The 44,551-nt window shown below is 46.3% G+C and carries 44 protein-coding genes, 1 pseudogene and 1 riboswitch (1 of these 46 running past the window's edge); of the genes and pseudogenes, 33 read left to right on the top strand and 12 right to left on the bottom strand.

The genetic code is table 11. The features are described from left to right. Window positions 1-396 precede the first annotated feature (396 nt). The 14 genes from VSQ61_RS13005 (at window position 397) to VSQ61_RS12940 (ending at window position 14,179) form a co-directional block, all read left to right on the top strand. Window positions 397-744, top strand: a complete 348-nt coding sequence (locus tag VSQ61_RS13005) for an arsenate reductase family protein (protein WP_334344850.1) — start codon at window positions 397-399, stop codon at window positions 742-744. Window positions 745-965: 221 nt separating this feature from the next. After that, window positions 966-1,712: an SIR2 family NAD-dependent protein deacylase gene (locus tag VSQ61_RS13000; RefSeq protein ID WP_334344849.1), complete on the top strand. Its 747-nt coding sequence runs from the start codon at window positions 966-968 to the stop codon at window positions 1,710-1,712. A 94-nt stretch (window positions 1,713-1,806) separates the two neighbouring features. Then, the gene (locus tag VSQ61_RS12995) at window positions 1,807-2,373 is read left to right on the top strand and encodes a xanthine phosphoribosyltransferase (protein ID WP_334344848.1); all 567 of its coding nucleotides are present in this window, start codon (window positions 1,807-1,809) and stop codon (window positions 2,371-2,373) included. A 47-nt stretch (window positions 2,374-2,420) separates the two neighbouring features. Next, complete coding sequence (locus VSQ61_RS12990; RefSeq protein WP_334344847.1) at window positions 2,421-3,311, top strand: YitT family protein; 891 nt, start codon at window positions 2,421-2,423, stop codon at window positions 3,309-3,311. Window positions 3,312-3,746: 435 nt separating this feature from the next. Continuing rightward, window positions 3,747-4,238, top strand: a complete 492-nt coding sequence (locus tag VSQ61_RS12985) for an RNA polymerase sigma factor (protein ID WP_334344846.1) — start codon at window positions 3,747-3,749, stop codon at window positions 4,236-4,238. Beyond that, complete coding sequence (locus tag VSQ61_RS12980; RefSeq protein ID WP_334344845.1) at window positions 4,235-4,642, top strand: hypothetical protein; 408 nt, start codon at window positions 4,235-4,237, stop codon at window positions 4,640-4,642. Before VSQ61_RS12985 ends, VSQ61_RS12980 begins: the two co-directional genes overlap by 4 nt. Before the next feature lie 3 nt (window positions 4,643-4,645). Then, on the top strand, window positions 4,646-5,218 hold the full coding sequence (locus VSQ61_RS12975; RefSeq protein ID WP_334344844.1) for a hypothetical protein: 573 nt from the start codon (window positions 4,646-4,648) through the stop codon (window positions 5,216-5,218). After that, the gene (locus VSQ61_RS12970) at window positions 5,187-5,513 is read left to right on the top strand and encodes a LiaI-LiaF-like domain-containing protein (RefSeq protein WP_334344843.1); all 327 of its coding nucleotides are present in this window, start codon (window positions 5,187-5,189) and stop codon (window positions 5,511-5,513) included. The genes VSQ61_RS12975 and VSQ61_RS12970 overlap by 32 nt, the downstream gene beginning before the upstream one ends. 227 nt (window positions 5,514-5,740) lie before the next feature. After that, window positions 5,741-7,351: a response regulator gene (locus tag VSQ61_RS12965; RefSeq protein WP_334344842.1), complete on the top strand. Its 1,611-nt coding sequence runs from the start codon at window positions 5,741-5,743 to the stop codon at window positions 7,349-7,351. Between the two features lie 47 nt (window positions 7,352-7,398). Beyond that, window positions 7,399-9,102, top strand: coding sequence for a cache domain-containing sensor histidine kinase (locus tag VSQ61_RS12960; protein ID WP_334344841.1), 1,704 nt, complete (start codon window positions 7,399-7,401; stop codon window positions 9,100-9,102). A gap of 95 nt (window positions 9,103-9,197) precedes the next feature. After that, the gene (locus tag VSQ61_RS12955; protein WP_334344840.1) at window positions 9,198-10,220 is read left to right on the top strand and encodes a substrate-binding domain-containing protein; all 1,023 of its coding nucleotides are present in this window, start codon (window positions 9,198-9,200) and stop codon (window positions 10,218-10,220) included. Window positions 10,221-10,349: 129 nt separating this feature from the next. Further along, window positions 10,350-11,468, top strand: a complete 1,119-nt coding sequence (locus VSQ61_RS12950; RefSeq protein WP_334344839.1) for a galactose ABC transporter substrate-binding protein — start codon at window positions 10,350-10,352, stop codon at window positions 11,466-11,468. A 191-nt stretch (window positions 11,469-11,659) separates the two neighbouring features. Further along, on the top strand, window positions 11,660-13,168 hold the full coding sequence (locus tag VSQ61_RS12945) for a sugar ABC transporter ATP-binding protein (protein ID WP_334344838.1): 1,509 nt from the start codon (window positions 11,660-11,662) through the stop codon (window positions 13,166-13,168). A 21-nt stretch (window positions 13,169-13,189) separates the two neighbouring features. Then, entirely contained in the window at window positions 13,190-14,179 is a 990-nt protein-coding gene (locus VSQ61_RS12940; RefSeq protein ID WP_334344837.1) for a galactose/methyl galactoside ABC transporter permease MglC, read from the top strand. A gap of 64 nt (window positions 14,180-14,243) precedes the next feature. Here VSQ61_RS12940 and VSQ61_RS12935 read toward each other — a convergent pair whose 3' ends face one another. Next, window positions 14,244-14,417, bottom strand: a complete 174-nt coding sequence (locus VSQ61_RS12935) for a DUF4250 domain-containing protein (protein WP_334344836.1) — start codon at window positions 14,415-14,417, stop codon at window positions 14,244-14,246. Window positions 14,418-14,616: 199 nt separating this feature from the next. Between VSQ61_RS12935 and VSQ61_RS12930 the strand changes: the two genes are divergently transcribed. The 3 genes from VSQ61_RS12930 to VSQ61_RS12920 all read left to right on the top strand — a co-directional run bounded on the left by VSQ61_RS12930 (window position 14,617) and on the right by VSQ61_RS12920 (window position 17,473). Beyond that, on the top strand, window positions 14,617-15,117 hold the full coding sequence (locus VSQ61_RS12930) for a hypothetical protein (RefSeq protein WP_334344835.1): 501 nt from the start codon (window positions 14,617-14,619) through the stop codon (window positions 15,115-15,117). Window positions 15,118-15,425: 308 nt separating this feature from the next. Next, window positions 15,426-16,055, top strand: a complete 630-nt coding sequence (locus tag VSQ61_RS12925) for a polysaccharide deacetylase family protein (RefSeq protein ID WP_502877037.1) — start codon at window positions 15,426-15,428, stop codon at window positions 16,053-16,055. Between the two features lie 80 nt (window positions 16,056-16,135). Continuing rightward, a complete protein-coding gene (locus VSQ61_RS12920; RefSeq protein WP_334344833.1) occupies window positions 16,136-17,473 on the top strand; it encodes a replication-associated recombination protein A in 1,338 nt (445 codons plus the stop codon). 60 nt (window positions 17,474-17,533) lie between these two features. On the opposite strand, the gene VSQ61_RS12915 is transcribed toward VSQ61_RS12920, so the two are convergent. Further along, complete coding sequence (locus tag VSQ61_RS12915) at window positions 17,534-18,055, bottom strand: peptidylprolyl isomerase (protein ID WP_334344832.1); 522 nt, start codon at window positions 18,053-18,055, stop codon at window positions 17,534-17,536. A gap of 101 nt (window positions 18,056-18,156) precedes the next feature. Between VSQ61_RS12915 and VSQ61_RS12910 the strand changes: the two genes are divergently transcribed. The 3 genes from VSQ61_RS12910 (at window position 18,157) to VSQ61_RS12900 (ending at window position 21,221) form a co-directional block, all read left to right on the top strand. Next, window positions 18,157-19,017, top strand: a complete 861-nt coding sequence (locus VSQ61_RS12910; RefSeq protein ID WP_334344831.1) for a GNAT family N-acetyltransferase — start codon at window positions 18,157-18,159, stop codon at window positions 19,015-19,017. 137 nt (window positions 19,018-19,154) lie between these two features. Beyond that, on the top strand, window positions 19,155-20,639 hold the full coding sequence (locus VSQ61_RS12905; protein ID WP_334344830.1) for a methyltransferase domain-containing protein: 1,485 nt from the start codon (window positions 19,155-19,157) through the stop codon (window positions 20,637-20,639). A gap of 21 nt (window positions 20,640-20,660) precedes the next feature. Beyond that, window positions 20,661-21,221: a type 1 periplasmic-binding domain-containing protein gene (locus VSQ61_RS12900; RefSeq protein ID WP_334344829.1), complete on the top strand. Its 561-nt coding sequence runs from the start codon at window positions 20,661-20,663 to the stop codon at window positions 21,219-21,221. A 123-nt stretch (window positions 21,222-21,344) separates the two neighbouring features. Here the strand turns inward: VSQ61_RS12900 and VSQ61_RS12895 are convergent, their stop codons facing one another. Genes VSQ61_RS12895 through VSQ61_RS12885 form a run of 3 tightly spaced genes read right to left on the bottom strand, consistent with a single transcriptional unit; the run spans window position 21,345 to window position 23,271 of the window. Next, window positions 21,345-22,211, bottom strand: a complete 867-nt coding sequence (locus tag VSQ61_RS12895; RefSeq protein ID WP_334344828.1) for a hypothetical protein — start codon at window positions 22,209-22,211, stop codon at window positions 21,345-21,347. Beyond that, complete coding sequence (locus VSQ61_RS12890; protein ID WP_334344827.1) at window positions 22,205-22,903, bottom strand: ABC transporter ATP-binding protein; 699 nt, start codon at window positions 22,901-22,903, stop codon at window positions 22,205-22,207. Before VSQ61_RS12890 ends, VSQ61_RS12895 begins: the two co-directional genes overlap by 7 nt. Further along, window positions 22,903-23,271, bottom strand: a complete 369-nt coding sequence (locus tag VSQ61_RS12885; RefSeq protein ID WP_334344826.1) for a GntR family transcriptional regulator — start codon at window positions 23,269-23,271, stop codon at window positions 22,903-22,905. The genes VSQ61_RS12890 and VSQ61_RS12885 overlap by 1 nt, the downstream gene beginning before the upstream one ends. 485 nt (window positions 23,272-23,756) lie before the next feature. Here VSQ61_RS12885 and VSQ61_RS12880 point away from each other — a divergent pair, with 485 nt between their 5' ends. From VSQ61_RS12880 to bioA, 7 genes are all read left to right on the top strand, one after another. After that, window positions 23,757-25,058: an ATP-binding protein gene (locus tag VSQ61_RS12880; protein WP_334344825.1), complete on the top strand. Its 1,302-nt coding sequence runs from the start codon at window positions 23,757-23,759 to the stop codon at window positions 25,056-25,058. Between the two features lie 84 nt (window positions 25,059-25,142). Further along, window positions 25,143-26,447, top strand: coding sequence for an ATP-binding protein (locus VSQ61_RS12875; protein ID WP_334344824.1), 1,305 nt, complete (start codon window positions 25,143-25,145; stop codon window positions 26,445-26,447). Further along, window positions 26,447-27,241, top strand: coding sequence for an SDR family NAD(P)-dependent oxidoreductase (locus VSQ61_RS12870; protein ID WP_334344823.1), 795 nt, complete (start codon window positions 26,447-26,449; stop codon window positions 27,239-27,241). Before VSQ61_RS12875 ends, VSQ61_RS12870 begins: the two co-directional genes overlap by 1 nt. 150 nt (window positions 27,242-27,391) lie before the next feature. Continuing rightward, window positions 27,392-27,946 (top strand): biotin transporter BioY, encoded by a 555-nt coding sequence (locus VSQ61_RS12865; RefSeq protein ID WP_502877035.1) that lies wholly within the window; start codon window positions 27,392-27,394, stop codon window positions 27,944-27,946. Between the two features lie 54 nt (window positions 27,947-28,000). After that, the gene (bioB, locus tag VSQ61_RS12860; RefSeq protein ID WP_334344822.1) at window positions 28,001-28,969 is read left to right on the top strand and encodes a biotin synthase BioB; all 969 of its coding nucleotides are present in this window, start codon (window positions 28,001-28,003) and stop codon (window positions 28,967-28,969) included. Beyond that, window positions 28,962-29,645, top strand: a complete 684-nt coding sequence (gene bioD / locus VSQ61_RS12855; RefSeq protein WP_334344821.1) for a dethiobiotin synthase — start codon at window positions 28,962-28,964, stop codon at window positions 29,643-29,645. The genes bioB and bioD overlap by 8 nt, the downstream gene beginning before the upstream one ends. A gap of 166 nt (window positions 29,646-29,811) precedes the next feature. Then, a complete protein-coding gene (bioA, locus tag VSQ61_RS12850) occupies window positions 29,812-31,017 on the top strand; it encodes an adenosylmethionine--8-amino-7-oxononanoate transaminase (protein ID WP_334344820.1) in 1,206 nt (401 codons plus the stop codon). Window positions 31,018-31,119: 102 nt separating this feature from the next. Here the strand turns inward: bioA and VSQ61_RS12845 are convergent, their stop codons facing one another. The 3 genes from VSQ61_RS12845 to VSQ61_RS12835 form a co-directional block, all read right to left on the bottom strand. Next, the gene (locus tag VSQ61_RS12845) at window positions 31,120-31,383 is read right to left on the bottom strand and encodes a hypothetical protein (RefSeq protein WP_334344819.1); all 264 of its coding nucleotides are present in this window, start codon (window positions 31,381-31,383) and stop codon (window positions 31,120-31,122) included. Further along, a complete protein-coding gene (locus VSQ61_RS12840) occupies window positions 31,350-31,556 on the bottom strand; it encodes a hypothetical protein (protein ID WP_334344818.1) in 207 nt (68 codons plus the stop codon). Before VSQ61_RS12840 ends, VSQ61_RS12845 begins: the two co-directional genes overlap by 34 nt. Window positions 31,557-31,793: 237 nt before the next feature. Further along, window positions 31,794-32,546 (bottom strand): exodeoxyribonuclease III, encoded by a 753-nt coding sequence (locus VSQ61_RS12835; RefSeq protein WP_334344817.1) that lies wholly within the window; start codon window positions 32,544-32,546, stop codon window positions 31,794-31,796. Window positions 32,547-32,786: 240 nt separating this feature from the next. On the opposite strand from VSQ61_RS12835, the gene VSQ61_RS12830 reads away from it, so the two are divergent. After that, entirely contained in the window at window positions 32,787-33,752 is a 966-nt protein-coding gene (locus VSQ61_RS12830; RefSeq protein WP_334344816.1) for a carbohydrate kinase family protein, read from the top strand. Window positions 33,753-33,893: 141 nt separating this feature from the next. Continuing rightward, window positions 33,894-35,660 carry an arginine--tRNA ligase gene (argS, locus tag VSQ61_RS12825; protein ID WP_334344815.1) on the top strand — a complete coding sequence of 589 codons (1,767 nt, stop codon included), beginning with the start codon at window positions 33,894-33,896 and terminating at the stop codon, window positions 35,658-35,660. 294 nt (window positions 35,661-35,954) lie between these two features. On the opposite strand, the gene VSQ61_RS12820 is transcribed toward argS, so the two are convergent. Further along, entirely contained in the window at window positions 35,955-37,343 is a 1,389-nt protein-coding gene (locus VSQ61_RS12820) for an MATE family efflux transporter (RefSeq protein ID WP_334344814.1), read from the bottom strand. A 287-nt stretch (window positions 37,344-37,630) separates the two neighbouring features. Beyond that, window positions 37,631-38,299, bottom strand: coding sequence for an energy-coupled thiamine transporter ThiT (thiT, locus tag VSQ61_RS12815; RefSeq protein WP_334344813.1), 669 nt, complete (start codon window positions 38,297-38,299; stop codon window positions 37,631-37,633). Window positions 38,300-38,336: 37 nt separating this feature from the next. Further along, window positions 38,337-38,439, bottom strand: a riboswitch (TPP riboswitch). Window positions 38,440-38,590: 151 nt separating this feature from the next. Between thiT and VSQ61_RS12810 the strand changes: the two genes are divergently transcribed. Next, the gene (locus tag VSQ61_RS12810) at window positions 38,591-39,388 is read left to right on the top strand and encodes a CPBP family intramembrane glutamic endopeptidase (protein WP_334344812.1); all 798 of its coding nucleotides are present in this window, start codon (window positions 38,591-38,593) and stop codon (window positions 39,386-39,388) included. A gap of 185 nt (window positions 39,389-39,573) precedes the next feature. Here the strand turns inward: VSQ61_RS12810 and VSQ61_RS12805 are convergent. Together VSQ61_RS12805 and VSQ61_RS12800 are read right to left on the bottom strand one after the other, a co-directional pair. Then, a pseudogene (locus tag VSQ61_RS12805) lies at window positions 39,574-40,992 on the bottom strand (aldehyde dehydrogenase); the annotation flags it as partial. 65 nt (window positions 40,993-41,057) lie between these two features. Further along, window positions 41,058-42,260 (bottom strand): iron-containing alcohol dehydrogenase, encoded by a 1,203-nt coding sequence (locus tag VSQ61_RS12800; RefSeq protein ID WP_334344811.1) that lies wholly within the window; start codon window positions 42,258-42,260, stop codon window positions 41,058-41,060. Window positions 42,261-42,530: 270 nt separating this feature from the next. Here VSQ61_RS12800 and VSQ61_RS12795 point away from each other — a divergent pair, with 270 nt between their 5' ends. The 3 genes in view from VSQ61_RS12795 to VSQ61_RS12785 are tightly spaced (each overlapping or abutting the next) and all read left to right on the top strand, a layout consistent with a single transcriptional unit that may run on beyond the window. Then, complete coding sequence (locus VSQ61_RS12795) at window positions 42,531-43,562, top strand: ABC transporter ATP-binding protein (RefSeq protein WP_334344810.1); 1,032 nt, start codon at window positions 42,531-42,533, stop codon at window positions 43,560-43,562. Beyond that, window positions 43,559-44,422, top strand: a complete 864-nt coding sequence (locus tag VSQ61_RS12790) for an ABC transporter permease (RefSeq protein ID WP_334344809.1) — start codon at window positions 43,559-43,561, stop codon at window positions 44,420-44,422. Before VSQ61_RS12795 ends, VSQ61_RS12790 begins: the two co-directional genes overlap by 4 nt. After that, window positions 44,422-44,551 carry the 5' end (the start) of a GldG family protein gene (locus tag VSQ61_RS12785; RefSeq protein ID WP_334344808.1) on the top strand. It continues 1,325 nt past the right edge of the window, so only the first 130 of its 1,455 coding nucleotides appear in the window; the start codon lies at window positions 44,422-44,424; its stop codon lies off the right edge, out of view. Before VSQ61_RS12790 ends, VSQ61_RS12785 begins: the two co-directional genes overlap by 1 nt.

Raw genomic sequence — 44,551 nt, 5'->3', positions numbered from 1 at the left:
TACTTATTTAACTGTAAAGCTTTGTAAAAAATATTGCATTTTTGTACAGATATGCTAAACTGGACATGTTATAAAGAAACAGTTGCTGCAAAACACTGATTTCAATAATTTCATAGGAAGACGGCTCCGTTTTCCCATTCCCATAACAACGTAAAATAGAGAGAAGGTGATGCCCATGATTGCTGTTTTCTGGTCTTGCAGAATAAAACAGAAAATCATATAATGAAAGAAGAACAAATTGAAGTTCAACATACGCAATATGTTTCATTTCCCAACGATATAGTTTTTAACCGAGAATTGATGGAGAAGTGAGAATCAAAGAAACTTGTATGCCCTAAATGAAGCGACTTTACCTTTTAGTACCGTTGCGTAGCAACTTAAAACGGAGGTGTAATCATGTTATTTATTGAATATCCCAAATGCAGTACTTGTCAAAAGGCCAAAAAATGGCTGGAGGCTAATCACATAGAATTTGAGTCCCGCCATATAGCAGAGCAAAATCCCACAGAGGAAGAGCTTAGAACATGGGTCAAGGAAAGCGGACTTCCCATTAAGCGTTTTTTCAATACCAGCGGTATGAAATATCGGGAGCTGGGACTTAAGGACAGGCTGGAGACTATGAGTGAAGAAGAACAAATATGTCTGCTTGCCACTGATGGTATGTTAGTAAAACGACCGCTGATTATTGGAGAGAAAATCCTTACAGGCTTTCGGGAAAAGGAGTGGGGTGAGGCGTTGCTGTAGGCGATAGAAAGGAATTTGAATAGTCAAAAGCATAGGATTATAATCGTTTTTTCTTGTGCAGATCCTATAAACCTGCAAAAGAAAGCTTGGCAATATTGACAAAAATGACAATTAATGGCACAATAGAAAGAGAATAAATAGTGAGCACTCTTGGAAATTCCCTTGCACCATTTTGCGTCTGATTTTCTGAGAGTACGTTGAATTCTGCAGGAGGTATAAAGATGGACGAATATAAAGTGATTCGGGAAATTCTGGAGAAAAGCTCTTACACGGTGGCTATGTGTGGTACAGACATGATGAAAGAATCAGGAATGCAGAGCATGCGTGCACCTGAGATTTCTTATAAGGTAGAACGGGAGTATGGATATTCCCCGGAAGAGATTTTTTCTTCTGTTTTTTACACCAACCGCACAGAGACATTTTTCAGATATTATAAGAAAGAGATGTTAGAGCCAACCCTGGAGCCAGGTGAAGGTTTTTCTGCTCTTGCAGAGTTGGAGCGCAGGGGTCAGCTTCAGTATTCTATCACAAATAATGTGTATAATTTGCCAGAGCGGGCAGGATGTGAGAGGGTTTTGAATCTTCATGGCACAATTTTTGACAATGAGTGCCCTCGCTGCGGAAAGAAGTATTCCATGGAGTATATTCGGGATTCCAAGAAGATTCCTCTGTGTGAAAAATGTCAGATTCCGGTTCGACCAAAGGTCATGCTTTTTGGTGAGCAGGTGGACAACCAGCTTATGACCTGCGCAGTAAATGAGATTTCTAAGGCAGATGTACTTCTGCTTTTAGGTACCAATTTTAATTCCGGCCTGTGTGATCGGTATGTTCAGTATTTTGAAGGCAGCAGTCTCATTCTCATTAACAGTCAGGAGCATTTTAGGGATGAGAAGGCAAATATCATTCTTCGTGAGGAAGTAAAGAAAGCATTGCCGAAGATTGTCTGGCCAGAGGGAAAAAAAGAATAAAGAAAAAATGAAGGGGCTGCCCTGGCAGCCCCTTTTTGTCTTGTAAGATGAAAATTTGATAAAAGCAAACAACAAAAAGGAGAAAACAAATATTATGAAATTATTGGAAGAACGGATTTTACAGGAGGGAATTGTTCTTGGACAGGACATCTTGAAGGTAGACGGATTTATCAATCATCAGATTGACATCGGACTGATGGAAGAGCTTGGAAAGGATATGGCAGAGCATTTCCGGGCCCAGGGGATTACAAAGGTATTTACCATAGAGTCTTCGGGGATCGCCCCGGCCTTATTTACGGCAAAATACTTAAACGTTCCAATGGTAATCCTGAAAAAACAGGTGTCAAAAAATCTCCGGACAGAAGTGTGGCAGACAGAGGTGGCTTCTTATACAAAGGATGTCTCCTATGAGCTGACCTTGGCAAAGAACTATATATCGGACATGGATCACATTTTAATTGTAGACGATTTTCTTGCCAACGGTGAGGCAGCTACAGGAGCCGTCCGTCTGATACGGAAAGCCCATGCAACCGTTGCAGGAGTTGGAGTTCTCATCGAAAAAGTCTTCCAGCCCGGGCGGAGCAAGCTGGAAAGTCAGGGAATCCAAGTATATGCCCAGGCAAGCATCCGGGCTTTTGAAAATGGACAGGTTATATTTTAAAACAACATTCTGCGAAACTCAATATAGAAAGAAGGAAAAAGAAGCAAATGAAAATAGTTTCACTGGGATTGGAAAAGCGTGACTTATCCAGGCTTGCGACTGCAGTAGCAGGAATGCTGGTCTTTTCCATCGGAATCAACATCTTCGTAGTACCGGCAGAGCTTTACAACGGGGGAATACTGGGAATCAGCCAGATTATCCGTACCCTGCTTATTCGTTATGCCCACCTGAATCTGGGAAGCGTAGACATAGCAGGTCTCATCAACCTGTGCTTAAACATTCCCCTATTCATACTGGCCTGCCATTCCATCAGCAAGACCTTTTTTGTGCGCACCCTCATATGCGTCATCAGCCAGACCATTTTCATGACCGTAATTCCTATTCCGGCCATTCCTCTGGTAGAAGACACCCTGACAGCCAGCCTGATCGGAGGAATTGTTGCCGGAGCCGGCATCGGAATCGCTCTCCAAAGCGGCGGATCCAGCGGAGGAATGGATATCTTAGGCATCTACTACACCAAGCGCCGTCAAGACTTTAGCGTAGGCCGCCTGTCCCTGACCGTAAACCTATTCATATATTTAGTCTGCGCCCTGCTGTTTGACATCACCGTAGTCATCTACTGCATCATTTACACGGCCGTGAGCACCCTGATTATGGATCGCACCCACAGCCAGAACATCAGCACAGAGGTCTTCATCTTTACCAAAGAAGATCCGGATCAAATCATGGACTACATCCTAAAAGGTCTCGTCCGAGGCGCCACCTACTGGGAAGCCAAAGGCGGCTACACCGAAAAAACCACCAACATCATCTTCACCGTAATTTCCAAACACGAGCTCTCTGCCCTAAAACGCAAACTCCGAGTCCTGGATCCCCAGGCCTTCGTAGTAAGCAAAGAGCACGTAGGAATAGAAGGCAAATTCGTAAAACATTTATAACTATAAAGATACCCGGCGAGGAGAATCTTACCCTCATCCCAAGTATCTTCAATTCCCCAAAAAGAACTTATCTTCAAACCAGCAACCAGGGGATGGCGTAGAGCAGGGCAGCGGGCTTTTCCGATATCAGGTGTCCGGCTGTTCACGAACGCTCCGTCTGCTCTGAGCGAACATTACCAAGCAATATGAGATCACCACAAAACGCTAAAAGTAATGTTCGTTCAGAGCAGACGAAGTGTACGTGAACCGTCCGAACACAGATATGGAAAAGCCCGCTGCCCTGCTCTACGCCATCCCCGTCCCCCCCTCCCAAAAATAAAAATATAAAAAATTGAAGATAATCCCCCCACCCATTCGTTATAATAGTGAACAGATAATTACCTGTGTAGAACCGGAGGGGAGGCGGATGCGATTAATCGAGATGAACAACTGGAAGTGCTAATCGACCGATATCAAAATCTGATATTTTCCATCTGCTACAAAATAACTGCGGATTACTTTGCAGCAGAAGACCTGGCACAGGAAACATTCTTATCCGCATACGAAAAATACAGTCTCTTCGACGGCAAAAACGAAAAGTCGTGGATATGCAGAATCGTCACCAACAAGTCGTTGGACTATCTGAAACATTCCGGCAGAAAGCAAATCCCGGCCGAGGATACCTACTTCGCCTATCAAGAGGATGAAAGTCAAACTCCGGAGGAAGCCTGCCTGGAGAAAGAAGTAAGAGCGGAGCTGTACCGCTGCTGCAAAGACTTAAAACCACCTTACGATGAAATAGCCCTGGATTATTACTATTACGAAATGGACGTAGGAGAAATCGCAGAAAAGCGAAACCGCAACGTAAAGACAGTTCAGACACAAATCTATCGGGCAAGAGGGATGCTGAGGAAACACTATGGAAAAAAGGAGGGGAAGAGTGCATGAGGACGGAACATGAAAAAATCAGAGACCTGGATAATTACACGGAACAGCTTATCCGTCAGGCAGAAGCAGAGGGACTCATAAAGGCACCTGTGCATATGAAGCAGGAAATCATGGAACGCTCCAGGCGTATGGACTATCAGATGGCAGTCACAACCCGAAAGGTATCAAAGCAGATGCAGCTTTTCTTCTACAGCCTGAAAGTAGGCGCAGCCGTAGTAACAGCCCTGTTTTTGCTGTTTATGGTGCCGAAAGAATTGCCGAAGGAAATGCCTGCGGCCCCAAGCGAGACGGCAAGGCAGCAGGAGGAAACTTTGAACCGCAGACTGAACAACGGTATGCGGGAAATAAATCAGATGTTAAATGATATGATGGGATTGCAGAAAAGTGATCAGATGGAGGATTAGAATATGACGAAGAAAAAAAGTGGGTTTTGGACATTTATGTTTTCCTGGCTGCCGGGAGCTGGGGAGATGTATATGGGCTTTATGAGAATGGGGCTCAGCCTTATGGGACTGTTTTGGGGAATTATCGCACTATCCATATTTTTTAATGCGGGTTTTCTGATGCTGATTGATGTGATTGTGTGGTTTTACGGCTTCTTTCATGCAAATAATCTGCATGCTATGGATGATGAGGAGTTTTATGCTCTGGAGGATCATTACCTGATTCCTGTGGATATGGATCAGGAATTTTGGAATCGAATTACCATTACAAAGTATCGCAAACTTTTGGCAGGAATTTTGATTCTGTTTGGCGCAGCGGTTCTCTGGAACAGTTTTTTGGATCTGCTCTACTGGATGCTTCCGGATTTCGCATGGGGATACGTGAACAGCATCAGCCGTTACATTCCGCAGATCGTGTTGGGAATTGGAATCATTGCGGTAGGCCTTATGCTGATTCGAGGCAAGAAGCAGGAGCTTTTGGAAGAGGAAGACAGGGGGGATGAGCATGCAGGAGAAACAGAGCATTCGCATTCATAGGGTAGGAACCGTAACATTCGGGATCATACTGGTAATCTTGGGAGCCCTGTGTCTGCTTCGGCTGATATTTCCGGTATTGGATTACGAATTGATATTTCGCTTGTGGCCCACCGTATTTATCAGCCTGGGGATTGAGGTGCTTCTAAGCAGCCGCAAGCCCGAGAAACGTGTGGTGTATGATGGGGCAGCCATATTTCTGCTGGTGCTTTTGATACTTTTTGCCATGAGCATGGCCGGCATGGACTGGATCTTTGAGCATTACCAGGAGTATCGAGATGTCATTATCCATTGGTGACGGAGGACAGGGAAAAGGCATAAGATATAAGGAAAGGGAAACACCTTATTTTACGAAAACGTATCCCATGCATATTCCGGAATATGTTCTCATAAGGAAAAAGCCTGCGGTCCGTAAGAGAGGACCGCAGGCTTTTTGCGCATGGGAGGACCTGCATCAAGTATTTTTCTTTTGCTCTGTGGGAATAGATCATGTATAATAAAAAAAACAATAAACCGGAGGGCCTAATGTATACGATTGTAATTGCGGATGACGAGGCGGAGCTGCGTCAGGCATTGGTAAGAAGGATTGATTGGGAAGAGGTAGGCTTTCAGGTAGTGGGAGAAGCGGAGAACGGAGTAGAGGCTCTGGAACTGGTGGAGAAGCTGGAGCCGGATCTGCTGCTTACGGATGTGCGGATGCCGTTTATGTCCGGCATTGAGCTTGCCCGGGCAGTGAGAGAGATAAGGCCCAATATTCAGATCGCATTTTTAAGCGGCTTTGACGACTTCACCTACGCTCAGCAAGCTATCCAGTACAATATCATCAGCTACCTGTTAAAACCCATTTCCTCAAAGGAGCTTACAAAGGAACTGAAAAAAATAAAAAAGAAAATAGATGATAAATTCGAAGAATTTACCAGAAAGAATGCGGAGCAGGAGCAGCAGAACCTGGCAGCCTTTTTTACGCCGCTGCTTTTAGATTCTTTTTCAGACGGACAAGGTAAGGAACGAGAGCAGGTCTTAGTACAGGAAGCTATCCGCAAAGGCTTTATTAAGCCGGAGAGTACCTATATGTGCTATACGGTATTGGTGACCAGCTTCCGGGACGGGGACGGCAACAACTGCACTGTGGAGGATGCGGTTAATGCGGTTAATATGATTCTGCGCAAATATATGCGCTATGTAAGCTTTTATACGGACGGACGGATTGTATCTCTGTTAGCGGGGACAAAGGCCAGCCATGAAAAGTATCTGCATATTATTGTGGAGGATATTTCCCAAAGTGTAAAACGGATTATGAATTTGACTTCCTCCATTGGCGTCAGCAGGATGGTTCCGGGGCTGGGCCGCTGTCATGAGGCGTATCTGGAGGCAATGGATGCCTTTGGCTATGCCAGGCGAAGCGATATGGGCGTGTCCTTTATCTCAGATATTGAACGGACAGCTACCTTTGATCAGGAGACCGTACAGGCGGCAGTGAATGAGATAGAAAGCCTTTTAAGAAGTGGAACGGAGGATGAGCTTCGAACTTATCTTGGACAGCTTTTTGAACAATTGGAACAGGAGGATACGCCGGCCATGAACATTCAACTGGTGATGGTGCAGCTGATTGCCGCAGTATTCCGGGTGGTCTATGCAGTGGCAGACAGCGAGGCGGTTCAGAACCTTCAGAAGTCTTCCCCCTTTCTGGGACAGTTATTTTTTGAGAATCCCAGGGAAATGGAAGAGCGTTATATGGCATTTTGCCTGACAGCGAGAGAAGTGGCGGCAGAGCATCGGAAAAAGAGTAATTCCGCCATCTGTGACCGGGCTCTTGCGATTATGGAAAGCAGGTTTGCGGATCCGGAATTGTCTTTGAATTCCATCAGCACCGAGATTTCAGTAAGTCCCAATTATTTAAGTACGCTGATTAAACGTTCTACAGGAAATACCTTTATTGATCTGCTGACCAGAAAGCGCATGGAGACAGCAAAAGAGATGCTCTTAGGAACATCCATGAAGATTCGTGAAATTTCAGAAAAATGCGGTTATAACGATCAGCATTATTTCAGCTATTGCTTTAAAAAATATGAAGGGATTTCACCAAATGCGTGCAGGCGGAAGTTTGAAAGTAAACTTTCGGATCTGCTCGAATAATAAGGTGAGCATTCAAGGGGAAGTATTTGCGTTAGAAAGAGGAAAGCATGAAGAAGGATAGACCGGAGAGCCGGATTTCCCTGTCTGTGATGATGACCTGTGTGGTTATTGGACTGGTACTAACGGTATTGGGATCGGTATTAATCTTTTTTATAGATTTTTATCAAAGCTCCATGGAGCAGAATGCGGCCATTACCAGTGAACAGGCAGTGGTTCAGGTGATGAACATGGTAGAAGATTATACGGCAGGAATGGCAGATTCTATGCGGCTGATTTCCGCTCATATGGGAAAGCCGGAGGAAGAACGGGATGAGTTCTTCCAAAGTTTTATGGAGATACGCCCCGATGTAGTGGCAGTTACGACCTATCGCACGGAAGGGGAGCTTTTGAACTGCTGGTCAAATGGATTGAAAAGAAAAAGCTCAATTCTGCAGAATCTTTCTTATATGGAAGAACCGGAGGGGAAAGGACTTCGCATATCCAAGCCCCATGTGGAAACCCTCTTTGAAGAATATTACCCCTGGGTAGTTACTATCTGTCAGAATATGAAGGACGGAGGGGGAGAGGAACTGCAGGTCTTTATGGACATCCGCTTTTCCAACATTGCCAGCTATGTGGATGATGTGGGAATCGGTCAGCATGGCTATTGCTTTATTCAGGATACGGAAGGGAATCTGATCTATCATCCGCAGCAGCAGCTTATTTATTCCGGGCTTAAGGAAGAGATGACAGGAGAACTTAAGAGCCTTCCCGATGGTTCCCATACACGCTCCAACGTGATCTATACCATTCACACGCTGGAAAACTGTAACTGGCGTGTGGTAGGTGTAAGCTATGTGGACGAGCTTATTACAGGCAGGGTGGAAGGGATGGTCCGCATCTGTGTGATCTTGCTTCTCCTTGTTTTGGTGACGGCAGTTCTTGTGGGAATTCTCTTTTCCAGGCTGTTTGCCATGCCTGCCAAGCGGCTTACGGGAGCGATGGAGGCATTTGAGCAGGAGGCGGAGAACTTCCAGTTTGTAACGGTTCGGGGTGCCAGTGAGATTTCCGCCCTGTCGGATTCCTTTGGGCATATGGTAGTGCGGATTCAGGAGCTGATGGAGCAGGTGCGCCAGGAGGAAATTACCTTAAGAAAGACAGAGCTTAATGCCCTTCAGGCACAGATCAATCCTCATTTCCTCTATAATACCCTGGATTCAATCGCATGGATGTGTGAGGAAGACCGCACAAAAGAAGCGGTGGAGATGGTAAATGCCCTGGCAAGGCTTTTTCGTATCAGTATCAGCCGGGGACATGAGCTGATTACTTTGGAACGGGAGGTAGAGCATGCAAAGAGCTATCTGAAGATACAGAATTACCGCTATAAGAACCAGTTCACTTATGAGTTTGATGTGGAGGAAAGCTGTCTTTCTTATCTGTGCAATAAGATTACCCTGCAGCCGATTATAGAGAATGCCATTTATCATGGAATTGACCGGATGGTGGAGGAAGGCTGCATACAAATACGCATAGAGGAGGAAGAAACGGCCATTCGGATGACTGTGACAGACAATGGCGTGGGCATGTCGGAAGAACAGTGCAAAGAGATTCTTCACCGTGAAGCAGGTGAACGCACCGGAATCGGCATCAAAAATGTCAACGATAGAATCCGTATTTATTTTGGCGAGGAATACGGGCTTCATATAACGAGTGAGCTGGACGAAGGCACCTGTGTGGAAATTCGAATCCCAAAGCTTACGGAACTGGAATAACAAGGTAAATGCGAAGCATCGGCAAGGAGACATTGCAGGGAAGCGACTTAACACTTTCGTACTGTTGCGCAGCAACTTAAAAAAGGAGAAAGAATATGAAGAAAAACAGAGCTGCGGGGAAACATCTGAATCTGTGGCTGATACTTCTTGGAGCATTGGTTCTGGCGGCAAGCTATGTCATTGGGATACGCTACATCATCGGTAATCTGAATGTATTTGAAATTGAGCGGGGAGAGACAAACCGCCATTATGTGGCAGTGATTGCCAAGTCTACCACTTCTGCTTTCTGGAAATCCGTATTTGCAGGAGCAAATGCGGCAGGTACGGAATATAATCTGACGCTGACTGTAGAAGGACCGGAAAATGAAGAAGACTATCAGACCCAGAATGAGATGATTCGGAGGGCAGTAGAAAATGGAGCGGAGGTGATTGTATTTTCCGCAGTAGACTACCAGGCGAACGCAGAAGCTATCAATGCAGCGGTTCAGGAAGGGGTGAAAATCGTTGTTATTGACAGCGATGTAAACAGCGATCAGGTCAGCTGCCGAATCAGTACGGACAATTATCAGGCAGGACGGATGGCAGGTAAGGCTGTTCTTTCCGAGGAAGCAGAAGAGCTGAATGTAGGAATCGTAAATTTTGACAAAAATTCCGCCAACGGACAGCAAAGGGAAGAAGGCCTTCGGGAAGAACTTATGGAGGACGAGCGTGTCCGGATTGTAGAGGCCATTAACGTAATTTCTACTATAGAGGATTCTATGGAAGGAACGGTTCGGATGCTTAAGGAACATCCGGAGATCAATGTGATTGCAACATTTAACGAATGGACAAGTCTGGGGGTAAGCTATGCTATCCGTGACCTGGGGCTGGCGGAGGAAACCTCTGTGGTAGCTTTCGACAGCAATGTGGTCTGTGTGGGAATGCTGGAGACCGGAGAGGTAGATGCTTTGATTGTTCAGAATCCCTATGCCATGGGGTATCTTGGGGTGGAATGTGCATATAACCTTATCAATGAGATTCCCATAGAGGACTCACAGGTGGACACGGCAACGACAGCTATTACCAGAGAAAATATGTTTGAGGAAGACTGCCAGAAAGTATTATTTTCATTTGATTGACGGGAAGTTAGTAAAAATTTGTACAAAAAGAATAAAATTTTTAATGGAAATCCTTCTTGTTTGTGGTATACTTATAAACGCAAGCAAATCAATGAGCTTGTAAAAAATAAACAGGGAGGATTTTTCATTATGAAAAAGAAAGTTTTAGCTGCATTGTTAAGCGTAGCAATGGTAGCAACCTTACTGGCAGGCTGCGGTTCTAAGGAAGCGCCGGCAGAAGCGCCTGCTGAGACCGAAGCACCGGCCGAGACCGAGGAACCTGCAGATGCGGATGCGGAGGAGCCGGCAGAGTCTGATGCACCTGCAGCAAGCGGAGATTTCGCAGACAAGAAGGTAGGCGTATGTATCTATCAGTTCTCCGATAACTTTATGACACTGTTCCGTACGGAGCTTGAGAACTATCTGATTAGCTTAGGCTTTGCAAAAGAGAACATCACCATCCAGGACGGTCAGAATGACCAGGGTACACAGAGCAACCAGATTGATGCTTTCATCAATGACAAGGTTGACGTTCTGATTATCAACCCTGTAAACTCATCTTCCGCAGAGACCATTACCGACAAGGTAGTAGGCGCCGGAATCCCGCTTGTATACATCAACCGTGAGCCGGACGAGTCCGAGGAGCAGAGATGGGCGGACAACAACTGGGATGTAACCTATGTTGGATGTGACGCACGTCAGTCCGGAACCATGCAGGGCGAGATGATCGTTGACCTGGGTCTGGAGAAGGTTGACTTAAACGGTGACGGCAAGGTTCAGTACATCATGATCGAGGGTGACCCCGAGAACGTTGATGCAAAGTATCGTACCGAGTTCTCCGTTAAGGCTCTGACAGATGCAGGCTGGGAAGTAGAGCAGCTTGACGATCAGGTTGGTAACTGGGATCAGGTAAAGGCACAGGAGCTTGTATCCAATGCACTTGGCCAGCATGGCGAGAAGATCGAGGTTGTATTCTGCAACAATGACGCTATGGCACTTGGCGCACTTCAGGCAATTGATACCGCAGGCCGCAAGGTGGGCGAGGATATCTTCCTGGTAGGTGTTGACGCTCTGTCCGAGGCTCTTGAGAACGTAATCAACGGAACCATGACAGGTACCGTATTCAATGACCATATTTCTCAGTCACACAGCGCAGCAGACGCAGCAGTAAACTATCTGACCGGTGCCGGAAACGAGCACTACATCGGCTGTGATTATGTAAAGGTTACAACTGAGAATGCACAGGAAGTACTTGACAGCGTAAAATAAAAACGTCTGATTAAGAAACTGCAGGAATGAATTTGGTGCAGGTGTTGGAATTACGGCACCTGCACTTTTCATAATGAATGGAAATATGAATGAAAAGATATGGATATGATGTCTGTTTTTTGCCGTTCGGTTGTTACGAAAAATGACAGATTGCCATCTGTATAATATAAAAAAAGAGAAGGAGGAGCAAAATGGCAGAGTATAAACTGGAGCTGAAAGGCGTCTGCAAGTCATTTCCGGGTGTCAAGGCACTGGATAATGTACAGTTGTCGCTCCGTCCCGGTACCGTACATGCACTGATGGGGGAAAACGGCGCCGGAAAGTCCACACTGATGAAGTGTCTGTTCGGTATCTACAAGATGGACGCAGGAGAGGTCATTCTCGACGGACAGAAGATTGAGATTGGAAACCCCGATGAAGCCATGAAGTACGGCATTGCTATGGTGCATCAGGAGCTGCAGCCCGTACCGGCCAGAAGTGTGGGGGAGAATTTGTATCTGGGAAGATTCCCGGTAAAGAAATACGGTCCCTTACAGGTGATTGACCACAAAGCCATGTATGCGGAAACGGAAAAATGGCTGCAGGAAGTAAAGATGGACTTTGATCCCAAGGCCCTTCTCGGCACCCTGTCCGTTGGACAGATGCAGTCCGTGGAGATTGCCAAGGCCGTATCCCAGCAGGCAAAAGTCGTTATCTTTGACGAGCCGACCTCATCCCTGTCGGACAATGAGGTGGAGGCTCTTTTCCGGATCATGAATGATCTTCGGGATAAGGGCGTAACGATGGTTTATATTTCTCACAAGATGGATGAGATTAAGCGGATTGCCGACGATATCACCATTATGCGTGACGGTACATACGTGGGAACCTGGCGGGCGGAAGATATGACCACGGACGATATTATCGCCAAGATGGTAGGACGTGAGCTGACGAATGTATACCCGCCCCGGGAAAATGAGCTGGGCGAGGTGATTATGGAGGTAAAGGATCTTTGCTCCATCCATGCAAAATCCTTCCAGCATATTAATTTTACCCTCCGCAAAGGCGAGATTCTGGGCTTCGGCGGTCTGGTAGGCGCACAGAGAACGGAGCTGATGGAGGGAATCTTCGGTATCCGCGGCGTGGAGACGGGAGAGATCCTGATAAACGGCAAGCCGGTAAAGATCAAACATCCCAAGGATGCCATGAAAGCCGGAATCGGTCTGATTACGGAGGACCGCCGGGGCAACGGTATCTTCGGCTGTCTGTCCATCAAGGATAACGTAGGCGTATCCATTTACAATAAGCATCTGAAGGCCGGATTTGTTCTGGATCACAAGAAGATTGACGGAATTGTGGATGAGAACATCCAAAAGCTGCGGATTAAGACGCCAAGCATGAAGGAACATATTGCAAATCTTTCCGGAGGTAATCAGCAGAAGGTTATCGTTTCCCGCTGGCTTGCAAATGATCCGGACGTACTTATCATGGATGAACCCACCAGAGGTATCGACGTGGGCGCCAAGCATGAGATCTACGAGATTATGAATGAGCTGGCAAAGCAGGGGAAGGCCATTATTATGATTTCCTCTGAGATGGCGGAGCTTTTGGGAATGTCAGACAGAGTTTATGTCATGTGTAATGGAAAGATTACCGGTGAGATTACGGAAGAAGCTGAGATGAACCAGGAAAGTGTTATGGGCTACGCGACCAAGTTCTGATGGCGAAGGAGGATGGATAGAATGGAAAAAACGAACAAAAAACAAATAACAGATTTTTTGATTAATAACGGTGTTATTATCGTTATGTTTATCCTGGTAATTTATACGGGATTTACGACCGATAATTTCTTTACAAGCAATAACCTTCTGAATCTGTTGGTAAATATGAGTTCCCGTCTGGTGATTGCTCTTGGAATCGCAGGCTGTGTTATTACCGCAGGCTGTGACCTGTCAGCCGGACGTATGATTGGTTTCGGAGCCTGTATCTCGGGCGTGCTTCTGCAGCGTATGGACTACTCACAGAAGTTCTTCCCCAATATGGAGCCGATGAACGTATTTTTGGTAGCGGTGATTGTTATGCTGATTTGTGCGGCATTCGGTTCGGTTACCGGTTTCTTTATTGCATACTTAAGCGTGCCTCCCTTTATTGCGACACTGGCAATGATGGAGATTGTGTATGGTATCAATATGATCTTTACAAATGCAACTCCTCTGGGCGGTTATGTAAGTAATTATACCAATGTGGCAAGCGGCAAGTTCTTAGGGATAAGCTATCTGATCTGGATTGCGATTATTGTGGCGGCTATTACCTGGTTTATTTTCAATATGACTCGTCATGGAAAATATATGTATGCGGTAGGCGGCAATCCCCAGGCGGCAGAGGTGGCCGGTGTTCCGGTGAAGACTACGCTGATTCTTATCTACATGAAGGCGGCGGCTATGTACGGACTGGCGGGCTTTATGCTTGGCGCAAAGGCCGGCGGAGCTTCCGTAAACTTAGGTCTGGGCTATGAGATGGAGGCGATTGCGGCATGTACCATCGGCGGTGTATCCGTTACCGGAGGACGCGGACGTGTTACCTCGGCGATTGTCGGAGTTACCGTATTTGAGCTGTTGAAGCTGGCTCTGCAGTACCTTGGAATGGATGCGAATGCACAGTGGATTGCAATTGGTATTGTTATCTTTATTGCTATTTCTCTGGATATTCGGAAGTATATTGCGAAGAAATAAAGCAAATGATAAAGAAGATAAAAATGGCAGTCGGAGACATCCGGCTGCTGTTTTTTTGAGGATCTTATAGAAAGCTGTTGCTTTTGGGATCGTATTGAAAATCAATTCCGCCCAAGGTGATTTCCAGGGACTTTCGATCCAAATCAAGGCTGCTGCACAGCTCATCCAGGTTCGGGTAGTAATCCCGAAGCTGCATATTGATCCAGCTCAAAAGCATGAATGGGTCTTTGGGAATCATGAAACCAACTCCTGTTTGAATAATTAACTTTACGGTTTTTCATTTTTTATTTAACAACAAAAAGGGAAAACTTGCAAGTACAACTTATTTCTGTTACACTTAAAAAATAAAAAACGGCAGTATATAAAATGATTCTGCACAATAGACAGGCTGTTTAGATACTGCGGAGCCGGAATAAAAATTGGAATAGGAGAAACAAATGGAAAAACGAGTGATCGATCCGGAAAAAAGAAAAGAGGCAGGGAGGCTGACAACGAGAGTTATTATTGCAATTACCGCAGTGATTATCCTCTATGTGGCTTACGCATTAGTTACCAAGAATATGAATGTTGTTGTTTTTGAAGTGCTGCTGATGATTTTTGTGATCGCTTATGTGGTAATGAATGATTTTATAGAGCCCCGTTTGTTAGGGATATTTGAAAACATGACAGTTGGGCAGCGAAGCGGGTTCCTGAAGATTCTGGCATTGGATGTTGTGGGAGCAGGTGCCGTGCTGTATTGGATTCTGGGTATGGGAGCAGAAGAGAACGCCGGCGGAAGTATCCTGCCGCTGGTGATTTATATTGTGACAGTGCAGATGAAGCGGAAGTTCCGTCCGGAGTTTGAGGGGACAGAAGAGGATGAGGATGCTTCAAAGGTCTTTGAGGAAGGGAATCCTTCCATAGAAGAAAAGAAAGGGGATAATGAAAAGGAATCCTGATGCATGTGGGATTGCGATACGGAAAAGGGAACTTTTGTACGAAAGAGAGAGCTGTGGGGAAATAAACCATCGGTTTTTCTATAACCGGATGGCTTATTTCCCCACAGCCATATCTTCTGTAATAATTTCTTTTTGCATATATATGATAATGAAAAAGAATGTTTGGAGCATATAGAGTGAAGAAAGGGAGGACAGCCGGAATTCCGGCATGGAAACGAGGACTTCTGGTTGGGGTGATTGGGCTTATGGCGGTAGGCGCAGCTGCAGGTATAAGGGACAGGCAAGCGGAGAGGGAAGGCCAACGTGCAATGGTTATGGGGGAGGCTCCTGGTGAGAAAGGGCAATCCCTGCAGGACGCTGGAAAACAGACTCAAAAAAGAGAAACGAAAAAAATTGCTCTGACCTTTGATGACGGCCCTCACCCCTATTATACGGAAGAGCTGCTTGACGGTTTGGCAGAGAGAAATGTAAAGGCGACTTTTTTCCTTTTAGGACAGAATATAGAGGGGCGTGAAGAAATTATCAAGCGGATGGCAGAGGAAGGCCATCTGATTGGAAATCATACTTATTACCATGTAGATATTACCAGACTGGAGGATGAGGAGGCTTGCCGTGAAATTCTGGATACCAGTGAAAAAATTACGGCCATTACCGGACAGCCGGTGGAATATATTCGCCCTCCCTTTGGCAATTGGGATAAGGAGCTGGAATGCGAGGTCACAATGCTTCCCATTTTCTGGTCTGTTGATACGTTGGATTGGACAACACGAAATGTGGATCAAATTGTTCAAAAAGTAGTGACGGATATAGAAGAAAATGATATTATTTTAATGCATGATTCTTACGATAGTACGGTGAAGGCTGCCTTGCGTATCATAGATCTTCTGCAGGCGGAGGGATACGAGTTTGTGACTGCCGATGAATTGATTTTAGAGTGATATGGGGGCCTGGCATAAGGGAACGGGCAGAGAATAGAAGGATAGTCTGCCATGGTCCGGCATGGAGGAATAATAATACTATGGATTTGTTTGATTATATGAGGCAAAATACTCTGGAGCAGGAAGCTCCTCTGGCTTCCCGGCTGCGGCCTAAGACCTTAGATGAGATAGTAGGACAGCAGCATATTTTGGGAAAGGATAAACTGCTTTATCGTGCCATCAAAGCAGACAAGCTGAGCTCCCTGATTTTTTATGGGCCGCCGGGAACGGGGAAGACTACCATTGCCCGGGTAATTGCCAATACCACGAAAGCCAGCTTTACCCAGCTCAATGCTACGGTGGCAGGAAAAAAGGATATGGAGGCGGTGGTTTCTCAGGCAAAGGATAATCTGGGAATGTATGGAAGAAAAACAATCCTGTTTGTGGATGAGATTCACCGCTTTAATAAAGGTCAGCAGGATTATCTTCTCCCCTTTGTGGAGGACGGCACCCTGATTCTCATAGGAGCTACCACAGAAAATCCTTATTTTGAGGTAAATGGGGCTTTGATATCCCGGTCGGTAGTTTTTGAGCTGAAGGCTCTGGAAGCAAAGGATGTGAAGGAATTAATTCACCGTGCCGTTTATGATACGGAACGGGGCATGGGCGCTTATGGAGCGGAGATCACGGAGGATGCATCTGATTTTCTGGCGGATATTTCAGGGGGAGATGCAAGGGCGGCCCTCAATGCCGTGGAGCTTGGCGTATTGACCACAGAGAAGGGGAGCGATGGAAAGATTCATCTGACCCTGGATGTGGTTTCGGAGTGCATTCAGAAACGAGCAGTTCGGTATGACAAGACAGGGGATAACCATTATGATACGATTTCCGCCTTTATTAAAAGCATGAGGGGCTCGGCTCCGGATGCAGCTGTTTACTATCTGGCGAAAATGATTTACGCAGGGGAGGATGAGCGTTTTATTGCAAGAAGGATTATGATTTGCGCCTCCGAGGACGTAGGCAATGCGGACCCTATGGCCCTCACTGTGGCTGTGTCTGCGGCCCAGGCTGTAGAGCGCATTGGATTCCCGGAGGCACAGATCATTCTGGCTCAGGCAGCCGCTTATGTAGCATGTGCGCCCAAGAGTAATTCTGCTGTCAATGCCATTGGAAAGGCAATGGAGTCTGTGAAGACGTTAAGAACCAGCGTTCCGCCTCATCTGCAGGATGCACATTATCCGGGTGCAAGGAAGCTGGGACATGGTATTGGGTATAAATATGCCCACGATTATCCCAATCATTATGTGGAGCAGCAATATCTTCCGTCAGAGATTGAAGGGGAGATATTCTATGAGCCGTCAGACAACGGGTATGAGAGAGAGATTCGGAAATATTTTCAGAAAATAAAGGGTTTTGCAGCAGGTACGGAAGAAGTCTGATTCAGCTATTGAATTGCTCCGTATAGAATAGAGTTTTCCTCTGCCTGCTGCGAAAGAATTTTACAGGGTTTCCGGCTCCGGATAGTCTATGCCAAAGGTTTCAGCAGTGACGGATTTTATTACCTGGGGTGTCATGGGGCGATCACCGTAATCGGTGGGAGTTTCGGCAATCTCATTGACAATGTCCATGCCTTCAATGACCTTCCCAAAGGCAGCATAGGCACCGTCTAAGTGGGGGCTTGCCTTGTGCATAATAAAAAATTGGGAGCCTGCGGAATCCGGATGCATGGATCTTGCCATGGAGAGTACTCCTGGTGTATGCTTAAGTTGATTGGAAAAACCGTTTTGTGAAAATTCACCCTTGATAGAGTAGCCGGGATCGCCCATACCGTTTCCATCCGGGCATCCGCCCTGGATCATAAAGCCTTCAATGACTCGGTGAAAGATTAGACCATTGTAAAAGCCTTTGTTTACGAGACTTAAAAAATTGCTGACCGTATTTGGGGCGATGTCAGGGTAAAGCTCGGCTTTGTAGACGCCTCCGTTTTCCATTTCAAAGGTGATAATTGGATTTTGTGCCATGGATGTTATTCTCCTTTTTCTATTCCATCATAATAGGGGCAAAATGCCGCCGGGTATTATTTTAAATGAAAAGGGAAGATTCGTAAAGGAGTTTTTGAAAAATGCTGAAAGGGATTGTGATTGCGGCTTCCGGAACGGAACAGCTTCAGAAGACGCTTACAAAAGAGGGGCTTGCCTGGAGGGTGGCGGAACACCGGGAACAGGCAGATTTGCTTCAGGCAATTGATGCTCTGAAAGCGGACAGGAATGAGGTTCTGTGTCTGGTGGAGAGGGACAGAGAAGAGCAGATGGCTCTTGACCTGGGACTTTTCTGTGTAGGATACTTGAATCCGGAGCTTCCCCAGGAGCAGCTTTCCGGGTGCAGAATCCTTATAGAAGGCTTTCAGGAGATAGATCGGATCTTTCTTGAGAATATCCATACCCGGGCTCAGGGCCTTCCCGTTCAGATTGCGGAAACGGACAGGCTTCTGATTCGGGAGATGACTCTTTCGGATCTGGATGGAATCAATGCCCTCTATAGAGAAGAGCCGTCTATCTCCCTGTCTCCGGAGTTGTCCCTTGACAGACAGGAAGAAGAGGAAAAAATAAGGGCATACATTGCCTATATGTATGGTCTGTACCAGTTCGGCATGTGGGTGGTTATCGAAAAGAAAAGCTGCAAGATGATTGGGCGTGCCGGCTTTGGCATTGCAGACTATCTGAATTTTTCGGAGATTGATATGGGTTATCTTATTGGAAAAAAGTACCGGAGGCGGGGTTACGGGGAGGAAGCCTGCCGTGCGGTTCTGGCTTATGGAAAGCAGATCCTGGATTTCAGGCAGGTAAGTGCTTATATAGACAAAGATAACAAAAACTCTCGGTATTTGATTGAAAAGCTGGGTTTTTATCAGGAACGGAGCTTTGCCTATCAGGAGCACAGGTTGTGCCGTTATCTATTAAATCTACGGATTGCAGAGTATTAAAATCTTTTTTAGTAATCGGGAAACACTTTAGGGTATCCCTTTATGCCCAAAAAAATACGGACAAATCTAAGGAAACACCCTACGGGTATCCCTTTATGCCCAAAAATATGGGCAAATTAAAGAAAGGAAACAGTAATTTGAGGGAACAATTTGGATATATCAAACAAGGGCATGAGATTCGCAAAAATCTTATTTCTGTCAAAGAGGAATTAAAAAGGCCGGAGGGAAGACGAGAGCTGAGGAAGCTGTTTTTGGAAGAACCTAAGGTACTATTATCGCTGCTGGATGAAGCAGATCCGAAAATTCGGAAAAATGCGGCCCTGGTGTTGGGAAATGTGGGAACGGAAGAATGCAGAGAGGCTATTTTAAAGGCTTACCGTATGGAAGAAAAGCGTTTTGTGAAAAGCGCATATCCGGAGGCACTGGCGGGCTGTGACTGTTCCGGCTGTATAAAAGAGCTTAAAAGCCGAAGGAAGGAACTTCTGGATGAGATACCAACCATAGAAACACAGAAGCATCAGCAGGAGGAACTGCGGGCCCTGAATACGCTGCTGTCTTTCTATGAGAAGGCAAAAGGACATAAGTTTATGGGCTTTTCCGAACCTTCGGATGTAATCCTCATTACGCATCCGGATTATCGTCAGGTGACACTTAAGAATATTACTGAGGGGCAGACGGTTCTAATAAAGGCAGGAGTAAAAGTACTGGGAGGGAATTTGGAGAATTTGCTGAAAATCAGGACTTTTCGGGAGCTTTTATTCTGTTTGAATATAGCAGGAGAGCTGAAGGCAGATACGGCGGCAGAACAGCTTGCATCCTCCAATCTTCTCAGTTTATTAAAGGAACTGCATCATGGGGAAGGAGCTTTTTACTTTCGGATTGAGTGCAAGGGCCGCATGACCTTGGAGCAGCGCAGCAGCTTCACCAAGAAGCTGGCAGCCAGGCTGGAGATTCTGACAGGAGGAAGACTGATAAATTCTACTTCTAATTATGAGGCGGAACTTCGTCTGGTGGAGACGAAGAAGGGCGGATTTTATCCGCTGCTTAAGCTGTATACCCTGCCGGACCGGCGCTTTGCTTATCGGAAAAATGCGGTGTCAGCTTCTATAAGGCCCGAGAGGGCAGCCCTGTGTATGGAGCTTGCAGCTGATTACCTGAAAGAGAATGCCCGGGTTCTGGATCCCTTCTGTGGTGTGGGGACTATGCTTGTGGAACGCAATTACCGGGTTCATGCAGATACTCTTTATGGTGTTGACATATATGAACCGGCCATTGCAGGGGCCAGAGAGAATACGGAGATTGCCCGAATGACGGCGCATTACATCCACCGGGATTTTCAGGATTTTACCCATGAATATCTTTTTGATGAAATTGTGACCAATTTTCCTGCCAAGGGAAAAAATTTAAATGGACATACTTTGGAATTTCTTTATGGAAAGTTTTTTGACCGGGTGGGGGAGCTGCTTAGGCCAGGCGGTTTTGTGCTCCTATATAGCCATGATCGTGCCTTTGTAAACAGGCAGATGATGAACCATGGGAGTTTGAAGCTTTTAGAGGAGTGGCCTATGGGCGGCAAGGAGGAAAGCTGGCTGTTTGCTATTCGCTTTAGTACTGTTGCGTAGCAACTTAAAAACGGAGGTATAATGAAGAGGCGGAATCGGATATGGCGGAAAAAGGGTAATTTATTTCTATTTCTTGCTTTTCTTGCTTTGGGAGCCTGCGGCAGGCAGAAGGAGCAGGAGGAGACACTTATAATGAGGGCGGAGAGGGCGGAAGGCGTTGCAGAGGACACACCTGCATTAGCGCTGATTCTTACCAGTAAAGATGCAAATGAGAACAGCAACTTGATAAAAAGTTTTCGTGAAAAGGCAGACGGGCAGGGAGCAAGGCTTTTGGTAAAGATTCCGGATGTAACGGAGGAAGAGGCCCTGGAAGCCAGACAGGAGACGGGAAATTTTGTACTCTGTGACGTGAATCCCATTGAATACCAGATGCTGCTTGTCAATGAACTGGTGGCAGAAGATGTAGATGTCATAGCTATCCATGCCAATCACAGGGAAGCTTTGGAGCCCGTATTGGCGGCGGCGAGATCTCTGGGAATCCGTATCTGCGCTTTTGAGCAGGAGGTAAGTGAGGGAAGCTGTGATATTTATACTACGGCGGAGGATGCGCCGGATGCGGCAGTGAGGCTTTTGGATATGTAGAGAATCAAGACAAAAATGAAAAAGGGACTGCTTTAAGAAGTGTGGATAGAACACGGAATTCTTAAAACAGTCCTTTTATAATTGATTATTTGTGAAGCAGCAGTTTTTAATCCAAGAAACACTCTATTCCAGATTCAGCTGCTTTGTCATAAAATGATTCGTCAGGATAAAGGCGCCTATGCCCAATACCAGTGAGAACACAAGGGAAAATCCTATATTGAGCCAGAAATAGGCTGCTTCATTCAAACCGGAACTGTAGACTCCCACTCCAAAGAAAATGTTGGTTACATTCACATTTCCAAAATTGCCGATGCCCGTCAAGGCGACAACTATGGAGGAAATCAGATTGGCAACAAATTTATAGCCCATATAAATTCCAATGGATGCAAGTATCTTATGGTCGTTAAAGCTGTGGCCGATGGCAATGCACATATAGATAATCAGTGTTCCGGTAATGGTATCCACCAGTGCGGTAAGAATGAACATAGGAATACCTATACTGGTCGGCACTCCGAAGATCTGAGGAAAGGAGGACCACAGACTATTCCAGAAATAGCTGAACTCTTCAATAATACTCTTATTCAGCACCATGGCAAAGACCGAAAGGCTGATGAGAAGCCCGTCCGCAATCTGCCATACGGTAGACACTATAAGCTTGGTAAAGATGTGCTCCGCAGCAGAGGCCGGAAGGGTGTGCATGAGATATCCCTCATCCGTAAAGAGATTTTTGCGGAACCGTAGAATATCCAGATACAGCCAGGTGATTATGAAAATGGCAATCAGTGCAATGACGTAAGCGGAAATAAGCATTACATCAATAAGATTTTCCCACATACGCAGGGAATAATTACTATAGTTCACATGCTCCCGGTTCATTACAAACTGAACGTAAAAGCGTCCGATAATGGTGACGGCAATCAACCCTAAATGCAAGGGAAGCATCAGCCGGTTTACGGCTTTAAATTCATGTTTGATTAATTTTCCTAACATCTGAACACCTCCCGGAAGAGTGCGTCTACGGACTTGCCCTCCTGCTCTCTGATTTCATCCACAGATGTGGTCAGGCGGATGTGCCCATTCTGAATAAAGATTACATCATCCAGCACATTTTCTATATCAGAAATGAGATGAGTGGAAATGAGTACGGACGCCCGCTCGTTGTAATTGGTGATAATGGTCTGCAGAATGTAGTCTCTGGCTGCCGGATCTACACCTCCGATGGGCTCATCCAGACAGTAGAGATCCGCATCCCGGCTCATAACCATAATGAGCTGCACCTTTTCCTTGGTACCTTTGGACATGGAACTCAGCCGATCCTTCTCGTCAATATTCAGCCGGTGAAGCATTTCCATAGCCCGATTCCGATCAAAGTCGGTGTAAAAATCACAGAAAAAGTCCAAAATATCCGTAACTTTCATCCAGCTGTTAAAGTAAGTCCGCTCCGGCAGATAGGAAACCACTTTTTTGGTCTCCGGTCCGGGAACGGCGCCATTGATAAGAAGCAAGCCATCCGTAGGAGCCAGAAGTCCGTTGATAAGCTTGATTAATGTGGTTTTCCCACTGCCATTGGGACCGAGAAGCCCGATGATGCGTCCCCGCTCAATAGTTAAATTAATACTGTCCAAAGCCGTCTTATAGCCATAGCGCTTGGTCAGGTTCTGGCAGCTTAGTAATTGTTCCATTACTGTCCCCCCTTTAACTCCAGTTCCAGAAGCCGTTTGATGTCTTCCTTTTTAAATCCCAGTTGTTCCATGTTTTTGAGGAAAAGCCTAATCTGTTCCTTTGCAAGCTGTTCTTTGATTTCTGTCATTTTTGCCGTATCCTCCGTGATAAATCTGCCGCTAGTTCTCTGTGTGTAGACAAGACCGCTGCGCTCCAGTTCCGTCAGTGCTTTCTGCATGGTGTTGGGATTCACGGATGCCTCCATTGCCAACTCCCGCACAGAAGGAAGCTTGTCGCCCGGTTGGTATGCGCCGGCGATGATGTTGGTTTTGATGACGTCCACAATCTGTAAATAGATAGGACGGGAATCATCAAGAATCCATGCCATATAGTCACTCCTTTCCTTGATCTGTCCATGTTCTTTGGAAAACTTCCATTTTTTTCTAGGGGGGGGGTAAAATGGATAGCAGCTTTTACCGCTCCCCCGCCCCCTCCGGTCAGGAGGGCGCAGTACGTAATGCAGGGAAATTGATTTGTATCACTGTATTACTTTAATAATACAATAGTGCTTGTTGAGGGAAATGTCAAGGGGGAAAGGGAATATTCAGAATTTCTTAAGAATACGGGGGATGGTTTTGGGATATCTTAATGGCTGTTTTATTATTTATATCGTTAATTTAAAAAGAGGACTAATCAACTTATGTATTTTTATAATTGTAAATTCGGGATTTTCGGCATATAATAGTAAATAAATTAAGGGATTTTCGGCATATAATTGAATATAAAAAACGGGATTTTCGGCAAATGCTTGTTTTTAGCATGGAAAGGAGCAAATAGTTTATCATGATATTTAAAAGGAAACTTTACAATAAAATGTTGGAATGGAAAAGAGAATTTGATGGAAAGACGGCTCTTCTAATTAAAGGCGCACGGCGGGTTGGAAAATCAACCCTGGTAGAAGAATTTGCAAAAAACGAATATGAAAGCTATATACTGATCGATTTTTCCATTGCTTCAAAAGAAGTCAATACATTATTTTCTGACCTATCGGATTTAAACTATCTTTTCCTGCGTTTACAAATGATTTATCATGTAAATCTGGTTGAGAGAAAGTCTGTAATTATTTTTGATGAGGTACAGATGCAGCCAATGGCAAGGCAGGCGATTAAGCATCTGGTAAAGGACCATCGATACGATTATATTGAAACAGGCTCTTTGCTGTCAATTAAGAAAAATATAAAGGATATTGTGATTCCCAGTGAGGAAACAAGGCTGCAATTGTTTCCATTGGATTATGAGGAATTTCGATGGGCGTTGGGGGATACGGTCACATTACCGCTGCTTTTGAACACCTATAAGAAAATGCAGCCTCTTGGGGACGATATAAACAGGCGGCTGCTTCGGGACTTTCGATTGTATATGCTTGTGGGCGGTATGCCCCAGGCAGTGGATACCTATATAGAGACAAATAACTTAAATATTGTTGATCAGGTAAAAAGAAATATTTTGGAATTATATGAAGATGATTTTAGGAAGATTGATTCTTCAGGGAGAGCAGGAATGCTGTTTGATGCAATTCCTGCTGAACTGAACAAAAATGCATCCCGTTATCAGGTATCCAGTGTGATAGCAGGAGAGAAAGAGGAACGTGTGAGGGAAATACTTGCAGATATGCAGGACTCGATGACAGTGTATATTTCCTATCATGCAGATGATCCCGGCGCCGGAATGTCTCTTCATAAAGATCCCCGCAGGTACAAACTATTTTTGTGTGATACGGGGTTATTTGCAACTCTGGCATTTAAGGATAGGGATTTCACGGAAAATGAAATATATGAAAAACTTTTAAATCATAAACTGGGTACGGATCTGGGCTATTTATATGAAAATATGGTTGCTCAGATGCTGAAAACGGCAGGAAATGAATTGTTCTATTATACATTTCCAAAGGAAACATCAAATCATAATTATGAGATAGATTTTTTGCTGGCAAGGAAAAATAAAATCTGTCCATTAGAAGTGAAATCCTCCGGTTACAAATCACATGCCTCATTAGATGCGTTTCAGAACAAATTTTCTTCACGGATATTAAATAGGTATTTGATTTATACAAAGGATGTCAGAAAAGATAAAGATATTTTTTGTCTACCGATTTATATGGTGCCGTTTTTGTAAAAAGAGAGTGTTTACGATCGCTTGCTCCGATTTTTTTGTCGTGGTATGATAGGAAAAAAGCCGAAAGGAAGAGGAGTGTTATCGATGTATCAGGAAATAGCAAAGCTGGTATTATATAGAGACTTGGGAGAGGACAGTATCCTGCGGAAGCTGTCAGGTATTTTTGAGGATTGGGATAAGAAAGAGTGTACGGGGGCGGAGCTTACCACCCGTATCTATGAGCAGATCAAGGCGCTTTTAGATGTGTCCACTATGTACGGATTTGATAAAAATCTTTGGCACAATTATCTCACCTTTATTTTGCTGACCAATGAGAATTCTTTTAGTATGACTAGTGAGAAAGTGGGAGCCAATGACGGGAGCGTGAATCACTTTGCAAAAGGGGATTTCCGGATCTTTAAGGACCTTTTTGATTTTGACTTCGGACCCATAGAGAAAGAACTTGGCATCGACTGCTTTTCTACCGTATGCAATTATAAGGCTATCGGAAAAAAGGAGCGCATGTACAATAAGAATGTAAGTGAGAAAGTGCAGGCGGTTAGTGTCCGGATTGAGCAGGCAAAGGACGAGGAAGAGATTTTCCGAATTGTGACGGACTTTTATAAGGCTTATGGTGTGGGAATGTTTGGTCTTAATAAGGCATTTCGGATTAAGAGCGTTCCGGAGGGAGTGGAATTTCTGCCTATTAACAATACAGAGCAGGTGCTTTTAAAGGACCTGGTGGGCTATGAGCTTCAGAAGCAGAAGCTGATTGACAATACGGAGGCATTTGTGAAAGGTCTGCCTGCCAATAACGTACTTCTCTTTGGGGACAGCGGAACGGGAAAATCTACCAGCATCAAGGCGATTTTAAATGAGTATTACGATCAGGGGCTTAGGATGATTGAGATTTATAAGCACCAGTTTCAGGATCTTTCCGCTATCATTGCCCGGATTAAGAATCGGAATTATCGCTTTATTATTTATATGGATGACTTATCCTTTGAGGAGTTTGAGATTGAGTATAAGTTTTTGAAGGCTGTCATTGAGGGCGGCATGGAGACAAAGCCGGATAATGTGCTGATCTATGCCACATCCAACCGGAGGCATATTATCCGGGAGACCTGGGGGGACCGCAGTGACATGGAGCAGGACAACGGCATGCACCGGTCAGACACCATGCAGGAGAAGCTGTCACTGGTGGCACGCTTTGGCGTAACCATCAATTATTCTAAGCCCTCACAGAAAGAATACTTCCAAATTGTGATGGAGCTGGCAAAGCGGTATCCGGAGATTGCCTTGACGGAGCAGGAGCTTTGCGCAAAGGCCAATCAGTGGGAGCTGAGTCACGGCGGCATTTCCGGCCGGACGGCTCAGCAGTTTATTAATTATCTGGCTGGGAGGGCGTGATGAGAAAGGTTGCAGTTGTAACAGGAGCTTCCCGGGGAATTGGACGAGAGATAGCATGCAGGCTTATAAAAGAGGGATACCGGGTGTATGGCCTTTGCAGAACGGTGCCGGAGAAGAAAATGGGAATTCGTTTTGTGGCCTGTGACGTGTCTGTCAAGAAGAGCGTGGATAAGGCTTTTGAAAGAATCCTGGAGAGGGAGAAGCAAATTCATGTTCTGATTAATAATGCAGGAATGGGCATTTCCGGTGCGGTGGAGTTTTCATCGGAGGAAGAGATTGAAAAGCAATTGTCGGTGAACTTAAAAGGCAGTGTCTGGTGTGCTCAGGCAGTGATACCCTCCATGCGGACGGCCCGATGGGGTAAGATTTTGTTTATATCTTCTCTGGGAGCTATTTTTCCATTACCTTTTCAGAGCTTTTATTCTGTCAGCAAAGCGGGGCTCAACGCCTTTTCCGATGCATTGGGGATTGAGATGCGGCCTTTTCATGTGAGTACCTGCACAGTAATGCTCAATGATGTGAAAACGGAGTTTACGGATTATCGGGAAAAGTGTTTTGCAGGAGATGGGCTTTATCATGGGCGCATTGCCCGTTCGGTAGGGAAAATGGAGGCATCTGAGCGAAAGGGAATGGAGCCGGACAGAGTGGCCAAGGAGGTAGTAAGGCTTCTTGGAAAGAGAAAGCTTCCCTCTCATGTTATTGTGGGAGCTTCCAATCAATTGTTGGGGCTTTTGAATCGGCTCTTGCCTACGGAGATTGTGTTAAGGCTGTTAGCTGTATTGTATGCTTCTTGAAAATAGTTAACCAACAAATAAAAATGGTTGACTATTAGATGCAGACGTGTTATATTTTGTCCTGGAAACTAAAGTGATGATTACAAAGGAAAACAAAGTGGCTGCTGCATAGCGGATTCCTTTCGGATTTTCCTAAGAGGAGGACAAAATTTGAGAAACCAAAAGACAAAAAACATGATTCTAAGTGCTATGTTCGTAGCACTCATTTCCGTAGGGGCCTTTATCAAAATCCCCATCCCAGTGGTCCCCTTTACCCTGCAGTTTTTATTTACCATGCTAGCCGGTCTGCTGCTTGGAGGAAAAAGAGGCGGATTTGCCGTATGCATTTACATAGCGCTTGGCCTGGCAGGAGTTCCGGTTTTTGCCCAGGGGGGAGGAGTTGGATACATCTTTCAGCCCAGTTTTGGCTATATTATCGGATTTGCAGTAGGAGCCTTTGTCACAGGAACCATTGCCAACCGATCAAACAGGCCCGGCTGCAAACTGTTGCTGGGAGCTGATTTTGCAGGTCTTGGAATCGTATATCTTTTTGGCATGGTATATTATTATTTAATCAGTAATTTTTACTTGAACAGTCCTATCGGAATATGGCCCTTATTTTTGTATTGCTTTCTCCTTGCGGTGCCCGGCGATATCTTTTTGTGCATTGTGGGGGCAATACTTGGCAAGAGACTGATTCCGCTGGTGAAAGAAGGGAGATTATAATCCTTATCAAAAAGTCTGTGAAAGAAATATTGCGGTACTGGAATGGAGGAACAAATGAATATCAAAATCTTAGGAAATGAAGTAATACAGGGAAAACAGCTCACCAGAGAAGAAGCCCGTTGGCTCTATAGTCAGCCTTTTAAAGAGCTGTGTGAGAAGGCAGATGAAATCCGGGCTCATTTTTGCGCCAACGGATTTGATATCTGTACAATTATCAATGGAAAAAGCGGCCGCTGCTCGGAAAACTGCCGCTTTTGCGCCCAATCTGCACACAATCACACTGGAACCGAGGAATACCCCTTGCTTTCCACCGAAGAAATTCTGGAGCAGGCCAAAAAGAACGATGAGCAAGGCGTACTGCGCTATTCCATTGTAACCTCCGGAAAGCGTCTGTCCGACAAGGAAGTGGACCGGATGTGTGACACTGTGCGTCAGATCCGTAAGGAAACCGGCATCGGCGTATGTATTTCTTTCGGCCTCCTTAACGGAGAACAATACAAAAAGTTAAAAGAAGCAGGAGTGACAAGAGTTCACAACAATCTGGAAACCTCACGCCGGAACTTTCCAAATGTATGCACGACTCACACCTTCGAGGACAAAATCAGTGCCATTCGAGCCGCCCAGGCAGCAGGACTTTCCGTGTGCAGCGGCGGTATTATGGGACTTGGCGAAACGGCAGAGGATCGGATTGATATGGCATTTACCTTACGGGAGTTGGGCATCAAAAGTGTGCCGGTCAATATGCTGAATCCCATTCCGGGTACGCCCTTTGAGCATAACAGAAAGCTTACCGCAGAGGATATGTGCCGGATTGTAGCAGTTTACAGGTTTATCCTTCCGGATGCATCTATCCGGCTCGCCGGAGGCCGGGGACTTCTTGGGGATAAAGGGAAAAGCTGCTTTCAGTCCGGGGCAAATGCAGCCATTTCCGGCGATATGCTTACGACGGCGGGAATTACGGTAGAGACGGATATGAAGCTTTTGGAGGAACTGGGCTACGAAGTGAGGTATGGAAATGAGTAAGACACTGTTTGTTGTCGGAACAGGAACAGACATTGGAAAGACCTATATTTCCGGCCTGATAGTAAAAAAGCTGCATGAGAGCGGAAGTGCAGCCGCCTATTATAAAGCCGCCATGAGCGGAAATGTGCGCAGGGCTGACGGCAGCCTGGTTCCCGGGGATGCTCTTTTTGTAAAGGAGATATCCGGAATCAGCCAGCCCTTAGTGGAAATGTGCCCTTACATCTACGAGACTGCTGTTTCACCTCATCTTGCCTCCAGAATAGAGGGTAATCCGGTTCAGATGGAGGTAGTGCTTGAGGGCTTCCGAAATTCCTGCGACAATTATGAGTATGTTACCCTGGAGGGCTCCGGAGGGATTCTGTGCCCCATTTGCTTTGATGAAGGAGAGCTCTGGCTTCCGGATGTGATAAGGGCATGCGGCGCAGGCTGCCTGCTTATTGCGGATGCAGGACTTGGCACGATCAACAGCGTGGGGCTGACTGCATTTTATATGAAGGAGCATGGCATTCCCCTTAGAGGAATTGTTTTTAATCACTTTAAGCCAGGGGATGTGATGCAGGAGGACAATCTGAAAATGTGCGAGCATCTGACCGGATCGAAGGTGATTGCCTGCGTCCGGGAAGGCGACACGGAGCTTAATATTTCCGTAGAGGATTTGAAAAGACTGTATGAATAAAATCAGCTGAAGTTGAAGGTGTACTGGGAAAATATTACGGAACTGGAATCAGTAATGTTTTTCCAGTGCACAAATCAATTTACAGGCATATGCTTTTGTGACTGTGAATTGATTTAGCTGAAGGTGTACTGGGAAAATATTACGGAACTGGAATAGGAGAACGAAAATGATTTGGTATCCATATGAACAGATGAAAACCATGAAAACCCCTTACAAAATAGTAGATGCGGAGGGCGTATATTTATATACGGAAGATCAGAAGCTGATAGATTCCGTATCCTCCTGGTGGAGCGTCATTCACGGCTACAAGCACCCGGATCTGAACCGGGCCATTATTTCACAGGTGGAAAAATTTTCCCATGTAATGCTCGGCGGCCTTACCCATGAGCCGGTTCAAAAGCTGGCGGAAAAGCTAAAGGATTTCCTTCCCGGTGATTTGAATTATTCCTTCTTTTCTGATTCCGGCAGCGTAGCGGTAGAGGTGGCGCTGAAAATGGCCCTTCAATATTATATGAACCGTGGAGAGGAGCAGCGGACCATGATTCTTGCCTTGAACCATGCGTATCACGGCGACACCTTCAAAACCATGGAGGCCGGTGATGACGAGGACTATCACTTTGTTCTGAATGCATACGGGCCAAGTAAGTATGTAGTGCATATTCCCACAGAAATCAGCGCTTTAGAGCAGGCATTTGAGAAATATCACAGTAAGCTTAACTGCTTCATCGCAGAACCCCTCCTTCAAGGGGCCGGCGGAATGCGGATGTATGATATTTCCTATTTAAAGCGTGCCAGAGAGCTGTGCGATAAGTATGATGTCCTTTTGATTTTTGATGAGGTGGCAACCGGCTTTGGACGTACCGGCAACCGGTTTGTGGCCGACCTGGTTCTGCCCGATATTCTCGTTCTTGGAAAAGCGCTGACCGGGGGTTATATCGGCCATGCGGTTACTGTTGCAAATGAAAAGGTATTCCAGGGCTTCTATGACGAGAATCCGGAGCATGCCCTGATGCACGGTCCTACCTTTATGGGGAATGCCCTGGCCTGCAGTGTGGCGCTTAAATCTATTGAACTTTTTGAAACCGGGGATTATATGGAAAAAATCCGCCGGATAGAGGAAATCACCCGTGGGGAAATGGACGGATTTTCCGATGAGCGGATAAAAGAAGTCCGGATTATGGGCGGCTGTGTCTGTGTTGAGGTAAAGGATGCCCATGTGCTCGCCGGATATCAGAAGTTTGCCTATGAGCAAGGTGTATTCAGCAGGCCTTTCCTGAAATATCTCTATGCCATGGTTCCCTATGTGATTTCCGAGGAAGAGCTTAGAAGGGTGCTGGGGACTATGAAGGATTGGTTTGCCGGACAGCAGTAAAAGCCCGGTCTGCAAATATACGTTTAATAGCGTTAGCTTTCGTTTCGATATTTCATATCCGGAATCAGCTTATCCAGCTTGGCGCTAAAGGTCTATTTGACTTTACTGTATAACAGCCTGTGCCCGCTCTCCCAGGCGCTTTCGTGCCAGTGCCAGGAAGTGGCCTGACGCACTTCCCGAGTTAAAAGCAAACTGTACATTGGCATGCTTCTTTTCTTCTTCGCCCTGCTCCCGAACATCCCAGGAATCATCTGCATCCAACAGGTTTTGGAAAATGGCTTCTCGCTCGGACAGGATGGGGTAAAGCTTTTCAAAAGACTTGCCGTAATTCTTCAGAATCTTATATGGCTCAAAGGCCAGCCCCACTCCAAGGAGAAGAGGAACGCTGTAAAGTTCGCCCAGGCCCAGAGCCAGGTGGGAAGTCCCTGGATATAGCCATCCTCCAGCATATACCAGCCTGACTGTGCCATAGCGGCTGAGCGCATTTCTTCCGTACCCTCGAAATCGGAACTCATCAGAGCATCCATAAGCGCATTCATGGCAGCAGGATCTTCAATCGGTGAGAGGGAGCCGGTTATGGTGACGGGAGTGAGCTGATGAGCCTGTTAACAGACACATCATGGGTCCTCCGGCTAGTAGTCCGTACCGGAAATATGCACAAGGATTTCCGATACGGACTACTAGTATGCCGAAAAAGAGAATAACTGCCAGTGTAAGAACAATTACGCAGATTTGTGACAGTCGTTTCATGTGTATAAGCCTCTTCAATAAAAAAGTTACTTTAATAACAGTTCCACCGGACAGTGATCGGAGCCCAAAATATCCGTATGAATTTTAGCGTCCTCAAGACGTTTGGTGAGGCGTTCCGATACGATAAAGTAGTCAATCCGCCACCCTGCATTTTTCTCCCTTGCACGGAATCGGTAAGACCACCAGGAATAGATGCTTTCCATCTCCGGATAAAAATACCGGAAAGTATCCACGAAGCCGGATTCCAGCACGTGAGTCATTTTCTCCCGTTCTTCATCGGTAAAGCCTGCGTTTTTCCGGTTGGTTTTTGGATTCTTCAGATCAATCTCTTTGTGGGCTACATTCAGATCACCGCAGTAAATAACCGGCTTTTTTTCATCCAGGCCCTGGATGTAACGGAGAAAATCATCTTCCCATTTCATCCGGTAATCAAGCCTTGCAAGGCCGTCCTGGGAATTGGGGGTATAGACTGTTACCAGGTAAAAATCTTCATATTCCAGAGTGATCACCCGGCCCTCATGGTCATGTTCTTCCACGCCAATGCCATAGGTGACAGACAGAGGCTCTGTTTTGGTAAAGACAGCCGTTCCGCTGTATCCTTTTTTCTCCGCATAATTCCAATACTGATGATAACCCGGCAGATCAAGCTCAATCTGTCCTTCCTGAAGCTTAGTCTCCTGAAGACAGAAAATATCCGCATCAAGCTTCTGAAAATCCTCCGTAAAATTTTTGCCTACACAGGCCCGTAAGCCATTGACGTTCCAAGAAATCAGTTTCATAAGTCCTCCTACTATTTTAAATTCCGCAATATTATGGTTTGAAAGCTCCGCAACAAAAGGTTTGCTTTTTCCCTTTATATTACATATAATGTAGATAGACGTTCGGAGCAGCTACAAGCTTTTTTAAGGCGGCTCTGAGCCGGAAAACAGCAGTAACTGATCTGATTATAATTATTTTGGATTCCAAAGTAAAGGGTTACTGGTTCCAAAGTAAACAATTGTGGGGAAAGGATGAGGAAAATGGAAAAGGTATATGACGTTACAGCGATTGGAGAATTGTTGATTGATTTTACGGAGAATGGAGTAAGCTCCCAGGGGAATCCACTGCTTGAAGCCAATCCCGGCGGTGCTCCCTGCAATATGCTTGCCATGCTGAATAATCTGGGGAAGAAGACAAGCTTTATTGGCAAAGTGGGAGATGATCAGTTTGGAAGAACCTTAAAAAGTACGCTGGTGGAACTTGGCATTGGAACAGACAATCTTCTTTTGGATAAAGTGGTGCATACAACCCTTGCCTTTGTGCATACGGCATCGGATGGAGATCGGGACTTTTCCTTCTATCGGAAACCGGGTGCGGATATGATGCTGACTGCGGATGAGGTTCAGGAGGAGATGATTGCGGGGAGCCGTATTCTGCATTTTGGTACGCTTTCTTTGACGGATGAGCCGGTGCGAAGCGCTACACAGAAGGCTTTGGAGTATGCTAAGAAGCATGATGTTATGGTAACCTTTGATCCCAATCTGCGGCCGCCCCTGTGGAATAACCTGCAGGATGCAAAGGAGCAGATCTGGTTTGGCCTGTCCAAGTGTGCGGCTGTAAAGATGTCAGAAGAAGAACTGGAATTTATTACAGGAGAGAGAAGCCTGGATCGGGGCATTGAGGCAGTGCGGAATCGCTTTGATATTCCCTTGATCTGTATTACTATGGGTAAGAAGGGAAGCAAGGCTTACTATGGTGATGTGGCAGTAGAGAGAGCGGGCTTTGCTCAGGAAAATACCATTGAAACTACGGGAGCCGGAGATACCTTCTGCGCAGGTATGCTGAATTATATTCTGGATCATGGCCTTGATAATCTGACAGAGGAGAATTTAAAGGAGATGCTCACCTTTGCGAATGCTGCAGCATCCATTATCACAACTCGAAAAGGAGCTTTGCGGGTAATGCCGACAATAGAGGAAGTAAAGTCGCTGCTTGCCCAAAAATAGAAGTGCTGTTTATATGCCAACGGAGGGCATCTGTGATTACAAATCGCACTTTAAAAGAGAAAAAGCCGGAATAATATATAGAGTGCCGGTGTGATTTGTAGTGAACCGGAATCGACGAAAAAAGTAGGAGAACTGTTAATTATGAAAAAATTATTGGATCTGATCACAGAGGAGGTTGTAAAGGCTTTTGAAGCCTGTGATTATAAGGGGGAGTATGGAAAGGTTACGCTCTCTAACCGGCCGGATCTCTGTGAATATCAGTGTAACGGAAGCCTGGCGGCAGCTAAGGAGTATCACTGTGCGCCGATTCAGATAGCGGATAAGGTTGTGGAGGAGCTTAAGAAAAGTTCTGTTTTTGAGGAAGCTTTGGGGGTAAAGCCTGGGTTTATCAATCTTAAGGTAAGCAGTCTGTTTGTACAGGAGTATCTGAGGAAAATGGCAGAGGATGAGCGTCTGGGCTGCCATAAGGCGGAAAATCCCAGAACGATTATGATTGATTACGGCGGACCTAATGTGGCCAAGCCTCTTCATGTGGGGCATCTGCGCTCTGCTATTATCGGGGAGAGCGTAAAAAGGCTGGGACGCTTTGTGGGGCATAAGGTGATTGGCGACATTCATTTGGGGGACTGGGGCCTTCAGATGGGACTGATTATTACGGAATTAAAGGAAAGAAAGCCGGAACTGCCCTATTTTGATGAAAGCTATATGGGGGAATATCCGAAAGAAGCGCCCTTTACCATCTCGGAGCTGGAGGAGATCTATCCTACGGCCAGCGCTCGTTCCAAGGAGGATGAGGCTTACAAGGAAGAGGCTATGGAGGCTACCTATCTGGTGCAGCATGGACATAAGGGGTATCAGGCGATTTTGCAGCATATTTTAAATGTGTCTGTGGCGGATTTGAAGAAGAACTATGCCAGCTTGAAGGTGGAGTTTGATCTGTGGAAGGGTGAATCGGATGCGCAGCCTTATATTCCGGATCTGGTGGCGATGCTGAAAGAAAAGGGCTATGCTTATGAAAGTGAAGGGGCGTTAGTGGTTGATGTGAAAGAAGCGGAGGATACCAAGGAGATTCCGCCCTGTATGATTCTTAAGTCTGACGGAGCATCCCTCTATACGACGACGGATCTGGCTACGATTGTGGATCGGATGAAGCTGTATCATCCGGATGAGATCATTTATGTGGTGGATAAGCGCCAGGAGATGCATTTTGTCCAGGTATTCCGCTGTGCCCGGAAGACGGGGCTTGTGGAGGATGAAACCGGTCTTAAGTTCCTGGGCTTTGGTACCATGAACGGTAAGGATGGCAAGCCTTTTAAGACCCGTGAGGGCGGGGTCATGCGTCTGGAGAATCTGATTGCGGATATTAATGAAGAGATGTATGAGAAGATTGCAGGCAATTCGGAGATTGGGGAAGAGGAAGCTAGGGAGACGGCACGGATTGTAGGGCTTTCGGCTATTAAGTATGGGGATTTGTCGAATCAGGCTTCGAAGGATTATGTGTTTGATGTGGACAGGTTTACTTCTTTTGAGGGAAATACGGGGCCCTATATTTTGTATACGGTTGTGCGGATTAAGTCTATTTTGAATAAGTATCGGGCTTTGGGGAAGGACCCGGATTCTTGCGTGGTTGGGGTTCCTGGAAATGAGACACAAAAAAGTTTGATGCTTTTGCTGGCCAGGTTTAATGGGGCTGTTGAGAATGCCTTTGAGGAGGCTGCGCCTCATAAGCTTTGTGCTTATATTTATGAATTGGCCAATGGGTTTAATAAGTTTTATCATGAGACGAAGATTCTTGGGGAAGAGGATGAAACGGTTCGTGATAGCTTGGTAGCGGTGTTGGTGCTGACGAAGAGAGTGTTGGAGATTTGCATTGATATTCTGGGGTTTGAAGCTCCGGAGAGGATGTAGGTAAAGGAAGACGGACGGGTCTGTCACAAAATAAGCCATCCGACATTTCCATATCCTTGGCAATAAGGAATCCTCCCACATTGTGGGTCCCTCCTTATTACAACGTTCGGACGTTCCATGCACATCAATCTGCCTCTGACGGACATTGCAGGAAGGGCTTTGCCAGGCGTTGCCTGCCATAGGCTTTGAGCAATGTTCGCCAGATTCAGACTGCTGTGCATGGAAAGCCGGACACTGGATATTGGAAAAGCCGGATGGCTTATTTTGCTCCAGGCATCATGACAACGAGATTTTTTAGGGGTTATTTTGGGTGTATTCTGGTCGGCGGAGTTCTCGGCATACCATGATGACGGTTACGGTGAAAGCGAGAAAATCGGCGATGGGACCTGCGTACATGATTCCGTCGATTCCGGCGAAGAGGGGGAAGATGAGGATCAGGGGCAGGAGGAAGAGGATCTGTCTGGTGAGGGACAGAAAGGTTCCTCTCTTGGGCTTTCCGATGGAGGTGAAGAAGTTGGAACTGACGGGCTGTAAAAAGTTTACGAAGGTGAAGAACAGGAAGATGTGAAAGTAGTTTACAGCAAAGCGGTAATATTTCTCGGAACCATTTCCGAAGAGGGAGATGATCTGCCGGGGGATAAGCTGGAAAGCTAAAAAGGCAGCGAAAGCCAGGGCAAAGCCGCAGGTGATGGCGAAACGGCAGGCTTCTTTTACCCGTTTATATTGCTTTGCGCCGTAGTTGAAGCTGGTAATGGGCTGCAGTCCCTGGGAGATGCCGATGATGAAAGACATGAAGACCTGGTTTACTTTGGTGATGATTCCGGCGCAGGCTATGGGGATGGATTCTCCGTAGGAGGAGATGGAACCGTAGTATTTGAGGGAGTTGTTCATGACGATCTGTACGATCATCATGGCTAACTGGTTGCTGCAGGGGGCCATGCCGAGGGCGGCAATTCGGGCAATGACAGACTTACAAGGAAGCAGATGTTCTTTTTTGATTTGGACGGTGCGGCAGCGGCCGAGAAAGTAGACGGCCATTCCGCCGGAGATGATTTGGCCGATTACGGTTGCCGCAGCAGCTCCGGCCATTCCCATGTGAAATTCAAATACGAATAGTGCGTCTAAGAAGGTGTTGATGATGGCGCCGGTCAGGTTGCAGATCATGCTGATTCTGGGGCGGCCGTCGGCACGGATTAAGTGTCCGCCTCCTGAAGTCAGAATGAGAAAGGGGAAGCCAAAGGCTACGATTCCGGTGTAGGTTTTGGCATAGTCCAGTACATCATCAGGGGAGCCGAAGAAGTGAAGCAGAGGCTCTAAGCCCAGCAGGGTAATGATGGTCAGAAGGATGCCGCAGCCAAACAGCATGGAAGAGGCGTTTCCCAAGTAGAGGACAGCCTGCTCCGGCTCTTTTTTTCCCATGGATATGTTGAAGGCGGAAGCGCCTCCGATTCCGAACAGAAGGGCGATGGCTACACAGGAAATGGACAGGGGAAAGGAGATGTTGGTTGCAGCATTTCCCAATTCGCCTACGCTGTGGCCGATGAAAAATTGATCTACAATATTGTAGAGGGAGCTGACCAGCATGGCAATGATGCTGGGGACTGCAAATTGAAACAGCAGCCCTTTGACGGGTTCTGTTCCCAAGGGATTCTGATTTATTTGTGTGGTATTTTCATGTGTCATTTTTCTTATGTCTCCTACTTTTGTTGGTCTTAATACGCTTGTTTTCAATCATTGCTTATTATTATAGGAAAAAAAGAAGTGTTACGTCAACCATTATTTTGAGTAGGGAAGATATAAAATGAAGAGTGATTACAATGTATATCGATGCAGGATTTTGTCAAATTTTATTTACTAAGGTGTGAAAGGTAATAAAAGAGATGCTGTAAAATTTAAGCCGGCAGACATTTCCATAGCAATGTCTGTCGGCCTATTTTGTGACAAGCTCTTTAAAATGATAATCGTTGATCTTATGCAATCGCCATCTGCTTTACCCGTGCAAAGGCCTTGTTGACAGCGGGGATTGCAAGGACTATTAGTGTCATGGCTGCTTCACATCCCAAATAGCTTCCGTTGTAGGCAAGGGAATAGACGGGAGCGCTCATTCCGGAGCCTTTCGCATAGGCGGCGAAGAAGATAAGACCGGACAGGAAGGCAAAGAGGTAACGGCCCAGTACACCGATGATGTAACCTTTGATGAGACCGTTTTTCTTATTACAGAATAAGCCGGACAAGCCCAGGGCACCGAAGGCAAGCAGGTAGTCTGTGATCATCTGGGGCAGGCTGATGATGTAGGGGTCGGAGATAAGCTGCAGCAGACCGTAGGCGAAGCCGGTGATAAGTCCGGTGCGCAGGCCGTACCAGTATCCGATGCAGCAGATGAAAAGCATGGAAAAGAGGGTGACGGAACCGCCCATGGGAGCTTCAAAAAGCTTCATAAATGAGGTTATCATACCCAATGCCATGGCTGCGGCGGCGAATACTAAGGGCTTGGTCTGTACCCGCTTATTTTCTCCGGTCAGATAACAGGCAAGAATGAGAAGAATCAGGATGGCTGCTACCAGAGCGCCATATCCCAGTGTGGTCAGAGAATAGGAGGTTCCCCATTCATCTACTACCTTGTTTACAAAAAGTGACATAAAAAATCCTCCTTGGTAAATGAATTTTCACAGGAGGGGATACGAAAAGCAGCTTCCTTACGCCGGCATTAACCGGTTCAAGTAATGAGGGTCAGCGTGAGGTCACGCTTTCTCAGCCTTAGGCTCCCCTAGCATAAATGTGCTATGTGATTACCTTGAATATACTATTGAAAAAATGGGATGTCAAGAGTTATTATTTGTATTTTTTGCGGTAAAATTTTTTCTCTTTTTCCTGTGGGGCAAGTGTGCTATACTGTAACGTATATTAATTATAGAAACGGAGAGAAAAAAGTGGGAGGACAGGGAACAGCGGAAAGGATGTGGAGAATTGTTTTTCCGATTCTTCTTTATGTACTTTTCTCCATGTTGTATCCGGAGCTTCTGCGGATAGCTTCAGGCGGAAGGATGTCAGAACCGGCATGGGCCATGTGGCTTTTGACAGCAGTGAACCTTCTGATGCTGCCTGTGTTCTGGCTGCTGTATCAACGAGAAAGGAGAGAGTACAGGAGAAAACATTCCTTTTGTTTAAAGGATATGCTTCTAGTGATTCTTGGTTCCGTATGCCTTTCCAGAGGGATAAATTATTTTTTGGCTTTAACCTTTCTGCCTCGTCTCTTTCCGGGGTATCAGGAAGTGTCGGAAGGAATTTATCACTGTAGTTTTTTGTCTCAGATAGCAGCTGTGGTGGTAAGCGCTCCTTTTTTAGAAGAAGTGCTTATACGGGGGATTATTTATGAGAGATTGAAGGCGGTCGTATGGAACTCCCGAAGGGCTATGGTTATCAGCGCAGTGATTTTTGGAGTATTTCATGGAAATGTGGTCCAAGGCCTGTATGCGTTTGTAATGGGATTGTTTTTTGTTCAGGTGTATGAAGCCTGTGATTCTCTCTTTTTGGCAGTAGTGGCTCATATTGCGGCAAATGGGGCGTCTGTTCTGGCCGGACGGTATCCATGGCCGGATGAATTCTACAGACTTCCGGGAGTTTACTATCTTTTAACGGCCGGATTTCTTATGATTGGAATGCTTTGCTGGAGATATTTTTTATTTTATGGGACAAAGTCTGCCCGCTCCGAAACGGAAATGTATTAGGGGATGCTCATAGGCACAGAAATGAGGAAAATGAATGAACAAGATGTCAAAGCGTGGAATATGGCTTGCTGTAAACCTCATTTGTCTTATGCTTTTCGGAGGAAGAACAGATGATACGAGATTTTGCCTGGGAACGGCCGGGGTATATGCGGGAGGAGCTGAAGGTTTTGGAAGTTTTACAGGAATTATTTCAAAAACATCCGAATCAATTTTCCGTAGAACTTCTGATAAGGCTGATACCGCATAGGCAGATCCAGCCAGGTCTTTTTATCCACGATGCTCTTATAATGAGAAAAGGTGTCGAAGCCTGCTTTTCCATGATAAGAGCCCATGCCGCTCTCGCCGAAGCCGCCGAAGCCCATTTCGCTGGTGGCCAGGTGGATGATGGTGTCATTGATGCAGCCGCCGCCGAAGCCGCAGCGTGAGGTGACTTTTTTGGCTGCATTTTTGTCGGAGGTAAAGAGATACAGGGCCAGGGGGTGGGCCTTGGAATTTATGGTCCGTATGGCTTCCTCCAAAGAGCCGTAGGTGAGGATGGGCAGAAGGGGGCCGAAGATCTCTTCCTTCATACAGGCATCCTCCCAGGTGACGTGATTCAGAAGGGTGGGCTCGATCTTTAATGCTGTCGGATCGGAGCCTCCGCCGTGGACGACCTTTGAGGGATCAATCAGTCCGCATACACGCTGAAAATGCTTTTCGTTGATAATCTTTCCATACTGAGCGTTGGACAGGGGATCCCTGCCCAGCTGCTTTTCAATCTGTTTTTTCAGCTCCGCTATGAGAGAATCCCGGACACAGGGATCACATAATATATAGTCAGGGGCCACGCAGGTCTGGCCGCAGTTTAAATATTTGCCGAATACAATGCGTTTTGCCGCCAGCTTAAGGTTGGCGGTTTTTTCTACAATGCAGGGGCTTTTTCCTCCAAGCTCCAGGGTGATTGGTGTGAGATGCTCCGAAGCCTTTTTCATTACCTGCCGGCCTACGGACTGGCTTCCGGTGAAGAAAATGTAGTCAAAATGCTCATTTAACAGGCAAGTGTTTTCTGCTCGTCCTCCGGTGACAACGGCCACATGAGAAGGATCAAAGCATTCCTCTATCAGTGCCCGGATGATCTCGCTGGTGTGAGGAGAATAGGCGCTGGGTTTTAAAATCACTGTGTTTCCGGCGGCCAGGGCGTCTGCTAAAGGCTCCATGGTCAGCAGGAAAGGATAGTTCCAGGGGCTCATAATAAGGACTACGCCGTAGGGGGAGGGCTTTTTAAAGCTTCGGGAGTGAAACTGCGCCAGTGGGGTGTGAACCCGCCTTTCCCGGGCAAAGGATGAAAGGTGCCGTTCCATGTAGGTGATTTCGCTTAAGGTCAGTCCGGTTTCGCACATGTAGCTCTCGAAGCTGCTTTTTCCCAGATCTTCCTTGACAGCCTGGTGGATTTGAGCTTCCCGGCGTTTGATGGCGCTTTTCAGCTTTTTGAGAGCCTCCAGCCGGGCAGGCAGAGGCAGGGTGGCGCCGGATAAGAAGTATTCACGCTGGTTTGCTGTAAGCTGCTTTATTTCTGCTTCATTCATAGAGGAATTCTCCTTTTGCGTTCTGTTTTTCAACGAATTGTATGATTCTGTCTGCTTCTAATAAAAAATGTGCAATGTATGGCGTTTGGTATTTTTCGGCAGGCTCAATGCCCCATAAGATTTTTGTAAAATATTTCTAGCTCCGACGCATTCATCAGAACAGGTACCGGGTAAAGAGGGTTAGCCTCTTTGTCTGCATAGTGAGAGAGCTTTGGAATATCCTCTTCCCGGATTTCAGGAATGGTGTCTCCTATGCCAAACCGCTTTTTCATATCTCGGATAGCCTGAATAAAGGTTTTTGCCGCCTCTTCGTGAGGCGTTTTTTCGTCTGCAAGCTTTGCTTCGATAGCCAGCTTATGAAGCTTCTTGTAAATGGACGGACCATAATATTCCAGCACCATGGGAAGGATCACCGCATTGGCAAGGCCGTGGGGGACATTGTATTCGCCGCCCAGGGAGTGAGCAACAGCATGGACGTAGCCTACATAGGATTTGGTAAATGCGCAGCCTGCGTAAAAGGAGGCTTTCAGCATATTTTTCCGGGCTTCGATATTCTGGCCGTCCCTGTAGGCGGTGTCCAGATTTTCAAAAATCAGCCGGACTGCTTTTTGGGCATCACGCCGGGTATCCGGCATGGTGGAGCGGCCGATGTAAGCCTCTACTGCGTGGGTGAGGGCATCCAGGCCTGTTGTGGCGGTGATAAAGGGCGGCAGGCTAAGGGTTGCCTTGGGGTCCAGCACGGCATACCGGGGAATCAGCGGAAAGTCGTTGATTGCGTATTTATGCCGGGTCTGGGCATCGGTAATCACGGCGGCCAGGGTGGTTTCGCTTCCTGTTCCGGCTGTGGTGGGCACGGCGATGAGCAGGGGGAGCCGCTTATGTACCTTTAAAATGCCTTTCATTTTTGCCAATGACTGGCGGGGCTTGACGGCACGGGCGCCTACGGCTTTGGCGCAGTCCATGCTGGAGCCGCCTCCGAAGCCAATGATGGCGTCACAGGCATTTTCCTGGTACAGCTTCAATGCCTCGTATACATTGTCCGTAGTGGGATTGGCGCTGGTTTTGCCGTAGACACAGTAGAACATGCCGGCTGCTTTCAGCGCCCGTTCCAGACGGGCGGTGAGGTTGAGCTTTTGGATGCCCGGGTCGGTGATAATGAGTATTCGGCTGCATTTATTTTTTTCTATGATTTCGGGGAGGGCCTTGACGCTGCCTGCCAGCTTCGGCTTCCGGTAGGGAAGTACGGGCAGGGCGATTTTAAAAACAGTCTGGAAGGCCCGGCAGTAGATTTTTCCGGCCTGGTTCATAGGTTCCATCCTTTCTGTGGTTAAAATGGGGAGACGCCGGTTTTGCTTAGTTAAAGCAGTGAAGTCGGCACACCGGGTTTATTTTACACAAAAATGGAAAGGCAGTCAAACACAAAATAATCATAGAATCATCACAGAAAATCCACACATTTAACAAAAAGTATACACAAACCCATAGTATACTGCCACATAAAGCAACTGTTTCGGAAGAAACTGGAATAACTGGCAATGTCATTAAGCCAAGCACCAGAAGGCTATAGGAGGCGGACTATGATATCGGTTGAGCACGTAACAAAGTATTACGGCGACTTTCTGGCAGTGGATGATCTTTCCTTTGAGATTGAGGAAGGGCATGTATATGGTTTTTTAGGGCCGAACGGGGCAGGAAAGTCTACTACTATGAATATTATGACGGGCTGTCTGTCGGCTACGGAGGGCCACGTGAAAATTGACGGGTATGATATTTTTGAGGATGCCGGGAAAGCCAAAAAGCTTATTGGCTATCTTCCGGAGCAGCCGCCCCTGTATATGCAGGAGACACCCGCAGAGTACTTAAGATTTGTCGGCGAGGCCAAGGGCCTGCGCAGCGTCAGGCTGAATGAGCAGGTGGAGGAGGTTATCCGCCAGACAAAGATTGGGGAGGTAAAGGATCGCCGGATTTCTTCTCTCTCTAAGGGCTACAGGCAGAGGGTGGGGATCGCCCAGGCGCTTCTTGGGAACCCGAAAGTGATTATTCTGGATGAGCCTACGGTTGGATTGGACCCGATTCAGATTATTGAGATTCGTGCACTTATTAAGGAGCTGGGGCAGGATCACACCGTTATTTTCAGCTCTCATATACTTTCTGAGGTCCAGGCAATCTGTGATCAGATCCTAATGATTGCAAATGGCAGGCTGGCAGCTTTTGACGAGCCGGGGAATCTGGAAAAATGCCTGCTTTCGCCTAACGAAATCACGATTACAACAGATGCGAAGCCGGAAGAGATCCGGGATATTCTGGGCTCTGTGGAGCATATTACGGATGTGGTTATGGAAGATAAGAATAATCCCTTTACTGTGGCCCGTTTAAAAACCGATCATGAAAATATCTATGAGGCTTCCCGTGCTGTTTTTGAGACATTTGCAGAAAAGGGAAAGGTGCTGTTGGAGATGAATTTAAAAAAGGCCAGCCTTGAAGATGTTTTTGTGGAATTGACAGAGGGCAGCGGGGCGGAGCTTGAAGCAGAGGGCGAGACGGATATGGAGCCGAAAGAAGCCGGGGCAGATATGGAATTTGAAGAGGAAAAGGAGGCGCAAGAATGATTGCGGTATTAAAGCATGAACTTAGAATGTATTTTCATTCATTAACGGCCTATGTTTTTGGAGCGTTTCTCCTTGCCTTTGTGGGAATCGGATCCATGCTTTACAATCTTCAGGCGGCTGTGAGCAATTTTGAGTTTGTCCTTAGCTTTGGATGTCTCGTGTTTGTGGTGATTGTGCCGATTCTTACTATGCGTGTGATTGCGGAGGAGAGAAAGCAGAAGACGGATCAGCTTCTCTACTCCCTTCCGATTACAACAACCCAGGTGATCCTTGGAAAATATCTGGCGCTGCTGGTGGTGTATCTGATTCCCCTTTGTGTAATCTGTCTGTATCCGTTGATTTTTTCCCAGTTTGGGGATGTTTACTTATTGACCTCCTATGGCTCTATTTTTGCATTTTTTGTCATGGGTGCGGCCCTTATTGCCCTTGGGGTATTTATTTCCTCCCTGACCGACAATCAGGGCTTTGCGGCAGGTATCGGCATTGCGGTAATTCTGTTTAATTACTACAGTGTCAGCCTTTCGGAGTATGTGTCCTCCACAGCCCTTGGATCGGTGATTGCATTGTGTGTTCTTGTCTTTGGAGTGGGAGGCGTGATTTACGGTCTGACGAAGAATGAGAATCTGGCTTACGGCTTCTGCTTTCTTCTCATTATGGTTATTCTGCTTGTATACTTTTTTGACACCGGCAGATTTGAAGGGCTTTTGCCGGGCATCATGGCGAAATTGTCCTTGTTTGAACGGTTTTATGTGTTTGTAAACGGAGTTTTTGATGTGACGGCCCTTGTGTATTATGCTGCTGTTGCAGTCTTTTTTCTGTTTCTTTCCGTACAATCTCTGGAGAAAAGGAGGTATAACTGATGAAGAAACCGGAATCCGAACGGGTCTTAGAGAGACGGCAGAGAAACGGAATTGCATTTCGCGGCGGTTCCTACTCTCTGCTTCTTACGGTGATTGTATTGGCTATTTTGATTGTGGTAAATATCTTTG

The organism is Candidatus Merdisoma sp. JLR.KK006 (assembly GCF_036941035.1).
Taxonomy (GTDB): domain Bacteria; phylum Bacillota; class Clostridia; order Lachnospirales; family Lachnospiraceae; genus Laedolimicola.
The sequence above is the reverse complement of the archived record's forward strand: the minus strand, read 5'-3'. Positions and strand labels throughout refer to the sequence as shown.

What these genes read in the sequence shown, in the direction of transcription:
- VSQ61_RS13005 (WP_334344850.1), top strand. Translation starts at nt 397, where the DNA reads ATGTTATTTATTGAATATCCCAAATGCAGTACTTGTCAAAAGGCCAAA.
- VSQ61_RS13000 (WP_334344849.1), top strand. Translation starts at nt 966, where the DNA reads ATGGACGAATATAAAGTGATTCGGGAAATTCTGGAGAAAAGCTCTTAC.
- VSQ61_RS12995 (WP_334344848.1), top strand. Translation starts at nt 1,807, where the DNA reads ATGAAATTATTGGAAGAACGGATTTTACAGGAGGGAATTGTTCTTGGA.
- VSQ61_RS12990 (WP_334344847.1), top strand. Translation starts at nt 2,421, where the DNA reads ATGAAAATAGTTTCACTGGGATTGGAAAAGCGTGACTTATCCAGGCTT.
- VSQ61_RS12980 (WP_334344845.1), top strand. Translation starts at nt 4,235, where the DNA reads ATGAGGACGGAACATGAAAAAATCAGAGACCTGGATAATTACACGGAA.
- VSQ61_RS12975 (WP_334344844.1), top strand. Translation starts at nt 4,646, where the DNA reads ATGACGAAGAAAAAAAGTGGGTTTTGGACATTTATGTTTTCCTGGCTG.
- VSQ61_RS12970 (WP_334344843.1), top strand. Translation starts at nt 5,187, where the DNA reads ATGCAGGAGAAACAGAGCATTCGCATTCATAGGGTAGGAACCGTAACA.
- VSQ61_RS12965 (WP_334344842.1), top strand. Translation starts at nt 5,741, where the DNA reads ATGTATACGATTGTAATTGCGGATGACGAGGCGGAGCTGCGTCAGGCA.
- VSQ61_RS12960 (WP_334344841.1), top strand. Translation starts at nt 7,399, where the DNA reads ATGAAGAAGGATAGACCGGAGAGCCGGATTTCCCTGTCTGTGATGATG.
- VSQ61_RS12955 (WP_334344840.1), top strand. Translation starts at nt 9,198, where the DNA reads ATGAAGAAAAACAGAGCTGCGGGGAAACATCTGAATCTGTGGCTGATA.
- VSQ61_RS12950 (WP_334344839.1), top strand. Translation starts at nt 10,350, where the DNA reads ATGAAAAAGAAAGTTTTAGCTGCATTGTTAAGCGTAGCAATGGTAGCA.
- VSQ61_RS12945 (WP_334344838.1), top strand. Translation starts at nt 11,660, where the DNA reads ATGGCAGAGTATAAACTGGAGCTGAAAGGCGTCTGCAAGTCATTTCCG.
- VSQ61_RS12940 (WP_334344837.1), top strand. Translation starts at nt 13,190, where the DNA reads ATGGAAAAAACGAACAAAAAACAAATAACAGATTTTTTGATTAATAAC.
- VSQ61_RS12935 (WP_334344836.1), bottom strand. Translation starts at nt 14,417, where the DNA reads ATGATTCCCAAAGACCCATTCATGCTTTTGAGCTGGATCAATATGCAG.
- VSQ61_RS12930 (WP_334344835.1), top strand. Translation starts at nt 14,617, where the DNA reads ATGGAAAAACGAGTGATCGATCCGGAAAAAAGAAAAGAGGCAGGGAGG.
- VSQ61_RS12925 (WP_502877037.1), top strand. Translation starts at nt 15,426, where the DNA reads ATGGTTATGGGGGAGGCTCCTGGTGAGAAAGGGCAATCCCTGCAGGAC.
- VSQ61_RS12920 (WP_334344833.1), top strand. Translation starts at nt 16,136, where the DNA reads ATGGATTTGTTTGATTATATGAGGCAAAATACTCTGGAGCAGGAAGCT.
- VSQ61_RS12915 (WP_334344832.1), bottom strand. Translation starts at nt 18,055, where the DNA reads ATGGCACAAAATCCAATTATCACCTTTGAAATGGAAAACGGAGGCGTC.
- VSQ61_RS12910 (WP_334344831.1), top strand. Translation starts at nt 18,157, where the DNA reads ATGCTGAAAGGGATTGTGATTGCGGCTTCCGGAACGGAACAGCTTCAG.
- VSQ61_RS12900 (WP_334344829.1), top strand. Translation starts at nt 20,661, where the DNA reads ATGAAGAGGCGGAATCGGATATGGCGGAAAAAGGGTAATTTATTTCTA.
- VSQ61_RS12895 (WP_334344828.1), bottom strand. Translation starts at nt 22,211, where the DNA reads ATGTTAGGAAAATTAATCAAACATGAATTTAAAGCCGTAAACCGGCTG.
- VSQ61_RS12890 (WP_334344827.1), bottom strand. Translation starts at nt 22,903, where the DNA reads ATGGAACAATTACTAAGCTGCCAGAACCTGACCAAGCGCTATGGCTAT.
- VSQ61_RS12885 (WP_334344826.1), bottom strand. Translation starts at nt 23,271, where the DNA reads ATGGCATGGATTCTTGATGATTCCCGTCCTATCTATTTACAGATTGTG.
- VSQ61_RS12880 (WP_334344825.1), top strand. Translation starts at nt 23,757, where the DNA reads ATGTTGGAATGGAAAAGAGAATTTGATGGAAAGACGGCTCTTCTAATT.
- VSQ61_RS12875 (WP_334344824.1), top strand. Translation starts at nt 25,143, where the DNA reads ATGTATCAGGAAATAGCAAAGCTGGTATTATATAGAGACTTGGGAGAG.
- VSQ61_RS12870 (WP_334344823.1), top strand. Translation starts at nt 26,447, where the DNA reads ATGAGAAAGGTTGCAGTTGTAACAGGAGCTTCCCGGGGAATTGGACGA.
- bioB (WP_334344822.1), top strand. Translation starts at nt 28,001, where the DNA reads ATGAATATCAAAATCTTAGGAAATGAAGTAATACAGGGAAAACAGCTC.
- bioD (WP_334344821.1), top strand. Translation starts at nt 28,962, where the DNA reads ATGAGTAAGACACTGTTTGTTGTCGGAACAGGAACAGACATTGGAAAG.
- bioA (WP_334344820.1), top strand. Translation starts at nt 29,812, where the DNA reads ATGATTTGGTATCCATATGAACAGATGAAAACCATGAAAACCCCTTAC.
- VSQ61_RS12840 (WP_334344818.1), bottom strand. Translation starts at nt 31,556, where the DNA reads ATGAATGCGCTTATGGATGCTCTGATGAGTTCCGATTTCGAGGGTACG.
- VSQ61_RS12835 (WP_334344817.1), bottom strand. Translation starts at nt 32,546, where the DNA reads ATGAAACTGATTTCTTGGAACGTCAATGGCTTACGGGCCTGTGTAGGC.
- VSQ61_RS12830 (WP_334344816.1), top strand. Translation starts at nt 32,787, where the DNA reads ATGGAAAAGGTATATGACGTTACAGCGATTGGAGAATTGTTGATTGAT.
- argS (WP_334344815.1), top strand. Translation starts at nt 33,894, where the DNA reads ATGAAAAAATTATTGGATCTGATCACAGAGGAGGTTGTAAAGGCTTTT.
- VSQ61_RS12820 (WP_334344814.1), bottom strand. Translation starts at nt 37,343, where the DNA reads ATGACACATGAAAATACCACACAAATAAATCAGAATCCCTTGGGAACA.
- thiT (WP_334344813.1), bottom strand. Translation starts at nt 38,299, where the DNA reads ATGTCACTTTTTGTAAACAAGGTAGTAGATGAATGGGGAACCTCCTAT.
- VSQ61_RS12800 (WP_334344811.1), bottom strand. Translation starts at nt 42,260, where the DNA reads ATGAACCAGGCCGGAAAAATCTACTGCCGGGCCTTCCAGACTGTTTTT.
- VSQ61_RS12795 (WP_334344810.1), top strand. Translation starts at nt 42,531, where the DNA reads ATGATATCGGTTGAGCACGTAACAAAGTATTACGGCGACTTTCTGGCA.
- VSQ61_RS12790 (WP_334344809.1), top strand. Translation starts at nt 43,559, where the DNA reads ATGATTGCGGTATTAAAGCATGAACTTAGAATGTATTTTCATTCATTA.